Origin of the sequence: Wansuia hejianensis (genome assembly GCF_014337215.1) — a bacterium.
GTDB classification, from domain to species: domain Bacteria; phylum Bacillota; class Clostridia; order Lachnospirales; family Lachnospiraceae; genus Scatomonas; species Scatomonas hejianensis.
The window spans coordinates 57,672-115,342 of record NZ_CP060635.1 but is presented as its reverse complement, the minus strand read 5'-3'; the positions used below and the strand labels follow the sequence as shown (position 1 = coordinate 115,342).

The following is a 57,671-nucleotide window of genomic DNA, read 5'->3' as shown; positions in this document are numbered from 1 at the left end:
CGGATGCGTCCAGATTCAGCGACGGCTCACTGTACTTAATGTAATCATAAGAGAAATATCCCACCAGCCCGCCGGCAAAAGGCGGAAGATGCGGAAGGCGCGGCGAGCGGTTATCTTCAATGACCTGTTTGATATAGTCTCCCGGATGCTCCGTGTGCGTCTGGATCTGACCGCCTGCTTTGATCGTCAGCGTGTGATCCGTACAGGTCAGCTCCATCTTGGGATCAAAGCCAAGAAAGGTGTAGCGTCCCCACTGCTTTGAATCCTCGACACTTTCCAGCATAAAGCAATGGCTGCTCACATTCTGCAGGGACCGCAGCACCTCAACCGGGGTGCGGATATCCGAAAAGATCTCACGGCTGACCGGAATCAGCCTGTATTGGCCGGATGCGGCGATCTGCTTCACTTCTTCAAACGATGTCTGACGCATAACTGTCCTCCTTTTCATGGGTAGCCCTACAGGGCGGGGTATTCTATTCTTTCGCATATGGCCTCTCGGACGGGCCTTGCCGCACCTCGCTTTCGCTCGGCCGCGGGGCTTCGCCCTATGCGTATACATTCAGAGAGGTCCTCTTGTGTGCAAACACCCAATAGGACCTCTCTGAATGTATACGCGCATAGCTCTGGATTTACGCGCAAAAAGCCCTCGGCAAAGATATTGGGTCTTTGCCAAGGGCGAATATAAACGTAGCTTATATCCGTGGTGCCACCTTGATTTGTGTCAATCCACACTCTCTGCGGAATACTATCATATTCCCGGCAACTAACGTATGCCTTACGTCATGGAATACTAAGCATCTCTGCTGTTGGCCATGCCCTCAGTGGTCCATTTGCGAATCAGCGTTCTGCCCGGCTCCCACCTACCCGGACTCTCTGGAAGTGCCCTATTCGTTTTATCTCCACCTCAACGGTTTTCTGATATAATTTTAAGTTGTGTATATTATAAACACGATCTGTACAATTTGTCAATCCCTAAATTATATTCGTCTGCAGGATGCAGCTCAGCGCCTCGTCCATCTCCGCCTGCAATCCCTTCCGGCAGTTTCCTCAGCTCCAGCATCTGTATTTCCAGCCTATCTGAAAACAGCTTCCCGGTCCTTCCGTCCCTGAAATGTATTTTCCGGTAGCACTCTTGATCCTCCGGAAAATGTATGAAATCCAAAATACTGACGTGAATGCACCTCTGAAGCTTCCCATAGGGATCGTCTTTCATCAGCTGTTCCGTAAACATCTTACAGAGATAAAACAATATCCGCTCATCCCAATATTCAAAATAATTCACCTGCATCTCAATACCTATCTGGGTTCCCTTTTTCAGGAGCACCCTCACATCCAGAATCCCCTGTTTTTCCTCCTCCTTACCATTCTGCAGATATGTCGGCATCAAATAGGTTTCCACAACCTCTTCCGGCCTGCAATTCATAATTGCCGCCGCAAAGCCGGACCGCACTGCCGGATTCCGCATCAGCTCTTTAAAACAGGTATCCACAATTGGCCTCATAATAAAACTATCATTTATTTTTTGCACAAATAACTCCTTTCTCCGGCAAAACAGCGAGATTCCAAAGAGTCATTATCGCATAACTCTATTATACCATATATCTATAAAGGTGGAAGCCCCAATATAACAATATAACCTCTTTTGCCTTGCCCGCTATTAAATTGATCAATGGAATCCGCGGCGGATAGCCGCCAGAAAAAGATAGGGCGAAACACCCTACAAGAATTATCTACATTTAAAATATAGCACAGCTATTAAAAAAAATCAAATTAGTTTCTTCCAAAATATTCCAGGATCAGCGCCCACCCCCAGTGGTACCCTTCTGCCTTTTGGTTACTCAAAAACAAGAGGGAGCTGCCCGTTCCGCCAGCTCCCTCCTTCTGCGTGTCCACATAGACATTGTAGACCACCTTAATTCCTGTTAATTTCTTCATCGCGGGTATATCGTTCAGTTTCATGATATTCAACCCGTCTACCCCCAGGTCATCGGCTATTTCCGGTATCAGCGCACGTATATCCCCGCAGCTGTGGAGTTCGCAGATAATTCCCCGGCTCTGTATGTGTTCCACAATCTTTTTCGTAGGCTCTTTAATCATCCTTCTCCAGATTTCCGGTGAGAAAAACAGACCCCTTTGAGTTCCCCAGTCGTCATGATAGCAGATAATATCCGGCCGGTAATACTCCGCGATCTTGTCGATGAGGCGGCATTTGTAATCAGCCAACTCCCAGAAAAAGTTTTCCACTTCTTCCGGATCGGTTATCAGGGCGCAGAGTGCCTCTTCAAACCCCATTAACGCATGCAGACGCTCAAATAGGCCGTTGGAAATGATCTGATACAACAGGTTTTCCTCACGGTTAAATTCCGGAATCCGGTCTGTGGCCGCGGCCTGTTCCCAGTCAAAATGATCCAGATCCGGGAATTTCACAATTTCCCTTCAGCGGCTGATATCCTCCATCATAAAGTATGGCCCCGGCATGGGCGCCGGATCTCCCGGCTTCCAGATCCAGTGGACGCCGAACCAGTCATATCCGTCTTTACCTCCCACCGCCCGCTCCATAAAACCGTTTACCGGCACATTATTTATGATCCCCTGGCCCATGATGGGTAAAAACTCAGGCATTTCATGGTGATAAAGCTTACATATATTTTCCTTTTTACTCAGCATCCGCAGCTCTCCTTTCCCCTTTTCGTAAAAAGTAATAACCTTTTTTTATTTCAGGATTCTGCCTCTGCAGCCATTCTTTTTTTCAGCAAAATTCTTCTTGCACCCAGCCCGAAGACCACGCAGCCCATATAAACCAGAATGATCACATTGGCCCACAGCGGATTTCCCGCAAAAAGAGAATAAACCTGGGTTGCCAGCACGGCATATGTGATCACCACCATCACGTTCAGGCGCCACCTGGGATACCGTTTCGCATATTTAGAATTTTTCCAAAGCTCCGGATATTTCGCCGGCAGCTTCAATATACCTGCCATTGGTATACAGGTGCCGAGAATCGTCAGGCCGATGGCCATTTTTGAAAGGACCGTCAGATCCATCCCCAGGGCTGCAGGCACCGCTCCAAATAGATAGAAGATAATCATCAGGTTGTATGGAACCCCCGCTTTATTAACTTTCGCCCACCGTTTGGGAAAACATCCGTCCTCGCAGGCGCGGATCAGTGAATTGGAATACCAGACAAAGCTGGAATTCAGCGTTGTGATCAGCGCTCCCATACAAGCGCCAATGATGAAGAACCCATACAGCGCTTTATTCGTCAGCACCGCCCCGGCCGCCACCGTCAGCGGCTTTCCTGCCGCTTCTGCCACTGGCACCGATCCGCTGGCCACAATCCCCATCAGCATATACAGGGCACAAACCACCAACGTCACACCTGTGATGACCTTCACCATCATCTTTGAAGCATTTCGGATCTTCGGGGCGAAATCTGTGATGATGTAAGCTCCTCCCACCGCAAAATATAGCAGAGAAACCGCCGAGTAAAACCCGCCAAAGCCTCCTGTAAAAAATCCCTCTTTAAAAAATGTGGTATAATCCACTTTCCCGATTCCAAAAACCACAAATACCAATATTCCCGCAATCAGAACCACACACATGATATTTTGCAGCTTTGCCGCTGCCTTTACGCCCAGAAGATTAACGGCGAAAAAAAGAGTCAGCACCCCCAGCGCAACCAGCCTCTGGGCCGCCTCTCCGCTCAGAACAGGAACCATGCTGGCCAGATACTGGGCGAATGAGATCCCAAATATAGCAATTGTCATCCTGCCCAGAAAATAAACGTACGCATAAAGCCTTCCGGCATCTTCATGTATCAGCTTCTTAGAATACGTATAGGCGGCGCTTGTTCTGGGAAGCAGCGTGCTCATCATAAAAATAGGGCGGAAGGAAATGAGGAACAGAGCTGCGCTCACCAGAAATGCCAGAAAAATGCTCCTGCCCGTCATGCCGATTCCGATGCCGGTCTGCGTGATTATGCCGGAACCTATCGTGAATCCAACCGCCAGGCTTATGGTTTCAATCGTCGAAAGCCTGCCTCTTTCATCCTCCATCTCTCCTACCTCCCTGCCGGACAGCCTGCGGGGATTTCCCACCGACGTCTGCCCGTCTTCATTTCCTTTATCCGGCACACTTTAATAACCGCCGTATTTCCTCGTAGCATCTCTCCAGGCTTCAAAGCAGCGATGTTCCACATTATCCATAGACAGTGAATTTGTCATGATGAAACCTCCGCCCGGCGCACAGATATCCAGCGTCTTCTTCGTCTCTTCCTCCACCGCAGCCGCGGATGATCCTTCAAGCAGCAGCTGGGTTTTCATTCCTGCTCCAAAACAGGCATGTCCTGTTAGAATCTGTTTTGCCCGTTTCAGATCCACATCCTCGAAGAAGTAAATCACTTTCCCGGCCGGAATATCTGTCAGCGTTTCCAGTCTGGAGGTATATCTGCCCTCACAGAGAGGCACAGGCACCAGGCCGGCCTCAATCAGAGCCAGCAGCAGGCGTTTTAGGTGCGGCCAGTAGTGGCGGTTATAATCCTCTAAAGACATGAAATTATCCGCCCCGCAGTGCAGGGGTATAAACACAAACCTGGAGCCTGCCCTTTTGGCCTGGGCCACTCCTGCCGGAATCGTTGCATCCCCCCACCGGAGAAGCACCTCATTCAGCCTTTCCGGATCTGACTTCATGTCAATGATTGTGGCAATCAGCCCTCTCACATTATCCGCAAAGTCGTCGAAGGGCGTGACCATGACTGAATCCCCCAGCAACGGATACCCCAGCTCCTGCACGTGTCCATTGACCTCCGCCACTCCTGCCAGGTTTTCCTGAAGGGCTTCGCCTGTCGCTATCATCCTCTGCAGCGCGCCCTTTACCTGCGGAAGCCCCAGCGCGGCCAGCCTGAAAACCGCCTGGCCGCATAAGACCGGCGCCTTCAGAAAAGACAGCCCCTGAAATCCCAGGTACTTCTGCGGCAAAACCCTGCTAAAGAGAAAACCACTGGGATCTCTCAGGTATTCCTCATATTCCTCTTCTTCCATATATTCCCTGTCAATAAACTGATACGGGGTATTCTCCGGCAGCCTATGGTAATCCCCCGGCCACCGCGCGTTGGAATATTCCGAGCATTCCAGCGCCGCCGCCGGGTAAAAGCTGGGCGCGTATACCATATCCGGATCATATGTTTCTACATATTTTTCCATGACAGGAAGCAGCGTTCTAATGTCTTCCATCACGTTTTGAATCGTAAGCCCATAGCCCAGCGCGTAAAAATTACCAATCTGTGGCACGAACGGCACTCTGTCCGCTGCTTTCAGTTCCACTGTTTCCCGAATTCTATTCTCCCGCCGGAGCTTCGCCTCTTTCTTATCATTTGTCATACTGCTCTCCTCCGCATCTTCCTGTCTTATTCAAAAATCTATCTGATACCTGTTTTAATCTGTTTTTCTTCCCTTTCTGCTCATCAGGGCGACCGTGATCACCAATATTACTACCGCTACCAGAAATCCTCCGATCCCGAACACCTGAAACATAAACCGCTGTGTGCCATTGCCGGATACGGCGCCGATCCACTGCTGTATATAGGCTGTCATAAAACACCCCAGATACAAGCTGGCCGACAAAATGCCATTTGATTTCTGTATTTGAGATTGGGGCACCATTTTAGCATTGGCTATAAAAATCATGGGCGTGATGCAGCCATAGCCGAACCCAATCAGTATCTGAGCCAGCATCGCCAGGCCAACAGAATCCGCCCGGCTGAGCACCAGAAAGCCAATCCCTAAAATGACACAGGACACCAGAACGGTAGCCCCTTTTAAAAGCTTTCTCACTGCCGGAAGAATAAAGCCCGCTACACATCCGGTACCCGTGATCAACGCCATGGTGATTCCCAGAAGAGCCGGAGGCCCAATCTTCTCACCCAGATAAAATACCGCCATATTCGTAGGCGTCACCAAGGAATATACCTGGATCAGAAACATTCCGATTACCAGCACGATAAACTTTGCCGGAATCTTTTCTGCCGCCGCCCGTTCTTCCTTACTTCTCTTCTGCACCGGGGTTGCCGGCACGAGAAAAATGACCAGGATCATGATTACGAACGCAAACGCGAACGCGTAGAAATTGTAACGCCAGCTGATAGCCGCCAGGCTTCCTCCGATGATGCTCCCCAGCATAGAACCGAAATTCGATGTGCCGGTAGCAAATCCCAGATTCCGGTCCTTTGCCTTTCCTTCATAAAACATCATGATGATAGCCGTCGACTGGGGCAGTACCAGACCAACTCCGCAGCCCATCAGCAGCCGGGAAATCATCAGTCCTGTCACCGAATTCATAGACGCGCCTACAAGCCCCATGGTTCCATAAATAGCAAGTCCCACCACAACCAGCATCTTCTTAGATACCATATCGCCGAGTTTTCCGGAAATCAGCGAGAATATCAGGACTGTAAGATACATCGACGACATAATCATCCGGATCGTCGCATACGGAGTATCCGGAAAAGAATTCTGCAGCGCATTCAGCGCCGGAGCGATCAGCGACCCGCTGGCATACATCATCAGCGAGATCGCCAAAATCCCTATCGTGTTCCCCATTGTCAAGTTCCGCTTCTGTTCACCCATAACACACCCTCCACAATTTGAATATTTCAACAGATTCTATCTTTTATTATACTGGCAGGGGCGACGCCTTCAATGTCTAGTCCGGACAAAACACGTGAAAAATCGACATACAATTTTGTCTTTTATCGACAACCAATTCCAGACTGTGTTATAATAAAAAGTAAGAAAAACAGAACGCAAATATACGTTTTATAAATGCAATGATCTGGCAGAGAAGGAGGACTATCATGAAAATCAGTATTTGGCATCTGTATGAAAGGCTGATGGAATACACCCCCACCGCTAACATTGTGAGCGGAGCCTGTGAAATCCAGGATGTGAGGGTTTTTTCACCTAATAACCATCTGTATTTTACCGATTACGTCTATCTGGTGAGCCTGGACCCTGAATACGGATGGAAAATGTCTCAGAACAGCGTAATCCTGATTCACAAACAGGACATGCTGATTTTACATGATGCCACTTTTTACGATGTCATGAATAAAATCATGGATATATTTGACCGTTTCCGAAAGATAAAGCAGAACCTGGAACGAGCCTGCAAAAGCGCCGTCCCCTATGAAGAAATGCTGGATATTCTGTACGATTATTACCATCTGCCGATCGTCATCGCCAACAATAACCTGAAAATACTGGCCGCCACCGACGTGATCGGCGCCATCGTGGACGGCTGGGATATCATTTTTCAGACACACTACATGCCGGTCACCTTTTTCTCCGTTTTCAACAACGAGGACAATAACCGGCGGTTTATTACCTGCAAAAAACCGTTCCTGATGGACCCGGTCAATCCAAACGCCGCAAAGCATTACCGGAAGCTCTTCGTAATTCCCTTTGAGTCCAACCGGATGTCCGCCGGAAAGGTTCTGATCAATGTCTTTGACGACACACTATCCCCCGGAAGCCTCCTGATGGGAGAAATATTCGCGGATTATTTTTCCAGGATTTCCTCTGAAAATGAAGATACCTACCACATGACTGCCTATTTTGAAAATGCACTCCGCCACAATTATTACTCAAAGGAAGAGGTGCAGGTTATATACAGCATGCGCCGCTGGGAGCCTGGGACAGCATTTACTCTCTGTGTACTGAGAGATTCCCGCAGGCAGCTCACCATTCCCGAGCTGCGCTGGTGCTGCGGCATACTGGAGCTCAACATCCAGGGATCTATCGCATTTACCTTTGATGATCAGGTGGTTCTCTTGATTCCTCACCAGCATAATTCTGTCGAATATCTGTTGGCTCTGGTTTTCCAGAATTATATACCCGGATTTTCCTTCCAGTGCGGCGCCAGCCTGTCCTTCCGCAGCTTCCGGACATTAAAACGCCACTATTCCCAGGCTCTCTATTCTCTCAACCAGATCCTGGGCGCCGAAAGCCATCATATGCGCTTCCAGGACTGCGGCTACAGGGGAATCTGCGCGGAATTAGCCCTTTCTTTCGACTGGGAAAACTATTACCCGCCCGAGCTTACAGAACTGGAAGCAGAGGACCGGGCACAGCATACTGACTATTACAAGACGTTCTTCTTTTATCTCTGGAACGGACAGCAGCTCCAGACGACGGCAGAGCAATTACATATTCACCCCAATACGCTAAAATACCGCCTTCACAAAATCTTCGCCCGACTGAACTATCAGCCGGAAGACCTTGAAAAGCGGCATTATTATCTGCTCTGTATGCAATTATCTCACTCATCCCCTGCCAGCTGATACACTGCCGGTCAGCACTGGCTTTCCCGTTCCCTGCCGGAGGGTACAATCACAGACCGGTATTTCGGTGATATGCCCGTGTCCATTCTGCCAGCGCCTGATCCAGGTGCTCCGGCAGTTCCACCGGTCCGACAGAAGCAATCTGGCGGTCCATCTCCACCCTGGTTGCCGGGTCTATCCCCAGATCTTCACCGGCCTTTTCATAAGCCTCTTCCCCGCTCTTCATGTAGACGGCGTAAAGGTAACTCTTCAGGGTCGCCCGCGTATGAAGCTCTTCATAGGCATGATGAAAGCAGTCGCAGGCTTCTTCCATCTGGAACAGCCTTGCGTAGGCGCAGCCCATATTATTATACACGCTGCCCAGAAACTGTGAACCGAGATTCGCTTCCTTCCGCAGAGCCATGGTGGCCGTATAGACTTCTATCGCCTTGATATATTTCTCATGAGATACCAGGGCGTCGCCCTTCAGCTTCAGCCTTACCGGCGAAGGCTGCTCCTCCAGCCCCTTGACCTTCAGTTCCAGATCCCGGAATTCCGTATTGCTCAGATAATTGATCTCCCGCAATACCGGCAGTATAAATTCACCCAGAGTAAATTCCTTCTGAACGAGCTGCAGCAGCTTCTGAGCCAGGCGCCGCAGTTTCAGCTCTTCCTTAAACCACTCCGCCAGCCTCTCATTCAATATGGTCGCATCTAAAAGCGGAAGATTCTGGCATATATAATAGCAGAGTTCTTCTATGGAATAAATATTCAGGCCGATGCTCTCAATATAATAGGGATTTTCAGCCCGTTTGACCTGACATAGTATATAACTGCCCATTTTCTTCACCCCTCCATCGTCTCATGCCACTTTTTGCCGCTGGATGGAAACATCTCCCCAAAACCGAGATCCTCCACATCGATCTGGCACCTCCTGGGGGAATCATATTCCATATGCAGCCTCAGCCTGGTCGTCTTGTCCGGCCTGTCCGGAAGACCCGGGAGAGCCATGCTGTAACGGTAGCGTTTGCCGTCCTCCATCTTGCTGACCACGAACACCAGATCCCGGATGCCGTCCATCAGGAATTCACATTCCTTTTCCGTCTCATACCAGTTGACCCCCGCCGTTACCAGCGGATAATATGCGGGCGACCCGTTGATCTTCATTTCCATTCCCACGTTATAGCGGATCAGGTCATTTCCCAGGTAAAGATAGCCCTTCAACGACCTCTCTTCCACCTTTTCCCTGGCTCCAAAGCAGGCTCCTTTGGCGAACAGATTGTCTCCGCAGAATACCCGCCTCTTGCCCCTGCACAGCAGCGCCGTGGACCGGACCGCCCAGGATTTATCAAAGGCCTCACCCAGGATAAATACGCTGGAATACAGCTCGTCCTTCAGAGATTCTTCGACAAGTGCCCGGAACTGTTCATCCTTCTGCTGCGGTTCCCCGCTCAGATGGATTGTCTTGCCCTCTTCTACCTGAGCCGTCACTGGCTTCGTCCTGTGATTCATCGACAGACTTTCAAAGCTTACATTCTCTTCCTCAAACTGAAACAGCCCGACCTTCCGGGTCCATATCTCCGGCTTCTGATACAGTGTGTGGAAATAGAAGCTTTCCTTATAATCCTGCAGATACGCACGCCCCCTGGGAATCGAAAGCTTCTCATAGGCCTTCCTTATGGCCTGAACAAAGGGCTTTGTCAGCGCCGGAACCGTAATCATGATACCGTCAATCTGACGCGGCGGTTCTGTCACACCCAGCATAGTCAGCGCCTGCTTCAGAAATACCGCCAGCAGGTCTCCGCCGGAAAATTCCTCGCCGTCCACTGAAAAGCTGTTGCCGTCCGCACACAGGTCATAGAGCTGATCCACCAGAACACCGTTCTTCTGCTCCGCGAAAAACTCTGCTTCCAGACCGTAGTGCCATTCACCGCTTTCCGGAATCCGGCTCAGCACGGTGGGGAACGCCACCTTCGTACTCCCCACCTTCACGGGAGCCGACACGGCATCCTGAGATCCTCTCTCATAATAACAGATCTGTGATTCCTTCCTGTTCAAATCCATCCCGACAATTAAATTCTTAACGTCCATTCTTTCCTCCCGCAGTGCAGATCCCTTAGCTCTTGTATGTTACTGCATCATATGAAACACCTCAGAAGCAAACGCATCCTGCCACAGATACTGGCGCACCGCCTGTTCCATCATCTCCCGGCTGCCAAGCTTTTTCGCCGCCAGGATCTTATTCAGAAGCTTATACCGGGTAATACCGGTCGTGTCCATATCCACCAGCGAAAGCTGATAGGTCTCCGTCTTCCTCACCTCGTCATCCTCCAGCACACTCAGATAATAGGTCAGGGTCTCGCCATAGAACAGCAGAAATTCCTTCACAAAGATCCCGCGGTACATATCTTTCATAGGTTCGCTGATCCATTCCTGCGTTCCGCTGTCCTCTCCCTGAAGCTGGTAATGGATGACCACCCGGCTGTCAGGCTTGAACCGTTCCTCGATAAACACCTTATCCTCGATCTGATATGCCTGGATCAGCTGTGACGGCAGGCGGCTGTAAAACTCAAAACGCAGGCCCAAACCATTACACTCCGACAACAGACGCTTTACCTGCTGTTCCTGGTTCCCAGTCAGGCTGCCGCTCTCGGAATAGTGTTTCAGCAACGCCAGCTTGCAGACCTGATCCATCTCCCACTCACGGTCATAGATCTTCTCCAGATAAGTAAAGATCCCTTTCGGTATTTCCTGCTCCTGCAGGAAATAACAGGCAGACAGGTAGGTGAGAAAAGCCACAATCACGCTCTCTCTGCCCTGCTGCAGCACATAGCACTCCAGGATCTCATCCCCCCGGTCCGGGAAAGCCCTGACAAACATGGAAAGCAAAAGAATCCTCTCATTCAGCGGATAAGTGTCCAGCTGGAATCCCCTGACTTTTCCCCATAGCCTGCACAGTTCACTGACTGTTCCCATGTAATGGTCTCTCAGATAGCTGAGCATGATTTCATCATATTTCCCCGCCTGATAGACATATCCGGTCAGACAAAGCAGCTCCTCATCTTCTTCAAAATCCTTTTTCAATATCATCCGGCTGGCCAGCTTCAGCAACAGCTGCACCGGAATTCCTTCATAGCCGAATTCAGCGGCCAGACTGAAGGCTTCCTCATACATCCCCCGTTCGATCAGTATCACCGCCATGCTGACTTTATCCACTCTGGCATATTCCCTGAGATCCATCTGAAACAGGTATTCTGAAAGGAATTTCTCCTCCCTGTGCTGCACATAATAATCCAGAAGCCTTTTGCGCACCTGGCACCGGTAACTGTCTGTAAAATCCTGATTATCAGCCGCCTTCCGGTAGCACTCCAGCGTCCGGCTGTTCACCTCCATCTGCCAGGCTCTTTCCCGGCAGCAATACAGCTCAAGTCCGGTATCGGCCACTCCCAGCTCCATGCAGCAGCGGGCGCTTTCCTTTTCTTCCATGAGCTTTTCCAGCGTATAGGCGACCGTCGTGGCAAATCTGCGCCGTTTTTCATCCTCGAACAGAATACAGGCATCCTCACTGTAAAGCGAGATATAAGCCACCCCGTCAATGCAGGGATAGACCTGTTCTTTCTTCAGCGCGTTGTGGCAGACCACCACGCTGCGGATATTCCTGTTCTCACAGGTCAGCTTACAGGTGAACAGAATCCCGGCCAGAAGCTGGCCTGCCTCGTAACTCTCAGGCCTGCTCAGAAACTCCTGATATAGCACCGCATAGTCTTCATTCATCCTGCCTTTTTTCAATGAATCCATGGCAAACTTCGTCATCGCTTTGCCGTAATTGAGATAGCTGGTGCGGTCCTGTTCCTTATGCCGGATCACACTGGCGTACAGAAATGCCTTCTTCCTCTCTCCCAGAGTATTATTATAGACAAAATACATCCGTACAGGCTGCGGCAGCTCCTGGCTGCTGCTGCCTTCCAGCGTCTCAATATAATATTCATACAGCCGGGTAATCCTGATTTCATGCTCCACCGCCAGAGAATACCAGCGGAAATATTCCTTTTTCACCGGATTCCCTTTCATCAAAAGCTTGCAGATCGCTTCCAGAATCTCCCTGTGCGGAAATTTCTCATACCCCTGTGACAGCAGGCGGTAAACCGTATTGCTGAATTCCTTCTGATGTCCGCTTAAGAATGCTGCCCGCAGCAAAAGCCCTTCCGTCAATATCCCATACTTAAGGGCAAAGTTCAGCACCTGAAGCATGAACGGCGACAGCTTCCGAAGCAGCGATTCCTGCTCTTCCAGAAGCTGCCAGGCCCTCAGATACAGAAAGGGGCTGGCGCAGCCGGTCTCATGGCAGCGCTCCAGCTCATACAGCACTTTAGACGGCATATTCTCATAGGAGAGATCTTCCCGAAGCAGCAATTCCAGCAGCAGATAGCTGTCCGGCTCCTGCTGGTAATATCTTCTCAAAAACGGAGTGATCTCCCTGCGCTCAACCGGCAGAAGATTGACAGCCTTGGCCAGGGACAGATATACTGCCTTTTCCAGATTTCCGTTCAGCTTGATCTTGCCCTCTTTCACCGGCCAGAGGAGCTCCAGCGCCCTGGCATTCTCATCATTCGTATACGCCAAAAAGACCTCATAGAGTAATACCATCAGGTCATTTCTGTCTTCTTCTTTTAATTCCTGAACCAGTTGGCTGGAACGCTCATACCAGGTCCTGTAATCCATCCGCTTCAGCTGCAAGCCCAGGTAATCCCGGAACAGCCACATGATCTTCCTCTTCCGGACGGTATTGGAAAGGGCATGCATCCCCTCCTCCGCTGAGGCTTCCACCTCAAAATCCAACACCTGGTAGACATTCCGCACCCTGATTCTTCCAAACTTCTTTCCTTCTCCCAGCTTCTCCCGGTCAACCACATATTCCAGGCCGTAGATACGCCCGATGAAATCGTCCGAAGTCACCACTTTCTTCTCCACCTGCAGAAAGTCACCCGATACTTCAATCTCCATCCGGACGTAGCCCCAGGTGTTCTTATAGATATACAGCGTATCCTTCTGGGATACATCCAGGCGGTACACCGCCTTCTGCTGCTTATCCAAACTTAAGGTCACCGCTTCCTTCTTCCCCGCGGAAACCAAGAATTCTTCCATATGCTGATACGTCACAGGATTGTGCGACATGCCCTTATACAGAGCCAAAAATGCCCGGTTCTTCCCATTCAGGATCTTCACAAACCGTTCGCTGGTAAAAAGCCGGAAACCCTCCCGCAGATTCCTCATACACAGCTTGGTGAAATCCTCCAGTGTCTGAATGCCGCCCTCCGAGCTGGTTACCTGCTCCTCCTGAATGACGGCCCGCACAGGAATCTGCAGCTCAGACAAATTACTGCTGATCAGTATGCAGCCCTCCACTGCATCTCCTGCCCGCAGCCCCTCCGTATCAACTCCAAATATGATATTACAGGTATTCCCCGCAAATTTGTCATTTGCAGTGAGTATCCTGTGGCTGTCCGACGTCACCAGCCCTTTAATCTTACTCCCGTCTTCAGCCCCGATGCTGAAAGAGCCCCTATATTTATTCCCCTCTGGTATGGCAAGCTGAAACTCCGAAACCGAAGCGATCAGCCTGGGTACCTCACAGGTAAAGCTTCCATGAACCAGTTCCACTACTCTCTTCTTCAAACCTTCCACCTGGCCTTTATCTCTTGACTAAATTATGATACAGCTTTACTATAATACATAGTATACACTACAAATGTTAAGCGCGCAATTCCTGTTTGTCAGAGGGAAATGAAACGCTACAGGAAAGAGAGGATTTTATGTTAAACCACAAGGATCATTTTCACGGCAGCGATTTGGAGAAAATAGAGGCCTTTTACCACATCCGGAAAGAAGATATCATCAGCTTTTCCGCCAATGTGAATCCCCTGGGCATTTCCAGCAATCTCCGGAGCTCACTGAGCCGTCAGCTGGACGCGATTACCACTTATCCGGACAGAGAATACAAGGAGCTGAGGAAATGTATCGCATGTTACGCAGGCACTCAGATGGAAAATGTGATTGTCGGAAACGGGTCCACAGAACTGATCTCTTTGTTTATACAGACGTACGGTCCCAAAAAAGCCATGATTCTGGGGCCCACCTATTCAGAGTATGAGCGGGAAATATCGCTGGAAGGAGGAAGCACCCTGTATTATCCTCTCCGGGAAGACATGAATTTTCATATGGATGTACAGGATCTGTGCGACAGCCTGAACGACACTCTGGATCTGCTGGTGCTCTGCAACCCGAACAACCCCACCTCAACAGCTATCTCCCGGAGAGATATGCGGCAGATCCTGGACGCCTGCCTCCAATACGGCATCTTTGTCATGGTAGATGAAACCTATGTGGAATTTACGGCGGATGAGGATGAAATTTCCTCTGTGCCGCTGACAAATTATTATACCAATCTGATCATTCTGAGAGGGACGTCCAAATTTTTCGCCGCGCCGGGACTTCGTCTGGGATACGCTGTCACCGGCAACCAGGATCTGATCCGCTCCATTAACACCAGGCAGAATCCATGGTCTATCAGCTCATTGGCTGAGATCGCCGGAAAGCTGATGTTCCAGGATCAGGAATATATTCAGAAAACCAGAACACTCATCGGCGAAGAGCGCAGCCGTCTCTATCACCTGCTAGACGCATGGGATTCTGTGACCGTCTACAAGCCTACAGCCAATTTCATGCTCATGAAAATCACCAGGGAACAGGCAGACGCGGACATGCTCTTTGATCACTGCATCCGCAAGGGACTGATGATACGGAACTGCTCCACCTTCCCCTTCCTGAACAACCGATTCATCCGCTTCTGTTTCATGTCCCCGGAACAGAATGACCGTCTCATAGATGCCTTCAGGGAGATCCTGTGAGTGAACGTCATTTTTATTGCCCTCGTTTTCTGCGTATCTCAGACAATGGGGGGGGGGTTAAAAGAGCCATGCAATAAAATAATACACAGAAAATCGCGCCTTTTCGGAGGGAATTCAGCCCTAATAAGACGCGATTTTTGATGTTCTGCAGCTATTTATTTCCACTGGTAATTCCTCAGCCGGCCTTCCGCCTGCATGTGGTCAAAGCCGTGCTGCCTGAGAGCCTCATACAGTATGATAGCCGCTGAATTACCCAGATTCAGCGAACGGATGCCGCCGATCATTGGAATCCGGATTGCCGTCTCCTGGTTCGCATAGAGTATGTCCTCCGGTATCCCTGCGCTTTCCTTGCCGAACATAATGTAGCAGTCTTCTTCATAGCTGACATCCGTATAGCTCCGCGGCGCTTTCGTTGTCGCATAATAGATCTTCGCCCCGGGATTTTTTTCCAGGAAGTCCTGGTAGTCGATATACGTGGATACATCCAGGCGGTTCCAGTAATCCATTCCTGCACGTTTCAGGGATTTTTCATCCAGACGGAAGCCCAGCGGTTCAATCAGATGAAGCCGGGTTCCCGTGGCCACGCAGGTTCTCCCGATATTTCCCGTATTGGCCGGGATTTCCGGCTCATGAAGTACAACATTCAGATGTGCCATTTTCCCCTCCCTTAAACTTCCAGAGCCCGGTACAGCTCGTCAGCCTGGGGCCTGTCGAGATACCGGACTTCCTGGCCGTTCCTCAGGAGCCTGTCATTTCCTCCGGTCGTGCGTCCCACAACAGTGCCGTGAATCCCTGCTTTTTCCAGACAGTCCACCACATATCTGCCGTCATCCGCCACAATCATCATAGAACCACTGGACATGATCAGGTAAGGGTTAACCCCAAAATATTCACAGATTTCCACCGTCTCCTGCCGGATGGGGATTGCTTTCAGATCCACTTCCAGACCTACGCCGCCTGCCTCCGCCATCTCCCAGAGAGCGCCGAACACGCCTCCCTCTGTGATATCATGCATGGCTGTTACGCCAGCCTCCCTGACAGCCCGGGCATCGGGAACCACAGATAAATACTGGTCAAATTCTTTCGCCGTCCGGACGAAATCCGGAGAAAAACGCCTCAGAAGCTGCTCTGTGCGTTCCTTTGCCAGTATCGCGGTTGCCTCCAGCCCTATCCATTTGGTAACTATCACATCCTGGCCGGGCCTGATCCTGGCCGGCGACAGAAGCTCTGATTTTTTGATCTTTCCCACGCCCGTCACAGAGATCACAGGCTGGTTAACCACATTGGTAATCTCCGTGTGTCCTCCGAAGATCTCCATATTCAAGCGGCTGCAAACTGCTTCCGCATCCTGAACCATCCTGCGGATCTCCGGCTCTTCAACAGTATCCGGGAGCATAACTGTCAGCATCACACCCAACGGCTCCGCGCCGGATGCCGCCAGATCGTTGGCCGTGATATGGATACAGTGGCTTCCGATATCCTGTACCGTGCCTGTTATGGGGTCTGAAGACATCACCAGCACTTCATCCGCTCCCACCTCCAGCGCCGCACAGTCAACGCCAACCGAAGGTCCCATAAGTATTTCTTCTCTTCTATGCTTTACCTGCTTCAGAACAGACCGGATCAGGACCGGTTCCGGCAGTTTTCCTATCTTCATTCCTTATGCTCCTCCCGGATGCTCAGCTATTACTTGCTGTACCTTGGCGATATCTCCGGAGGCAATTGCCTTCGTGATCGCCTGCAGAGCCGCCGTGCTGGCACCCTTTGTCCCCACCTTATATTTTGTGGGAATCATTTGATATTCACTGTAATTTACCTGTTCCCTGGACTGCACCTCACCATTCACGGAAATGACCTTCCACACCTCTGCAGTAGATCCCGAATGGCCCGGTTCTGTCTCCAGCTTGCCGAAATCAGCCTCCGCATCGGCCGTTATCTCAACGGTGGCATCAACTGTCGACAACGTCTCACTCTCAAAGGCAATGCTTCTCGCAGGATCTCTGGTCTCATGTCCATAAATGGAAAAATAAATCTCCCCGCCTCCTGCGTACCCTTCTATGTATATCGGCGCATCCGTATTATTGACAAACTTGAAGTCCTTAATTCCCTCCGCTATGGCCGCGTCCATGGATGGCTCCACATAGCCCACCAGCAGGGAGTGGTTCGAGCGCTCCGTCACCTCCAGCTCCGCTTCCAGGACAGCCCGGTACAGCGTCGTGGATACCTGGCAGATTCCTCCCCCATAGCTGTCCACATAGCTTCCCATCTCAATGGAGGTCGCCGGGAGATATCCTGCTTCTGCCGTATACGGAGCCATGGCATCGCTGACTGACAGTTCCTCGCCGGGATACATAAGCCTCCCGTTCAGCTTGGATGCTCCCACCGCTATATTGGTGCTCCGGCTGGTCTGTTCCGGATCATACTGCGTGCTTCCGGAACCCAGGACGTTCTGCACCAGAGCCATCTGCGCCTCATCCCCCTGGGCAGGCAGCACTTCGACTTCCACACTGACGCCGCCGAGACCGCCATGCCATTCTGTATTCATATAATTGACGACTTTACTCACAGACTCATCTACTTTGACGGATATCCCATCCTTTTTCTCGGTAGTGGAAAACGAACCATCGCTGTTATGGACAAGCCCCAGGTTTACCGCCGGATACCCCTGCGGCACGCATTTCTCCTCAATGACGCTCTGAACCGTCTCCGCAGTCACCGCCAGCTTCAGCTCAAAAACCAACGGCCCGTATTTCTGATGATACCGTTCCACCTGGAACCGCTTCAGCACGTTCCCCTGCCTTCCCACAGACAGCGCCTGATGAATCACCTCCGGGTTCGTGTAGGTCAGACCCAGTTCCCCGGCAGTAACAGATACGGGGGTTCCGTTCACATACAGAAGAACGGTCTCCTGCTGCAGTTCCGAAATCTTATCATTCACCGCCTGGGCAATCTCTTCCTCCGTCATACCGGATACATTTACATTCTCAATATAAACGCCTTCTGACGCCGCCGGCGCTGCTGCGGCCGACGCTTTACCCGGAAACAGGAGAACAGCCAGAAAAGCCAGGCACAGACAGGTAAACGCCCATCCTATTTTCTTCATGCCGTATCCTTCCTACATAATTGTGCCAAGCACAAGGGGCACCACCATCATCAGTACAAGGGCAATGGCAATGACAGCAGTTACAATCCTACGCATTTTAGGCTTCATAATAATCATCCCTTCCTTTCCTGATATTCCAGACAATATTCTTTCAGAAAACAATTTTCGCATTTCGGCCCTCTGGCAAAGCAGATCTGCCTGCCAAAGGTAATAATCTGTATATTATACAGTATCCAGTGATCCTTTGGAAGCACCTTCATCAGATCGTACTCCACCTTTTCCGGATCTGTCTCAGCCGTCAGGCCCAGCCTCCTGGAAATCCGCTTCACATGAGTGTCCACAACAATGCTCGGATCATGGTAAATATTGCCCCGGATGACGTTGGCCGTCTTGCGCCCGACACCCGGAAGAGCCGTCAGCTCCTCCAGGGTCTCCGGCACCTGGCCCCCGTGCTTTTCGCAGATGGCTTTGGCACAGCCTATGATATTCTTCGCCTTGTTATGGTAAAACCCAGTGGGCTTGATATCCTGCTCCAGCTCCGCCAGATCCGCCTTCGCGAAGGCTTCCATATCCGGATACTTTACGAACAGGTCTTTTGTTACAATGTTCACCCTCGCGTCCGTGCACTGAGCGCTCAAAATCGTTGCGATCAGCAGTTGTCCGGGATTCTCATGGTTCAGATAGCAGACATATTCCGTGCCATACTGTTTATCCAGCAGATCCAGTATTTCTCTGGTTCTCTTTGTCATTCGCATTCACCTCTTGCGTAATATCTATCCGCCGCGCGCTCCCATCCAGGGGATCTCTGCGGGAATAATCAAATAATAACACACAGCGGCGATTCTGTCCAATCTCCGGCAGCCCCCGTTCAAATATTTCCACATGGGTCATGGAACGCAGTTGTTTCCAATCATATGTTCCATGGTAATTCAAAAGACAGCCCCCGGCAGCCTCCTGCCGGAAAAAACGCCGAACAGCCTCTTTATAGAGCGTCTGGTCCGGAGCCCATGAAGGGCGGCTTTTCAGATTTTCCCGCGAATAGAGATCATACAGCATGACAGCTTCATACGCCTGTTCCGCTTCTCCCAGCTCCGCGAAAAATTCCAGCAATATTTCATAACGGCGGATCCTTGTGTGAGCCCCCTGCAGATAGCCCTTTCTCTCATAGAATTCCCCCAGAGCCTCATACATGTCAAACGGCTCCGGAAATAAAGCTTCCGCTTTCCGCAGCGTGGCAGAAAACTGCCCGCTGTTATAGTAGACCTCCACCATCTCCTCCACCAGCTTCAGCTTCAAGACCTTCTCATAAGAAAGCCATTTGGTAGACAGCACTTCATACGGCTCCTTTTTCTTATAGATGCAGCCGTACTCAGCCGCCCGGTCATACATGGCAGACCCACGCAGAACCTTCAGAAATCCCAGCTGAAGCTGCTGAGGCGCCAGGGAATAGACCTGGTTAAAGGATTCCCGGAAGCTTTCATAGTCTTCCCAGGGCAGGCCCGCGATCAGATCCAGATGCTGATGGACATTCCGGCCGGCCTGAACCGCCCTCACGTTCCGGCACAGCTTCTGGAAATCCATCGTCCTCCGGATCTCTCCCAGAGTCTTCGGATTCACAGACTGGACGCCGATCTCCAGCTGGACCAGTCCCGGCCGCATACGGGCCAGAAGCCCGATCTCTTCTTCATCCAGCAGATCGGCCCCTATTTCGAAATGAAAATTTGTAATTCCGTTGTCATGCTCCAGCAGAAATTCCCAGACCGCCAGCGTGTGCCGTCTCCGGCAATTGAATGTCCGGTCTACAAATTTCACCTGGGGCACTTTCCTGTCCAGAAAAAACTGAAGCTCTTCAAAAACCCTTTCCAGGCTCCTGAAGCGCATCTTCTTCTCAACCGAAGAAAGGCAATAGCTGCAGGAAAAGGGACAACCCCGGCTGGATTCATAATAAATGATCCGGTTCCTCAGGTCCTCTGTGCCCTGGTACGGAAACGGCAGTTCGTCCAGATCCAGCGGTTCCCGGTCCGGGTTACTCCGAACCATCCCCTCTCCATCTCTCCAGGTAATCCCTGGGACCGCCTCCAGCCCCCGGAAATCCCCCTTGCTTTCCCGTTCCTCCCAGAAACGGCAAAGGCAAGCAAAGGTTTCCTCTCCCTCGCCACGCATAATCCCCGACAGAAAGGGAAGCTCTTCCAAAATATCACCGCTGCAAAAGGAAACCTCCGGCCCGCCCAGCCATAGCTCCGTCCCGGGCAGAATCCGGCTGATATCCCAGAGCAGCTCCCTGACCAGAGTAACATTCCAGATATACACGGATACAGCCAGCACATCCGGCGCCTCCCGGTACAGCTCCCTGAGGATCTCGTCCTCCCTCTGGTTAATGGTGAACTCCCGCATGCAAACAGAATACCCGTATTTTTCCGCATATGCTTTCAGCGAGTACACCGCCAGATTAGAATGTATGTATTTCGCATTTACTGCCAACAGCATCCGTTTCATAACTGTTTCATTACTTCCTCAAGAGCCGGCATCGCCGGAATCCCCCCGCGTTTCTCCACACAGAGCCCTGCCACCACATTCGCGAATCTGACGAACTCGAGCCCCTGAGCTTCTGTCAGATCCCCCGGTTTTACATTATAATACGCGAATCTGGAAAGAATTCCTCCCCAGAAAGAATCTCCCGCGCCTGTAGTATCCACCACTTCGCGCTCCGCCCCTTTGGCCTGCACCATGAAATCCTTCGTCCTCAACAGCGCTCCGTCTTTGCCCAGAGTGACCACGGCGCACGCCACTCCCTGCCGGATCAGCTCCCCTGCCGCCGCCTCCGGCGACTCCACTCCGGTCAAAAGCTCCGTCTCCTCGTCTGAAATCTTCATGATATCCACATAGGGGATCACAGAGCGCATCTGTTCCTTGGCCTCTTCCCGGCTGCTCCACAGCAGCGCCCGGTAATTGGGATCGTAAGAAATCAACGCTCCCGCCTCCTTCGCGCACCGGATCGCATAAAAGGTAGCGCTTCTGGCCGGTTCATCCGTCAGCGACAGAGAGCCGCAGTGAAAGATCCGGGTATTCTTCAGTATCTCTGTATCCACCTCGTCCTCCCGCAGCTGCGTATCCGCCCCGGGCTTCCTCGCAAAAGAAAAACTCCTTTCCCCGTTCTTCAGCGCCACAAATGCCAGAGTAGTAAAATAATCCGGATCGACAATCATTCCCTTTGTCTCCACACCGCACTTCTCCAGCGTCTCCTTCAGCAGCTTCCCGTGCATATCATCCCCGACTTTACCGATAACCGCCGTCTTCTGACCCAGATTCTGCAGCGCCGCCAGCACATTTGCCGGAGCCCCGCCCGGATTCTGCTCAAACAGGGCGCGTCCTCCCTCACTGCTGCCATAGGGTGTAAAATCAATCAGAATCTCGCCTAACGCCGTAACATCATACATAGCAATTCTCCTTTATATTCAAGATTTTTCTAACCACAGCCTTCTGAAATATTCATCGATAATCATATCACAAAACGCCGTTGAGAGCCAGTGTTTTGCAAACCATTTTAGAAAGCGGATAAAACCCAATTGATATAAAAATAGTCTTTAAAAAGTTCAAGGGCTGCCGCAACAGCGACAGCCCTCTTCTGTTCGTGCCTAGTTCCGGAATCGAACCAGAGACACGAGGATTTTCAGTCCTCTGCTCTACCAACTGAGCTAACTAGGCGTTTCAGATCGTTCCCATCTTACCATAAGACGGAGAAAATTTCAACCCAATTTTTCACCATCCAGCATATTTTCGATCACATAGGCCACTCCGTCTTCTTCATTGGACGGAGCCACGTAATCTGCCACTGCTTTCACAGAGGGCTGCCCGTTTCTCATGGCCACGCCGAAGCCGGCCATCATGATCATAGATTTATCGTTATAGCCGTCGCCAAACGCCATCATATCCTCCGCCCCCATGCCGGTCATTTCCAGCAGACGGGTCAGGGATCTGGCTTTATCGATTCCCTCCGGCATAACCTCCAGGAAATACGGCTCGGAACGGTAGATACTCAGCCTGCTGCCGATCCGTTCTTTAAGCCTTTCTTCTACTCCCGCAAGATAACCGCCCCGCTCCATCAGCATGCATTTCACCACAGGAAACGTAATTTCCTCCGCAAAATTCTTAAGTTCTCTCACCTTCATTTTTGTACAGATCACTTCTTTCTGCACATACAAGTCCCAGGGGGTCTCCGTGCAGATGCAGTCATCCTGGTACGTCAGCAGGGACGTGCCGTATTCCCTGGCCATGGACGCCAGAAGGGCAGGAACATCGGGAGGCAGTTCCCTGCGGAACAGCACTTCTCCCTGCCTGCACTCTGTGATCACGGCGCCGTTAAAAGACAAGATATAGCTCCCGTACTCATCCAGCTTCAGCTCCCTGGCCAGCGGCCATACCCCATATGTGGGGCGGCCGGACGCCAGCACGATCCGGCCGCCCTCCTCCTGGTAACGGAGAAGGGCTTCCCGGGTCCGGGACGTGATTTCTTTTCTATTATTTGTCAGAGTTCCGTCCAAATCCAGAACTACGAGACGATACATATCCATTGCTTATTTCTCCCGGATTTTTTTAATAGCTGTGGACAGCTTGATGGGATTGCCGTACATCAGCGTTCCGAAGCGGAAAATTTTCGCGGCCAGAACCCCTACAAGTATGCAGCTTCCTCCCAGCAGCACCGCGGATATCATGATTTCCCAGGGCGCCACAGTGCCCAAGGCGATCCGCAACAACATTCCGTTGCTGGATGTAAACGGTATGAAGGACGCCACCTTCACCAGCATAGTGTCCGGCATCATCATGCCATAGATCGCAACAAAGAAAGACGCCATATAGATAATCATGACTGTACTGGAGCTTTTGCTGATATCCTCCGTTTTTGACACGAGCGCGCCCACCATTCCGAAAATAAAGGCATACAGGAGATACCCCATGAGGCCGAACACCAGGAACGCTGCCCATACCACGGCAGGGATCTGGAACAGAAAATCCAGTTGATGGCCCCATGCGTCTGCAAAGGCATGGTAGGATACAAGGGCGCTGCCCAATATCACTCCTGCCTGTACGATACCTCCGATGGCACCCGCCAGCACCTTGCCGAATATCAGGCTGTTGCTGTCCACGCTGGTCACCAATATCTCGATGGCCCGGTTGCTCTTCTCGGTCGTCACGGAAACCGCGATCATCTGACCGTAGAAAATAATCAGGAAATACAGAATAAATATCAGCGCATAAGTATACCAGTAATTCATCGCGCTGTCTTTGCCGAGAATCATAGTCTCAGACTTCATAGGCTGGGCATAAATGTTCTCCACCTCAGCCGCGTCGATCCCTTCCCGGGCCAGCTCCGCCGCCCGGTAATTTTTCGCCAGAGCCTCTTCAAAGGGGTCCTGCCCCTCGGAGAATACAGAACGGTTCTTCAGGACATACGTGTACTGGTCCGGCCCCTGGACCAGAAAGCCTTTTTCCGCTTCCTCCGATTCCACCGCTTCCTTCACAGCATCTTCGCTGTCCAGAAATTGCAGCTGATAGTCCGGAAGCATCGCTGCGAAGCTTTCTCTGTCTGAGATCACTCCCGCCTCGTCCGCCACAGCCACTGTAACTGCATGCTCACCGCTGTCGCCGGACTTCGAGTTCCCCATGAAAAAGGTCGGTACGATAATAACTCCTGACAGGATCACGGCGATCAGAACCGTGGTCATCACAAAACCTTTGTTTTTAAAGTAATTGCCCAGCTCAAATTTTAAAACGGTCCAGAACTGTTTCATACCTGGTCACCTGCACTTTCTACAAAGATGTCATTCAGCGAAGGCTCATAATTCCCAAAGCTCTCCACGTCCAAATCTGCTTCCGCCAGCGCCGTCATCAGCTGTTTTTTGCTGATCTCTGGCTTTAACTGAAGAATTGCCTGCTCCTTCCGCTGTCCCATCACGGTCACCAGCTCCCTGAACTGTTCTTTCACAAGCCTCACTGTCTCTTCCCCGTCCCGGTCTGCCAGGCTCAGGACCAGACGATCCCTGCCGAAATCCTTTTTAATCTCCCTCAGATTCCCGCCCAGGACAATCTGCCCCCGGTTAATGATGACGATATCCTCGCAGAATTCCTCCACATAGTTCATCTGATGGCTGGAAAAGATCACCAGCCTTCCCTGGTCGATCTGCTCTGAAATCACATCTTTCAGGACCTGGGAATTGACAGGGTCCAGTCCGGAAAACGGCTCATCCAGGATGATCACATCCGGATTGCAGACCAGAGTCTGCGCAAGCTGAACCTTCTGCTGGTTACCCTTAGAAAGCGTCTCAAGCTTCCTGTTCTCGTATTCCGCCACGCCCAGGCGTTCCAGCCAGTAGCGCATGCTTTTTTTCGCGTCTGCCGCCTTCATTCCCCTCAGGCACGCCAGATACACAATCTGTTCATTGACTTTTTTCTTCGGATACAACCCCCGTTCCTCCGGCAGATATCCTATATTCACCTTCTGCTGCCAGGCTGGCTGGCCGTCCAGAAGCACCTGTCCGCTGTTGGCCTTGAACACGTCCATAATAATCCGTATAGTCGTCGTCTTGCCCGCTCCGTTTCTGCCCAGCAATCCCAGCGCTTTTCCACTTTCCACGGAAAAGGAAATTCCATGGAGAACTTCCGTCTCTCCAAACTGCTTATGAAGATCTTTGATTTCCAGTCTCACTTCATTCTACCTCTCTTCATTTTATTCCCGCGGACATAAAGTCAGTGCCCTGCCTGGCCCTGACGGCGCCGCGGTATTCTCGCTTCTCAAGCTTCCAGCTCTTCACCGATATCCAGCATCATGGCGCTGACGCCAATGTGCTGAGGGCACGCCTTTTCACAGCGCCTGCAGCGGATGCATTCATCCGCTTTTTTGTCCAGCAGCGCGTATTTCTTCCTTGCCACATCCATTCCATCTGTAGCCGACTGATTATAGATGCTGAAAATCTCCGGGATATTGAGACCCGAAGGGCACGGCAGGCAATATTCACAGTGGGTGCATTTCACCAGCGCCATCGTATTGAAAATCTCTCCGGCTTTCCGGTACATCTCCTCACTGGAAGTGTCCAGCATACCAGCAGCGGAACGGGAGGCATAGCTGAGATTATCCTCTACCTGCTTCATAGAGTTCATGCCGCTCAGAACCAGGCTGACCTCTGGCTGGTTCCACAGAAAATCCAGGCCCCATTCCACAGGAGTACGTTCTTTCGGAAATACGTCTGCCAGATGCGTCGCCGGCGCTGCCAGCTTTCCGCCCCGCAGAGGCTCCATAATCACAACTCCCAGCCCCTTAGATGCCGCATACTGAAGTCCTTTTCTCCCGGCCTGGTGCTCTGTATCTGCATAGTTATACTGAATCTGGCAAAATTCCCAGCCGCTGTAATAATCCACAATCTTTTTGAACACCTCGAAGGAATCGTGGAATGAAAAACCGATATGCCTGATCTTCCCGGCCGCCTTCGCGGCTTCCAGGTGATCCAGCAGACGCATGTTCAGCACGATATTTTCAAAACGTTCCTGATCCAGGGCATGCAGGAGATAAAAATCGATATACTCTGTCTGCAGCCGCTCCAGCTGCTCCTCCAGAATCCTGTCGAAATCTTCCTCCTCCTTCAGAAGCCAGACTGGTGATTTTGTAGCCAGATAAACCTTCTCCCGGTAGCCGTCCTGAAGGGCCCTTCCAACTGCCGCTTCACATTTGCCGTTCAAATACGGGTATGCCGTATCCACATAATTTAATCCGTGATCAATTCCATAGCGCAGCATGGCGGCTGCCTGTTCTTCATCCACACGCTCTTCCCCGTCCCTCTGAATTAAGGGGAAACGCATGCAGCCAAACCCCAGCGCTGAAACTTCCACTCCCGTGCGGCCAAATTTTCTGTACTGCATACAACCTTCCTTTCTGAATATGGCTTTCTGCCATTCATTTTACGGCCCTTTTCCCGGCCTCCGCCCGACAAGAACAATTTTCGCTCCTGTCTCCGGCTTTGGAGGATACTTTCCAGAACGTTATTGTCAAATGACCGGCATCCATGATACCATCCCTCCGGACGCAATGCCCCACCGCCGGATGCACACAAGCTGCCTGGAAAGATTTCACATATCTCAGCCGCAGCCCTCTGCCGGTACAATGTCTCACGACATTATACCATACTGTCAGGAGTACGGCAATCAATCTTAAGAGGAATTCCACCCGGCCCGGGAAAATACCGTCCAGTTCAGCGTTACAGTGCCATTACTTATTTGCGCAAATTTTATTGACAGTACCTGTTCCTACTTATATAATGTATCTATAACCTTTCACAATATTTTCATCCAATAAGGAGTTTTCATATGGCAACTATCAATGATATTGCGAAAATGGCCGGAGTATCCACATCTACTGTATCTCATGTGGTCAATAAGACGCGTTATGTCAGCCCAGAGCTTGTAAAACGTGTAGAGAAAGCGATTGAAGAGCTGGAAGTCCCCCCAAACTTTGTGATCAAAAAAGGAAAAAGGGCGCCCATAGCCGCGCCCGCTCAAACCTCAGAAAAATATATCCTGCTTCTCATCACAGAAAAAAAGAGCAATTTCCAGAAGCAGATTGAGCACCAGATCGAATCCCACCTGAAGGACAGCGGATATTCTCTGCTCACCGTCCTCTGCAGCAGCCAGGCTGATTCTCTGGCCGCCTTCCTCAGGTCTGTCATTGAATCCAGACTGATCTCCGGCATCATACTGTTTCCCGACGAAAGAGATTACATCACGAATCAGATCCTGAGCGGTCAGTCGGTCCCAGTGGTGATCCTCGGCAGAGAAACGGAAGGTTACCTGGCGGACACCATCACCTCGGACACCCGCGAGGGAGCCTACCGGGCCATTGAACATCTGATAAAAAACGGCCACGAGCAGATCGCCTACATCGGACGCAGCATAGACCGCAGCCCTAAACGTCTCGAGGGATACCGCAGCGCACTCAACGATTATTCCATCGCCGTCAAGGAGAGCTATGTCCATCCCCAGGTGCAGAGTGAAACTGAAGCGTATGAAGTTCTGGACTCCCTTCTCTTTAACGAACAGCCTGCACCCACCGCGCTTTTTGTGGCCAATTATTCTCTGGTCACCCCTGTGTTCAGATACATCCGCCTGCACAACATCCCATGCCCGGAATCTCTCTCCATCGTCACCTTCAATGATTTTGAATGGTCCGCGCTGCACACGCCCGCCATTACAACCATTAGCCAAAACACAGAAGAATTCGGGCGGATGGCGGTGGAGATGCTTCTGCAGAGGATCAGGAACAACGAGGCAGCCAACGTGCCCGCCCTAAAAGAAATATATATCCATCGTTCCCTCAGCACCAAAATTAATGTGCGTGAATCCACCTGCGGGATCGGCCGGGGGCCGTTTGGCGAACGTGCTGCCTCTCCCAGCTCCCTTTCCCTGAACGACAGCGAGATCGCACAAATACGGAGCCGCCATCTGACGGCGGCGATCTCCTTCCATTACGCTGGGAAGGCCTGGATGGAGCTGCATCAGAAGGGTATCAGGGATGTTTTCGATAATCTGGGGATCTCCCTCATCGCCATCACAGACGCCCACTTTGATCCTTCCCTTCAATGCCGCCAGCTGGACAGCCTGCGGCTGCTGGAGCCTGATATTATCATCGCCATTCCTACGGATAACCGGGAGACCTCAGAGGCATTTCAGCGCATCGTATCAGGCAGTTCACGGCTGGTATTGATATCCAATGTGCCCGAGGGGCTTACCGTATCCGATTACGTCTCCTGCGTCTCCGTCAACGAGCATTCTCACGGGCGCAACATGGGCCACGGCCTGGGCGAATATATGCTCCGGCACTCCCTGACAAAGGCGGCCCTGATCACTCACGACGCTGATTTTTACGCCACGAACCAGAGAGACAACGCCGCCATACAGGTTCTGACCGAGGAATATCCCTCCATACAGATTTGCGCCAATATCCAGTTCCACCGGGAAACGGAGGTCTACGAAAACACTTTAAAATATATCAAACACCATCCGGAAATCGAAGCACTGTATGTCTCCTGGGACGGGCCCGCGCTGGAAGCCATCCGCGCCCTGTCAGAGCTGGACCGGACTGATATCGCCATCGTCACCGGCGATCTGGATTACCCGGACGCCCTGAACATGGCTAAGGGCGGGATGATCAAGATGATCAGCGCACAGTGCTCTTACGAACAGGGGCAGGCCATCGCGCTGGCCGCCGCCAACGCAATGCTGGGCAAGAAAACACCTTCTTTTATAGGGATAGAACCCATCAGCGTGACGCCCGCCAACCTTTTGAAATCCTGGTCACAAATCTTCAAGGAGGAGCCTCCCAGCGAGCTGAAACAGGCATTCAAAAAAAGTGCGAATTATATAGCAGCAGAATCCGAAGAACCCCTGGTTTAACAGATAAGCCGGAATGGGGAGGGCATCCCAAAGGATTGCCCTCCCCATTCCGGCTTATAAGCTGATACAGAAGACATCAGTCCTCTACCTTTTCCCACTGCCTGCTCTCTGCAGATTTAGCCACAGCCGCACAGACTCTCTCAACCCTATAGCCCACCTCAAATCTGGTGGAAGGCTGCTGGCCGTTTACAATAGCGCTGATGAAATCAAACATCTCAATAGCCTTCAGTTCCCCATAGCCGATGTTCATTCCGGGGATATTCCAGGTGGCGTCCCCATAGAAGTGGGCCGGGCCGGTGTAGATGGTCTTAAATCCTCTCCTGTCGTCCGGGTCCTTTGCCCAGCATACCTGCAGCTCATTCAGACGTTCATAGTTGAAATATACACTTCCAAGGGTTCCGTGAAGCTCAACGGTGATGAAGTTATTCCGGCCCCAGGCATTTCTGGTGGCCTCAATGCTTCCCGATGCGCCGCTCTTAAATTTCACCAGGAACGAATCCTCATCGTCCACATCCACCGCTTTTCTCGGCGCGTCCGCCCCCAGCTTGACGGTTCCCAGCAGATCCACGCCGCCCTCCTGTACCGGGCGTTCTGTTATGTAGGTCTTCATCATGGAAACCACCTCGTCAATATCACCCGCCAGATACTGGGCGATATCAATGACATGGGAGGCGATATCACCCAGCGTCCCGGCTCCCGCGATATCCTTCTGGAATCTCCAGGACAGCGGAGAATCCGGATCTGCGGACCAGCTTTGCAGGTATGTACATCTCACGTTCAGAATCTCACCCAGAGATCCCTCATCGATAAATTTTTTCGCGAGGACAATTGCCGGCACCCGGCGGTACTGATAAGCGTTCATACTGATAATCCCTTTTTCCGCCGCCTTCGCCGCGGCGTCCGCCATCGCCTTCGCATCAGCCAGCGTAGAGGCGATAGGCTTCTCGCAGATCACATGCTTGCCCGCTTCCAGCGCCGCGATGGCGATCGGGGCATGGGCGTTGTTGGGCGTGCAGACGCTCACCACATCGATCTCCGGATCATTGACGATCTCCCGCCAGTCCGTACAGCATTTTTCAAACCCAAATCTTTCTCTGGAATCTTCCGCAATCTCCGGCACGATATCGCAGATCGTTTTTAAAACCGGCATTGCAGGCGCAGGCCAGAACAGCTTTGGCATATTTGAATATGCGACCACATGCGCCTTTCCCATAAATCCTGCTCCTACCAGTCCGACATTCAGTTTTTTCATGACAGTTTCCTCCTGATTCTTGTTTATATTTGTCTACTTCCCATCAGTTAATCTTTTTTCTCTGGGCCACATTGCTGATTGCAACTGCCAGAATGATGATCGCGCCTTTTACGATCGTCTGCTGGGCGGTACTCAGCCCTGCCAGGATCAGCGCGTTATTGATCATCCCCATCAGGACAGAGCCAAAGAGCGCTCCGATCACCGACCCGGTACCGCCGGACATGGAGGTCCCGCCCAGAACCACGGCAGCGATCACTGACATCTCGTCCCCGTCGCCGTAAGAATACCTTCCGGCCTGCAGCCGCGCCGCATACATAATTCCTGCAAAGGCTCCGGACATGGTAAACGCAATCACCTTAACCTTTACCGTATTGATGCCGCTGTATTTTGCCGACATCTCGTTGCCGCCCGTAGCAAGAGTATGCCGTCCGAAGGGAGTTTTGTTAAAAATCAATATGCCGATGATGTAAAAGATAACTGTCCAGATAATCAGGATCGGAACCGGGCCTACATTCCCTATACCAAACACTGTATTAAAGGCCTTATTGTCAATCGGCACAGCCGCAGTATCAGTGATCCACATAGCGCTGCCGCGGACAATCTGCATCATTCCCATAGTAGCCAGGAACGCCGGCAGGCCCAGTTTTGTGACCAGAAGACCATTTACACAGCCGACAGCCGCTCCGAATCCCAGGCCTGCGATGAGCGCCAGCGGAATACTGTTGGTGGAGCGCAGGATCAGTGAGACCAGCATCGCCGTCATCGCGGCTACGGCTCCTACCGTCAGATCAATCTGCCCGGCCGCCATCACAAACACTCCTGCCACAGCCATGACAGAAATCATCGAAGTCTGGCGAAGGATATTCATCAGATTGCTGGCTCCCAGAAAGCCTTTGCCGCCCAGGAAGATGGCAAACAGGATAAATACCACGACAAAAATGATATAGACCATGTATTTATCCCATTGAATCGCTCTTGTTTTATTTTTTCTGGATTGCATATTGTAATTCCTCCTCTGTATGCAAATCTTTCCGGTTGATCTGTCCGGTTATTTTACCGTCGTACAGAGTGATGATCCTGTCGCAGACCGCCATCAGCTCCGTCAGCTCTGAAGATACAAAAATTACGCCCTTTCCTTCATCCGCAAATTTTCTCATCAGGTCAATGATCTCGGATTTCGCCCCGATATCCACACCCGCCGTAGGCTCGTCCAGCATCATGACTTCTGGGTTCATATTGAGCCACTTCGCAATGACCACCTTTTGCTGGTTCCCTCCGGACAGCAGATTAATCCGCTTATGGATGTGATCTGTGACGATATTCAGCGCCTTCACATTTTCCTCCACCAGGGCGTCTGCCTTCCTCTCATCCACAAAAACCTTGTTCTTCGTCAACTGGGTAATTTTAGGCAAAACCGCGTTTTCTTTTACAGAGTGTATCAATACCAATCCCTGTTTTCTTCTGTCCTCCGGAATCAGGGCGAAGCCCGCCTTCACAGCCTCTCCCGGATTTTTAACATTCACGGGCCGTTCATGGAGCGTCACCGTCCCGCCCAACTTTTTCCGGATTCCGAAAAGAGTTTCCAGAAGCTCCGTCCTTCCGCTTCCCATCAGTCCGGCAAGCCCTAAAATCTCACCCCTTTTCAGGGAAAAGGAGATGTCGCTGATTTTCTCATTCACCTTCAGGTGTTCCACCCTCAGCAGGTCTTCCCCGTCCGCATCGTACTCCCTCTCCACCCAGTCAAACTTCTTGCCAGAGCCTCCGCCGATCATATGAAGGATGATGTCGTCCAGCGTCATCCCCGCTGTGGGGCCGCTGTGCACAACGCCGCCGTCTCTCAGGATCGTGATCGAATCCGCCACCTGCAGGATTTCGCTCATCCTGTGGCTGATATAGACCATGGAAACACCCTTAGCCTTCAGATCCGAAATCATCTTAAACAGCTGCCTCGTCTCAGAATCTGACAAAGATGCGGTGGGTTCATCGAACACCAGGATTCGGGCCTCCTTGGCCATTGCCTTGGCAATTTCCACCATCTGGCTCAGGCCGACGCTGAGAGAGTTCACCTGGGCCTGGGGGTCCACATCGATTCCCAGTTCCTTCAAAACCTCATGGGCTTTCTGATTCATATATCCGGTATCCCGCAGCCCTCTCTTAGTCACCTCCTGTCCCAAAAAAATATTTTCCGCGACAGTCATGGTCTGAACCAGTGAAAGCTCCTGAAATATCATGGCTATTCCGTTATTTTTTGCATCATGGGTATCGTGGATGGCAGTTTCCCGGCCGTCCACAAAGATTGTGCCCGCATCCTTGGAATACACGCCTGTCATAATCTTCATCAGCGTGGACTTACCCGCTCCGTTGCCGCCGACCAGCGCATGCACCTCCCCCTTTTTCAGGGAAAAGTCCACGCCCTTCAGCACAGGCACCCCAAAGGATTTTTCAATCCCTTTCATTTCTAATACATATTGATCCATCTTACCACCTGCATTCTAAGCCGTTATCAGTTTCTTTGTGACAGTGAAGCCGGGAGGCTGAACTGTTACATTTCTTTTCAGCGAGAGGGCGTCCCCGGGGGGCACCCTCTGCTTTCCGTCCTGAATATGTATGTGCGTATCCTGTTACGTTATTTCTTCCCTTCCTCTGCCGCGGTTACCAGCCAGTCCGGAGGATCGATATGGTAAACGTCGGTGTATGCTTCCAGAACATTTACCTGATCCACGCGTTTAGCCGGAACAGCCACGTAATCCGGGGCATCCTTGCCCAGCAGGGAATACGCTGCAAGCGTCGCTTCCGCAACACCCTGGTCATAAGGAAGCTGCGCGCCAAGGCCCACAATATTTCCGAGAGCGATTTCCTTCGCCACATTGTTGCCCAGGTCGATGGTGCTCAGATAGATATCGTCGCGTCCGGCAGCTCTCAGTGCAGACATGGCACCCTCGCAGGGGATATCCCAGTGGCAGAAGATCGCTTCCACTTCCGGATGCTGAGTGATCATGGCATCCGCAACCACATCGCAGGCGCCTTCATCGGTAAATCCCATCTTGGACACTACCTCAATGTCCGGATATTCTTCAGCGATTGTCTTTTCAAAAGCTTCCAGCCTCTGGTTGGTTACAAAGAAATCCACGTCATAAAAGATAATCCCGATTTTGCCTTTGCCGCCCAGCTTCTCGCCCAGCAGCTGCGCCGCGATCACGCCATTCCCATAGTTATCGGCGGATACACAGCTCACATAATTCTCGCCCGCTTTAAAACCGGCCGGTACATTGTCCATGAATACGATCTTCGTGCCCGCATCAGCCACGCGCTGGTAAGCGTCTGCCGTGGATGTGGCGTCCGTCGGAATGCTGACCAGAACGTCCGGCTTCTTCGCCATGATCGTTTCCAGATCTGCCACCTGCTGCTCCGGCGCAAAATCCGCATCTGTTACCGCAACTACTTCAATCCCCAGTTTTTTAAATGTATCTTCGAGGCCCTGCCGCTGTGCGGTTGACCAGTCATTGCCGCCGTAGTGGAAAGAGATGGCTGCCGTATAGCCGCCGGCTTTAATCTCCTCGATCTCTTCGTCTGTCAGTGAGAGTTCTGTCGCCGGTGTAGCCGTCTCCCCGTTGGGTCCGGTAGAGAGGATTTCCCCTGTACCCGCTTTCGCTCCTGAATCGCTCCCAGCCGAAGATGAACTGCCGGACGCGGAAGATGTGCCGGACGCCGATGAAGCGCTGCTGGATGCGGAAGCCGCAGACTGACTGCTGCTCTTGCTCTCAGAAGCCGCGCTGCCTGCCGTGCTGGAGGAAGCTGCTTCCCCGCAGGCTCCCAGCCCTAATGCCATAACCGCCGCCATTGCCATTGCCAATACTTTTCTTTTCATATTGTTCCCCTTTCTTATATAGAACTAAATCAGTTTCCCTTTCAGATATTCATAGGAAATTCCTGCGGCTTCTTCCGGATCGCCGGAATATCCGTCGCATTCAACCAGCCAGTCTCCGCTGTATCCTTTTTCCTTAAGAAAATTGATAACACCCTCCAGATCCAGCGTTCCCCTGCCCAGCGGGACAAATTCCCCCTCAGCGCTCAGGTCCTTCAGATGTACGTATTGGATTCTGTCATAATATTTCCTGATGATCTCCAGCGGATCTCCCCCGCCGGCGGCCAGGTGCGCCGTATCCGGGCAGAAGCTGATGTCTGTCAGCGCAAACAGACGGTCTATCTGTTCCGGATTCTCTGCCAGAGAGCCCAGATGAGGATGGAAATTCGCAATCAGCCCATGGCTTCTCACAATCTTCGCCGCTTCGTTCATGCCCGCGGCCAGAAGCTCATAGTCGCCTTCCTGAATTCCCTTACCCCGGATCGCCCCACCGCAGAACGCAATGTGCTTAGCGCCCAGCTTCTTCGCCAGAGCACTGATCCTGTTCACCTTATACAGCTCATCCTCCAGCGCATCCTGATAAATGAAATGGCATCCCACGCAGATTCCCAGAATGGAAACTCCATATTTGCCGCAGATATCCAACAGCTCCTGCGGGTTATTCTCATAATTCGTGATGTTGCCTTCAAAAATCTCAATGCAGCTGTATCCTTTGGATGCAATCGCTCTGACCGCGTCTTCATCGCTGCCCATCGTCAGATATCCCACATCTTTCATGCAGGTGACGCCTCCGCCTGTCCCGACAAGCGGGCCAAAAGCGTTGGTCATGTATCCGAGCTTAACCATTTTCCCGTTCTCCTTTCCCTATTTCCATATGTTCGTTTTTATTTGCGCAAATTTGTTTGTTATTTTATGATACATGATCTTTTGTGCATTGTCAATACGTTTTTCAATAATACTTTTTGGTATTTCGTGCAGTTGTGGTCATTATTCACAAAAAATCCCTTGCATTTATGTGCTGTTTTACCTGATTCTTATTTGAGATTTTAATTTTATTATTTTCTATTGACATTTCCTCCACTTATGATTCATAATATCCTTAAGAAAAATTTGCGCAAATAATTTGATTCCAACTGATTTGCCGCAATCTCACGAAAGGAGTTCCTACAATGAAACTTGGTTTTATCACATCCATACTGGAAAATCTGTCTCTGGAACAGGTTGTCGAAACCGCCGCCTCCATCGGCTACGAATGCATCGAGGCCGCATGCTGGCCCCATGAAAAAGCCTCCCGCAGATACGCCGGAGTCACTCATATTGATATTGAATCCCTGGACGGCAACAGGATACAGTCCATTCGAGACCTCTGCTCCAGACACGGGGTAGAAATCTCTGCACTGGCCTATTATCCCAATACCCTAACAGATGATCTGGAAAAGCGGGAACAGGCCGTAACCCATCTGCAGAAAATGATTCAGGCGGCGCCCCGGCTCGGCGTCGGGACTGTCACTACCTTCATCGGCAGAATCCAGACAAAAACCGTAGAAGAAAATCTGGCAGTTTTCCAGGAAGTCTGGACGCCGCTGATCCGTATGGCCGAGGAATGCGGGGTAAAAATCGCCATAGAAAACTGCCCTATGCTCTTCGGACCTGACCAGTGGCCCGGCGGCCAGAACCTCATGACCACGCCGGCCATCTGGCGCAGAGCTTTTGAACTGATTCCGAGCAGCTGCTTCGGCCTTAACTACGACCCATCCCATTTTATATGGCAGGGAATTGATTACATACGGCCGCTGTATGAGTTCAGAGATAAAATTTTCCATGTGCATTACAAGGATATCAAAGTTTATCACGACAAACTGGCAGACGTGGGAACTATGGCTTATCCGCTGGAATATATGTCGCCCAAGCTGCCGGGGCTGGGAGATGTGGACTGGGGCAAATACGTGTCCGCCCTGACCGACATAGGCTACGATGGCTATACCTGCATTGAAATAGAAGACAAAGCCTTCGAGGGCACTGACCAGAAAATCCTGGATTCCCTCAGGCTGAGCTACCGCTACATGCGCCAGTTCGTGATTTGACGCCGTCCCGCAACGCACAAACTACAGCCGCTAATTGGCCAGCAAGTGGCCCCCTGCTTTCTGACGCTGCCGCAACGCACAAGCTGCAGCCGCGTTCCGCAGCAAACAGCATCAGTGAACAACAGGCGAGAATATTCAGAGGAGGATATTACAATGGACAAAATAAATATAGGACTGATCGGCGCCGGCTTCATGGCCAAGGCACATTCCATCGCGTATGCAGGAATGCCAATGTTTTTCTGGCCCGCGCCCGCAATACCCGTTAAGAAAAAAATTGTAGATGTGAACGAACAGGCAGCCCGAGAAGGCGCCCTGAAATTTGGCTTTGAATCTTATTCCACAGACTGGCAGGATATCATCAATGATCCCTCAATCCAGGTTGTTGATATCTGCACCCCCAACAACGTACACGCCGAAATCGCCATCGCCGCGGCAAAGGCCCATAAGCACATCCTCTGCGAAAAGCCTCTGGCCATGACCGCCGCCGAAGCAAAGGCCATGTACCTGGCCGCAAAAGAAAATAGCATTCACACGATGGTTGCCTTCAACTATCGCCGGACCCCCGCCGTCCAGCTGGCGAAGAAATACATCGATGAGGGTGCGATCGGTAAAATCCTGGACTTCCGGGGAACTTACCTGCAGGATTGGTCTGCAGATCCCGATTCCCCCCTGTCCTGGAGATTCCAAAAGGACATCTGCGGCAGCGGGGCTCTCGGAGACATTGGAACTCATGTCGTAGATATGCTGCGCTTCCTGGTGGGAGAGTTCGACGCCGTCCACGCCCGCACCGCCACCTATATCCAGAACAGGCCCGTCCAGACAGGATTAGCCGACAGCCTGGGCAACTCAAGGGGCGGCGCTGAGGCGCCCCGCCGGGCGGTCGATGTGGACGACCAATGCTGCTTTATGGTCGAATGCAAAAACGGAGCCTTCGGCACAATTGAAGCCACCAGAAACGCCTGGGGACGCAACAACTATATCACCTTTGAAATCCACGGCACTGAGGGTTCCCTGTACTTTAATTACGAGCGCCGGGACGAGCTTCAGGTGTGTTTCTCCGGGGACGGAGACGACCGCCGCGGATTCCGCACTGTGTATACCGGCCCCGCCCATCCCTACGGCGAAGGCCTGTGGCCCATTCCAGCCCTGGGCATCGGCTATACAGAGACGAAAATCATTGAATCCTACGACTTCTTCAAGTCTATCGCAGAGAATACAGAGTCCTCCCCCAGCTTCCGGGACGGCTACGCTGTCGAGCTGATCTCAGAAGCAATTCTGAAATCCGCAAAGACACGCGATTGGGTAAAAGTAGGAGAAATTCAAGAGGACTGAGCTCAATGAGTGCCAAACTATTCCTTATCAGTCTTCTTAATATTTTCTAAGGGACTGTCCTGAAATCGTAATTCAGCGATAGCCTACCTGCAAGCATTCTGAATAAGCCCGCCTTTTGGCGGGCTTATTCGCATACATTACAGCGGTTATTACTACGCAAAAAAACATTCAGAAAAATAAATACAGCCTCATGCCACGATGTTACCGTGACATGAGACTGCATCTTCCTGTCTGCTTCATCATTTACTGCTGATCCGCTGCTGTCTTTTTCTTTCTGAAGCAAACTACAGCCGCTCCGCCAAGAGCAACCGCTGCTGCGAAGAACCAAGCGCTGTATGAACCAACACCTGTCTTCGGAGATGTTCCGTTAGAAACATCTGCAGCTTTTGTGGAATCCACGTTGGCGATTACCGCTACCGGCGACAGATCTTCGAATTCAGCAGTAATCTGCTTATTCTCTGTATCTATCTTTGTAGGGATAATGATCTCCCATACGCTTCTTTCAGTGCTGTAATGCAGGATCTTAACATCCGATACTGCATCAGATAATGCGGGAACCGACAGGGTCACTACGTACTTTCCGTCAGCCGACTTCTCAGCCGCATCCAGAGCGCTCAGCTCAACAAATTTGCCAAGAGCAGATTTTCCTTCCAGTTGGGCCGCAAGCTCAGGAGCAAGCTCCTTGATGCTTTCGATGGTTTTGGTCCCTGCATTAACTGCCAGGATCGCATCAACCACCTCGGGAGCCTTTTCAGCCAGTGCGGAATAGCTCTCTTTCGTGATCTCTTCCAGCTTAAACTGACCCTCCATGCTTCCGGGCAATGCGATTTCGCCGACTTTGCTGGCAGCAAAAGCCGTCACAGCCGTAGCCGCGCTAAGTACGAACGCCATAATGGTTCCTAAAAGCTTCTTCTTCATTCTCTCACCTCCTTTCATATCCTACTCATCTATAGATATCAGCACAGCTTGTACCAGATATCTCGTCTCTGAATCGGCTGCATTACAGGTCGAAAGTGTGACAATCCTGTCATCCGCAGCCACCTCCATGTCTGTATCAATGGAGGCACTCATATCCCGCGTGGAAAAAATGCGGTCCAAATATTTCTGGTAAATTTCTTTATCGTCAAAGTTTATACTTTCCATCAGATGCCGGTCATCATAGACATAGGCGGCAAATATCTGATAGTGCAGTATCTTATCCGGCAGGTAAATGATTACCTCCCTGTTCTGGTCAAAAAAACTTCTATCTTTATATTTCAGAAGGTTCTGAAACATTGTTCCGTTTTTCATATCGTGGCCATAAATAACCGTATTAACATCTTCAAAAGTCTTCGTATTGTAATCCTCGGTAAATATAGCGCCCTCCGCTGCCTGTGTACCTTCAGCCGTATGATCCAGATAATAGGAGTTATCTCCCTCCCGCTGTAAAACAGGATAATCAATCGCTGTTCCCGGGATTCTGATCCAGGCATAGGCATCCGGATTGATCTGCTGCAGCGCCGCAAAGTCTATGGGGATTACCACGGGCGCCTTCTCAGCCTCCGGAGTTGTCACAACAGGCGTTGACGCAGCCTGCGCCGTCGCCTTCGGCGTCTCTTCTGGAGAGGAAGAAGTTAAAACCTCTTCCTTCAAACCGTCATATTCCCTGCCGGCTGAAACCTCCTGAACCTTCATATAGATGCCGGCACCCAGACATACGACAGCCGCCAGACACAGCCCTGCCGCCACATATTTTTTCTTCATTGTCTCATCCTCATTCCTCTGTGGTATAAAAGGTGTCCAGTATCAGTTCATACAGGGCAGTATCATCTACCCGGTACTCATCGTATGAACCGCTCTCTCCTCCATCCCCCGGAATCGTCTCAATCGAGGAAGCCACGTCTCCGGAAGCTCCCCCCATGATATCCACAAACAGATCGTTCCCCATATTTGTCACCATATAAGGCTGCAGATCTGTAAACAGCTGACTGGCGAAACCCGCATCCTGCCCAAACAATTCCCTGGCCCTGGTCAGATATGCGGTCAGGTATGCCACCTGACGCCCCTGCCTGTTTATCGCGCTCTGGCTCGCATGCACGTCCCGGTAACGCAGAAAGGTTTCCGTATTATCAGCATTCAGGATTACCTGGCTTCCTGCCTGGAATTCTGAGCTCACAGCTTCCAGGCTTTCATCCGGCACAGTGACTGTAAGCTCTCCGACTGCGTTTGCCAACGTCGGGATACACTCCAGGTTTACCGAACAGTAGCCCTGGATCGGCAGCCCGTAGAAGAGATTGGAAACTGCCTCCTTCGTCAGCTTACAGCTCTTATGGCCGCCGTCGCCAAAGGCATAAGACAGGCTGATATGGTCCCTGGACTTTCCAAGGCTTTCCCCGCTCAAGTCAAACGTCTCTATATCTGTCATCGTATCTCTGGGAATCGCAAGAATAGAGACTCCTCCATCCTTCCTGTTCCAGCTCAGTAAGAACAGCGTATCTGCCTGTCCGGCGTCAGCGTGTCCTACCGCAGTATCTTTTTTTCCGCTGGTATCTACTCCAATAAAAAGGAAATTGCTCAAATGGCTGTTATAGGTATACTTCTTCCCGTTATAGCTGACCTCGCCAGATTTAATCCCTTCTTCAGAAGCACTGTCTTCATCCGAAGGTTCCTCTGACCCGGTCACGGCATCCTGGGAACCCGTTCCCTCTGTCCCGCTGTTTTTCCGCAGCCATCCGGAAACAAATACAGCCGCGACTATTATCACTAACACAGCAATAATCAATACACATAGGATCGCCTTTGTGTTTTTTCTCTGTTTTTTTCTGTCCATTCACTCCACTTCCTATGCTTTCGTCAGATACCCCAGATCTATCAGCTTCTGATAAATAGCGGAGGCCAGCTCACTCTGTCCTTCCACCGAAAGGACTGGAGATCCGCAGACGGACACTGCGCTGATATAATGTTCACCCCAGGCCGCACTGAGCGCCGCATCATAGGCAGCCGTATCCACACTCCCATCTGCCGGGCTCAAGCCCACAATCACAAATTGGTCTTTATATGTGCCAAACGTATCCAAAACCTTCTGCTGCTGCTCAATCAGCTCCTGGGGATCATAATTCCACCCTCCATAATATCCCATGAAGAGCACCGGAAGATACTCCAGCTCTGTACGAGCCATTTCTTCTTCCGTCAGATCCCGGATAGAAACTTCTGTTACCGGGGCCGAACCGCCGGCCGCCTCCTGATGAGCTGCAACGTAAGCATCCAGATCAGCCTGGGACACGCCGGCCATCTTCATGACCGACAATGTATCCGCCGCTTCCAGCGTCTTGCTGGCTACCGGAATAGAAAACCCATTCTCATTCAGCACCTGCTGCAGGGCGGCCGTGTATGAATAGCCCGCATCGTCACCGCTGTAGAATGTATCGCCCCAGCAGGCAACGCCTGCCGCCTGGGCCCGTGGCTCCGCCGTTACTGCCGGCTGGGCGGACGTCTCAATCGTCTCTGGTTCAGCGGAATTGGACTGCGTCTGCTGATCTGTCCCGCCAGTATTCTCATCCGTCGTCTGCCCCTGGTCAGATGGGGTATTTTCTTTCATATCAATCATTTCCTGCTGCAGCTTCTGGCTCTTCTCGCTCTCACTCCGGGCATCCCACAGCAGAAAAAATCCAAGAGCGGCCAACAGTACAATGCACACCAGCAGCTGCAGGAAAAACTTCCCAATACTCGTATTCCTTTTCATGCCTTTCCTCCTGCCCTACTGCTTTCACCGTAATAATAATCGTCATATTTCCCATAATATTTTTCTTTTTTATAGTCCACTTTATTCAGAACTGCGCCGAGAATCCGGCAGCCCGTCTTTTCCAGCTGCGTCAGCGCTCTTTTGGCGAATTTGTGGCTGGTCGTTTCGCTCTCCACCACGAACACGGCGCCATCACACTGCTTCGCTATAATTGCAGCATCGATCACACTTCCAATAGGCGGAGAATCCACCAGGACATAATCATACCTCTGCTTTAACGCCTCCAGGAGTTCTGTGAACAGGCTGTCTTCCAAAAGTTCAGACGGATTGGGGGAAACAGTCCCCGAAAATATAATATCCATATTTTCAAAATTCGTATGATAGCAGATCCGCTCCATTGGCACCTGTCCGCACAGATAATGCGACAGCCCCAGAATATCCTGTTTAATCTTCTGTTTCCCCACATAGGGCGGTTTTCTGATATCGGCGTCTACGAGCACCACGCTCTTTCCGATTTTTGCAAACTCTTTGGCCAGTTGAAAACTCAGCTCACTTTTCCCTTCGTGAGGACACGTACTGGTAAACAGGATGCTCTTTATCTTTCTGCCCGCCAGCTGAATGTTTGTCCGGAGTGTTTTCATGGCCTCTTCATAATAATAATTCAGTTTTTTAGAATCTGTGATGGTTACCTTTTGTTCTGCCATTCTGTCCTCTTTTCCGATAGATATATCCGCTTACTTTTTCTTTTTAAACTTTTTCATCGACGAGCCCTCATTCCGGTCAGGTACACTGGCCAGTGTAGATAAGCCCAGATACCGCTCAACGTCGTCTTCCGATTTCATCGTATCATTCAGAATCGTCATCACAACGACCGCTGCCACAGCCAGCACAATACCCAGCAGCACGCCAAGGACTGCGTTTTTCTTCATGCTGGGGCTTGTCCTTGAAGTCGGCAGCTCTCCCTCCGCAATGATCTTAGGCGGCACTACCTCCATCATCTCACTGATGAAATCAGAGGACACCTCTGCCAGCTTATTCACAATCTGCTGTGCCAGGTGCGGGTCCTCATGGGCCACTGAAATTTCCAGAATACGGGTATCCGATGGATTGGAAATAGTGATCATATCTTTCAGATCCTTATACTCCATATCCAGGCCAAGGTCTGTCACGGTCTCTTCCAGGACCGGCGGGCTCAATATCAGCTCGCGGTAATCCTTCGTCAACTGCGACCCCATCTGCAGATCGGCCAGCGACGACAGGGTGGTTTCCTTTGTCAGCACCAGCATGCGGGATGTCGAGGTGTAGGATGGGTCTACGAAAAATTTCGTATAGGCACAGAAAATGCAGCCAACGAGAAGCCCCGCCGCCAGAATCAGGAGTATTCTGTGCCGTATGGCGTACCAAAGTTCCTTTAAATCAATTTCTAATTCTTCTTCGTTATGAGTATTCATCTTATATGTCTTTTTCTCCTTTTTCTGCATTTTATGTTTGTTTTTACATTATCACGTTTCTAGGTCTCTGCCATAACATGCAGGGTATAAATCTATTGGGTTTTAGTATATCATAAAAAGCATTAATTAGCTGCTTTTAATTTTCTGTAAATGAATTCCATCGTTTTGCATCCTAACATGCATCCAAATGCATTATGAATCATATCATCCCATTCAAAAAGCCCCCGCCGTAACACCAGCTGGCAAAGTTCAATGGTTAGTGATATCAAAAAGCCATAAAGAAAACTTCGCTTCCATCCGATACGTTTATGAAATATGACTGGCAATAATACACCGAATGGTACTAGTAAAAGACAGTTTAAAAGATTTTCCTCCAGCATTTTATTACTGCCTTTGAAGAAGACCTCGTTCCAGGACCAGAACAGATGCAATTCATACCGCATCTCAGGCAACGGATTCCTCGTGAAAACAGTTGAAGCAAATACAACTGCCAGAAATACTAAGCACTAAAGTTACTATTTTAAAATCCTCAGGATGCACAATAATGTCCACGTCGCCCATATTTCTTAAGAAGAAATCTGAATAATAATTTGCATTAATAGGTCCTTTAACTATAAAAAACGAAATCTTGTTCTTATCAAATAAATCTTTTACCTCATTAACAAGTATAATTCCATTCAGATATCTATACATACAGTTGAAATAATCAACTTTTAATTGTGAAGCTTTAATCTGTTTATCAACACTCCCACCTACCCCATGTCTTCTTCCTAACTCAAAAAAATCATTGTCAATACTCGTCAACCCATAAACCGATTTTTCTTGATGTATATACTTAGTCAAACTAATAAAAAACATTTTATTAGCTGAATCCGTAACAAATCCATTCTATAAAATCACGTACAGCTCCATCTCCGCCATCATAGTCAGATATATAATCAACCAAATCCAAAACCTGTTTAACAGCATTCTTAGGACAACCAATAAGTCCTCCCGCACTCTTTATTGATCTCATACAGGACAGATCATTAATATCATCTCCAATGTATGCAACACAAGATAAATCAGAAGAAATATTATTCAACTTTTCTAATTTATTGTTTATTCCCTGGTAAATGTCTGTTATGCCAATCTCACGGCATCTATTTATCACTATATCTGATTGTCTTCCAGTAATAATAATTGGAATGATACCCGCTGGCAATAAGATGTCATGAATACCACATCCATCTTTTATATTGAATGCTTTCATCATCTCACCACTATTTCCCATATATATTTTTCCGTCTGTCAGAGTACCATCCACATCCATTACCAGATATTTCGTTTTCTTTTTATCCAAAGCTATACCTTTTCCTTTACTTAGTTTTTGACAAATTAAGCCTTTCCGCGTAAATACTTGGTGTAAGAATATTGAATTCACACGCCGGAGACATTATATCTATAATTTCTCCAAGCATTTCCGTTATTTCTTTGTTTAACATTGCGAACTCATTTACATGTCTTTCATTTTGAAATGATTCATCCGAGTAATTCTTTTCTGTCTCTTCACTAAATCCATCAAATCCAGCTATTGTTATTTTGTTGGGATTGATCCTCCTAAGTAAATTTAATAACATAATAGTAGAGTTTTCAAAATAATTATATCCCCGGTTTATTAGACTATGATAGTTTACTATTACATCATTCTGATCATCTGATTCTATATTAGATGATATTATTGTATGGCGTGTTACTCGTTTTACTTTTAGCCGAGAATATCGCTTCTGATTTCCAAAAAAAGCAAATGCTATCGGTTCATCAGCTACAAAATTCACACTTATCACGATCGGTTTTTTTTCTTCAATATATCGATCAATTATCTCACGATGTGTATTTAAGGTATTGCCTGGCACCATAACAAATACTTCTTTATCATGAGCTAATTCCCTCAAATAATTAAGTGCTTCATGGTCATCTATCTTGTCTGCAACATACTCAGTATATAAGCGCTGAATATTATCATAATCATATCGTTGCCTCATTACCGGATCAATCATTGAAAGAATTTTTCCGATATCCTTCGTATCAAGTCTGAATTTTTCAGTCAAATATATAACATTATTAGGATGTGATTTGTAAATTCCAGCCATCATAGCCGCAGTTGAATAACCCCATTTATGTTCGAGACTATATTTATAAATATAGTCATCAAGCATATCTAGAATCTCTTCAAATTCATAATCATAGTGTTTTTTTCTAACAAGATAATCAACAATTAATTCTAGATTTAAGTTACCTGCCACCTTACCCATTCCACCAAGTGTACCATCAATAATAATCTTTCTATTACTTGTTCCACTTAGTTTTATTACTTCCTGCGCAAAAGCAAAAGATAATTGATAATTATTATGAGAATGAAAATTAATACAAATATCCGGAAGCATATTATGATCAATAAGACTGTATAATCTATCTACATCATCCATATACATTGCACCATAAGTATCAACAATACCGAAACTATACGGATGCACATTATTAACCATGTCAACGATTTCCAGAAGTTCACGATCTGTATAATTCAAAGAATTAACTCCTTGAATAAACAATTTGTATCCCCTGTCCCTGATAATATTAATCCAGCGAACAACCTCTTCTTTAGATTCATCATAATTATTTTTTGTAAAGCCAAAACGAATTGCATCAATTGAAGTACCATCGAAAGGCTTGAGATTATCTATGTCACACATCCCAAAATCTATGAACGCGGCATATATAGTATTTTTATTCTCTTTATTAATAAATGGTCTTATTTGTTCAACATCAGTGAAAAAAGTACTATTTCCCTTATATTGAACCTTTCTTCCATCGCGTAAAAAGCCTATTTCAATTATATCAATTTTAGCCTCTGCTAAGCGATTAGAAATCTCTAATATTTCTTGATTGTCAAATGCACAATCAATTATTCGACCGCCATCTCTCAATGTGCAGTCAAGAACACGAACGTTTTTCACTGTATCCACCCCTTATTCTTTTGTTGCTAAATATGCAGCAACTGCTTTTGCGAATTCGAAATCTTCGGCTGTATCAACATCAACAGCCTCAAACTGATCAATTTCATATATATATGGATTGTTTCCTATACGTTGACCAAGTTCAGTAAAGACTTCTTTCCTAAAAATAAAGAACGCTCCTGTTTCCTTATAAATTGGATCAAGATCCTGGGTTCTTACAATATTCTTCATATCATAATTAAAGGGTTTTCCATTCATCCATATGTAATCCTGTAAAACAACAGCAGAAAAAGCAGAATCATATTCTCCTGAAATGACTTTTTCCAGTGCTTTTTCAATAGATGAGCCTTTTGTAAACGGCTGTGTAACATGTGTTAGGACGTAAATTTCTGCGTCAACATCTTTTACAAATCGATCAATTATTTCGAGGCCTTTCACTTGAAATCCATCCAGGTAAGTGTCCCTTTTTAAGAATTTCAATCCTCGTTCTTCATATGGACCAATATATGTCTTTATTGCTTCATCACTGCAATAAACATATTTTTCATCAATAGTATCCACATTACTAATAGTCTCAAAAATATAGTCACACATCGGTCTTCCATTTAATAACATAGTATTTTTTCCAGGAAGTCTTTGATTATTTAATTTAATTGGGATAAAAGATACCACTTTCATAGCATTTACCTCGTTTCATAAAAATGTATGATAAACTTTCTAATGTCATCTATATCATGATCCCAGTATTTATATTCTTCCAATTGTTTTATTCTATCATCTTCAAATCTTTTTTTGATTGGATGTGCTGGTACGCCACCTACAATTGTATATGAATCCACATTCTTTGTAACTACTGCTCCTGCAGCAATAATTGATCCATCTCCTACGGTTACACCTTGAAGAATTACAGAATTGCTTCCAATCCAAACATCATTTCCAATGACAACAGGTTCTTTAATATCATCATCAGGCCATAGACACAGATCTTTAATTAGTTTATCTCTATACAATTTGGGTGATGTTGATATGAAATCTATCGGATGCTCTGGTGGACCTATTTGAGCGTTATATCCAATACTACAATATTTTCCAATTTGAGTTTTACCAAACAGAATACACCCATTGGAACAATATGAATAATCATCTATAAATACATTCTCTCTAACATCAACATTTACACCTAAGTACACTCTTTTCCCTAGTTTAACAGTAGGATGAACGCTTGTTGTATAGATAACATTATCATTTTTATAAAGAGATTCGATTTTTGCCTTTCTCCAATATTCCTTTATAAATGTCGGCACAAAATCTCTAAAATTCATCAAAAAACCTCCTTATAAACGCCAAAATCTTAATCCGGATTTTTTCAATTCATCTATTTTATAAATACCTTTAACATCTAATAAAACTTTTTCATTATCGGCTTTATCTTTATACATGGATTTAATATCATCTAAACTCATTTCAACAAATTCTTTGTGCGCAACAGCAACAATTACGCAATCCGCATCCTTTGCTTCAGTCATAGGGGATAACTTTACACTATATTCATGCATTGCGTCACACTGATTAGCCCATGGATCTATAACTGTTGGAGTAAGTCCGTATGTGTTAAGTCTTTTAATAATATCATCAACTTTGCTATTTCTGGTATCCGAACAATTTTCTTTAAAAGTAAGTCCTAGAATTACAACCTTGGATTTTTTCGGTGCTTGACCCGCTTCAATCATCTGTTTTATTGCTGCATCAGCTACATAGGCTCCCATATTATCATTGACGATTCGCCCATTTAGAATAATCTGACTGTGATATCCAAGTTTTTCAGCTTCATAAGTGAAATAATATGGATCAACACCAATACAATGACCGCCTACCAAACCGGGTCTGAAACCTAAGGCATTCCATTTTGTATTCATTCCATCTACCACTTCATTCGTATCAATGCCCATACGATCAAACACCATTGCTAATTCGTTCATAAATGCAATATTGATATCTCTCTGGCTATTCTCAACAACTTTAACAGCTTCCGCTGTTTTAATATTACTAACTGGATGAGTTCCAACTTCAATAACTAAATCGTATACATTTTTGATAATTTCTAAAGATTCTTCGTCCATACCAGAAACAATTTTATGAATATTTTCTAGCCTATGTATTTTATCACCAGGGTTAATTCTTTCTGGAGAATACCCCACCTTAAAATCACTTCCACATTTTAACCCTGAAACTCTTTCCAAAATAGGAATACAAACATCTTCCGTACATCCTGGATATACTGTTGATTCATAGACTACAATCGAACCTTTTGAAAGATTACGCCCTACAATTTCTGAGGCTCCTAAAACCGGCGTTAAGTCAGGCGTATGGTCAGTATTTACAGGTGTAGGCACAGCCACAATAATAAATCTCGTTTCCTTTAATTTTTTTTCATCTGCAGTGAATTCTACAGTTGTATTTTTAATGCCTTCTGAACCAATCTCATGTGTTGGATCAAATCCATTTTTATACAATTCAATTTTTTCTGCATTCAGATCATAGCCAATAACTTGAACCTTCTTTGCAAAAGCAATAGCAATTGGCATTCCTACATAACCAAGTCCAACTAATGCTATTTTTTCCTTTCCATTTAAAATATCATGATACAATGACATTGTTATTCTCCTTTTCGAAATCTAATTTTATCAGTTACTTCTTTTGGTAACATGTTCTTTCTCCAAAGCACTAAAACCACCAAAACAAAATACGCTACAGCTGCAATCCAACGCACTATCAGTAAATCGATAAACAAATAATAAATTCCAACGCAAGCTGTCACCATTACCAACGGAAGTACATATGATTTAATTGGAAATAATTCTTTATTAAGATGCTTACCATCAATATAATGCAGTACAAATGAAATTATGTACGATGCCAATGTTGTATATGCTGCAGCCACTGCTCCAAACTGCGGAATAAAAATAAAATTCAAAACTATATTTGTACTAGCAGCAATCATCGTATTTTTAGCAATCGTTTTTGTAGATTTTTTATAGTATTCCAAATTGACCGAGATGGTATATAAGAACGTAATAAATACTGCACACATTAACGGCGGAATCATGTATTTTCCACCCCAATACGTTTTTGGCGCTAGAACCATTAATGCCTCTGGGCATACGAACATTACTCCGGCAACAAGCGCAGACGTACCAAAAATGTATGGGAACACTGCATGATTTATAGATTTTAATTCTCCAACATTCATTTTTTCACTAAACCACGGAATCCAAACATTTTCAAACGATGATGTTATCACTGTAGTCATCATACTCATGTTATATATCAAACTATATATACCCGTCTCTGAAGCATTTGTAAACTTGGTTATCATTATGCGATCCGAATTAGATAAAATTACACAGGAAATGGAATGCAATATTAGCGGTAGAGATAATGACAGCCCATATTTCCAGTAACTTTTGTTTACTAATACTTTACCTTTATAGAATTGAGAAATTAAACATATAAGTGTAATAAATGCATATACCAAAACATATGCATATATTCTTCCCATATATTTATCATTATCCATAAACCAAATAAAAACAATGGATAATATTGCTACCAGAATATTCGGAACTGCTAACACTAATGTTCTCTTTACATAATTCATTGCCATCATTAGTTTCATTGCATACGTATCTCTAACAAATTGCATAAATGATTGGGATACGCATAAAACAAGCATAAATCTAGTAATCTGAAAATCGAAAAATAACGAAATTATTAATGCCACAAAGACTGTAATCACAAAATCAATAATTGCTAGCGTATAAATAGATGATAAATATGACTCTAGTTCGCCCTTTTTTTCATAGTAGGCACTTCTAAGCGTTTGTCCTAAAGATAATCCTACGATAATTGCAAAAATCGACACCCATGACGTATATGTATTTAGAATTCCATATTCTGAAGTCGAAAGCATTCTCGTAAAAATAGGAATAGTAATAAAAGCAATTGCTTTATCAAACAAATTACCTACCATGTAGAACATGCTTGCCTTTATTGCTTTACTCGAAAAATTTTTCATATCATTTCCTCTTTAAACGCGATTGTATCGAAATCAATTCTTGGAAATACTTCTAATGCACCACCTCTCGTTGCATTAATTATCTTTACATCAGTGCCCTTCAAGTATTCATTTGCGTACTCATATGCAAAAATAATTCTATCACGTGCAGTTAATGTAGATGAGTCATAGTGTCCGAAATCCATAAAATGTTGTTTCTTTGGATCACTTGGATAAGAACAATCATTACCTAATAGATAAATCTCCTTAAAGCCCATATAGACTGCCAATTGAATCAATGAGTATGTAATTGTATATCCATCATAAATACATTTTTCTAAATCTCTAGAAAACTTTGTATTCAAGTGTTTATAAGAATGCTTATGATCAAGATAATTAATCGCAAATGGAATATGTTCCAAATCTTCTCTATAGCATTTATCTATACTATCTCCAACAAAAAAAGTCGTATTCTTCAACTTTTTATATGAATTATGCAGTTTTAAGTAAACACCTTTATCTTGTACACCATAATACGTTGTTTCCCAGCCCAGATCTTCAAATAACATACATATAGAATTCATGCCAAATGTATATTCACACTTTAATTTTTTCACATCTTCTATAGTCAAGCTGGGACCTGTGGCTAAAATAAAGCACCGATCGCCAATATGAATATCCTTAAACTCTTTAATTCTAGAATACTTTTCGTCTCTACCTTTAAGCTCTTTTAACCAAAAACACATCTGATAAAAATAATAATTCTTCAATACACTAAATACATTGATAATGTACTTTAAGTATTTGTTATTCCAAAAAAAGGCTTTAATATTTTTCATCTCAAATATCCCTTAACTATTAGGTAATTTAAGAAATGTACCCAATTTTAAATCAGCTTCTCGAGGATTCCATTTTGATTTTCCACCAGCCGAAGAAAATGTCATCTCACCAAATTTTATCTGTCCACTTTTTAATATATAAAAATCAACTCGCACATGGCAAAAACCAGCAGAGAGGGCTTCCGCTAAAGCTATTAATTTCTCTAATTGTTTAGGTCTGGGAATAACCGCCTCATTTTTTATATAAGAATATACAAAATCTTGTTTTTCCCATTCTCGATTATAAAATGCCATTTTTAGACCCTTAGACCTTTCAGATAAATACATAATATATTCAGCTTTACCATTGAAGCACCATACCTTATAATCGGGTATTTCTCCATCGATATCTGCAATATATTCTTCAGCAATAATACAAGGCTTAATGTCCTTATATTGTAATTCTCCACAAAAGTAAGCATAATTAATTGATAACCATTTATTAAATTTTTTATGTATATCTGATCGATCAACTTTCGTTTTGTCTGTAACAATATAATTACACCCACATCCATGATTTGTTTTTAAAACAAATTTGTTAGGCAAAGAATCAAAATCAATATCTTCCGGCTTGTTCCATCTCCCCAAGAGCTTAACTAAATATTCTTCACCTATTATATTCTTAACCCATTTTCTAACTTCATATTTATCAGTTAATCTAGTTCTGAGCTCACTATCATCATTTAATTTTAGCCACTGAATCTTTTGATCAAATGTTTCTGGATTTTTCCAATTCATTTTCTCTCGTTTTAACAAAAAAAACTGCTGGTCAATTATATGTCCCCATTTTTCTACTGGGGTATTCTTAAATCTATAATAAAAAAACTTTGTAAAAGCAAAACTTCTCATACGTTTTAGAAACGACATTTAAATTTCCTCCAACCGTTGTAAATATTCCTTTTTCATTTTCTCATTGGCCATAGGATAATAATCAATAAGTGAATTAAACTGCTTGGCAAAGTTCCCTTCTTCAGAATCATTTACGGTCCAGAGTCCACTTGATAAAGTTCCCTCAACAGGCTTCGCATGAATTATCGGATCAGTTACAACAACTATAGGTGTTCCTTTTAATATAGCCATAAACCAAAACCATTGATCGTCATTAGTAGATGCCAATTTCATAAACAAATCTCTATTGTCAATATCTTTATATAAACACTTCGGTGGATACAATACACCGCCAACACCTACCAACTTATTTAAGAATGATGGTGTGTTATAATAATCTCTCCCACCAGCATTCCAGGTCCATTCATCATTATCCATATAGAATTTAGTTACTTTATGTGCTGATATTGCTGTTGGATACATTTTATACGAGTCTATCAACTTTTCCAGCCAATTTTTACTATAATAATTATCATCATCTGCCGTAACAATAATGGCGTCAGGATATAACTCCAGTGCTGGAATTAGTTTCTTATATGACCTAATATTATCACACCACATAATATCTAATCCGTACTGTAAAAGTTCATTTAGTGTATTTGGAATTACATGATTAGGAAATTGTTCATCAGCCAACCAGAGTATTATTTTATTTGGCTTAAATGACTGATTTAAAAGTGTTTTTATTGTTTTATGTACTATATCTATCCTTCCTGGATAAGATGTCAGAGATACAATAACAGGTACATTAACTACATTGGGATTAATTCCCAATGTCTGGACTTTTGTTTTAGATAATAAAATCGTATCTATTTTGTTTCTTGAGAGTTCTATTACTGATCTAAGTTTATAAATCGCTTGCATTAACTTCCTCCACAGCCGAATTCTTATCATTTATGAGTGTTGCCGCAATTATCAGAATCAAAATTGATGGGATATACATTTTACAATCAATAAAGAGCACATTTTCAAATAATCCTGTAATAAAATATGCTACTACTATTGGCAAAATATACATTTTAGAATCATTTTTCATCTTAAACGACCATATGATAAGGCTGGCAGCAAATACTATGAATAATATTAAAACAATAGTCCCATATCTTCCTAATACCTGAATAAATATATTATGTGCATCGTTGTGATGGTATATACTGTCAAAGTAAGATTCACCATTACCCAACCATGTCCAATCGTTTTTTAACTCATTAACCCATATATAGCCTCTTCCGGTTAAGATACTTACCCCTTCATAACCTCTACTTGACCATTTATTAAATAAAACTAACGATAATTTATCACGGAATCTAACAATAAATATTAACAGCAAGGCAATCAAAACAGTTAGTTTGACAGGCCAAGACGATTTTTTTCGGTAACGAATAATAAACAAGCAAAGCATTGAAACAAAAAAAGCAATAATTGATGTTCTAGAAGACATAATAATAACAATTACACCAGCAACGAATGTAATTAGTAGTATTGCCAAATCAGAAATATTAGTTAGATACGAGAGTAAGGCAATCATAGTTACAAAAGCAAGCGCAGTGCACACACTATTACCATTCCACGAATCAATTAATCCATATCTAAACAAAAACACAAATTGTCCTAACGCAGTACCTAGTAGTAAATATATTCTCAATTCTTCTGAAGCCTTCAATAAATACGAGAAAATCACTAACATACAAAAACATGAAACAATCATTTTTGTATCCGAATTAAAAGCCGCAGAAAGAGCGCATATTCCGATTAGTAATAAAAATTTTTTATTCACAGGTATTATAAATGGATTTTTGTAAAAACCAATTACAAAAATAATCATAATAACTGCGTACATATATGGAACTGGAATCACAGAAATAGAGACACTACCTCTTGCAGCGAGTGTACCCAATACTGCCAGTACTGCTGATATTAAAACAATGTATATATTTCTGAATCGTACTTCCATTTAAGACTCTCTTTCTTCTATCTTTTTATCATATTTGCTTTCTGTATTGTATCTTCTTTATCCGTACAATTATTAGAAAGGTTTACGGCATAATCTTCATATTTTTTTTGCAAATTACTAACCAAACATATTTTTTTCGCTGGATTTCCTGCCCAGACTGTTCCTTCTTCCTGTATAGACTTAGCTAAAACACTACCCGCGCCAATAACGCAATTCTTTGCTATTGAAACTCCAGGCAAAATCGTAGTATTCATTCCAATAAAGCAATTATTCCCTATTTTTATTTCACCAAATATGTCCGTCACATTGTCAATATAGTGTGAGACGCTTGCATCATGTGTAATTAAGGATACATTATTTGAAATCGTTACATCATCACCAATCGAAATAAGAAACCCTTCTCCACCAGATATATCAGAAAAAATATGCGTATTATTACCTATAGTAATGCCGCATTTTCTAAAATAGGCATTTATAGCTTCGTTATTCCTTCCCTGTAATAAATATTTTAGTTTTGCAATCATATATTTTAGTTTACTCATCAGTTATATCCTTTTGGATTTCAAACGCAATAATACTCTTTCCACAGCATAGTATACTGTTACTGGACTGGATAAAATTGGCAGAAAATACTTCACGCATTGTTTCATATCTTTCTGCTTATAAAAAGCAAATGCAACCTCAAAATTATGCATGATAATAATTCGTATTTTGCGGCGATCTGACAATTGATTCATTAACGGTTCTACTGATTTATAAAAGTCTTTCTTTGCCTTAATCAATCTTTCAGGAGACGGGTTGTTTTCACCCCACGCATCAACATACACTAAATATTCCTTCAGTAAATAAATCTTATATTCATGACTTAAATACGCTAACAATTGTATTTCCTGATGTCTTGCAAGGCTTTCATCAAAATATCCTGACTTATCCAGCGCCTCATGCTTAATCATAATTGAACAAGTCGTCACATCACACCTGCGTAACAAAATGCTTTCCCATATATATCCGTCTTTATAGGGCAAGCTTTTGGATATTATTTTATCACCCAAAAAAGATTTAAACATCGTGCTAACCGCCCCATATGACTCATCCAATGTTTTAAATGCTTCTATTTGTTTTCTGATCTTTTCTATGTGCCAATAATCATCATCATCTAAAAAAGCTATATATTCACCACGGGCCTTCTTTATGCCAGCATTTCTTGCAGCAGCACCATTGATATGTTTCTCCTGAAAAATCAATTGAACTCTCGAATCAGTGACTGTTTCCATTAGGGATATCAATGCCTTTGTGTATCTGTCATCATTCTCATTATCATTAACAACCAAAACTTCTAAATATTTATAAGATTGTTCGCAAACACTTTTAACGGCCCGCAGCAACTTATCCGTTCTCTTATATGTCGGAATTATTACACTAACCAATCCTTTTTCATATGTCATAAGATCTCCCTCATCTCAAAAGTTTTGTAAAAATAAGTAACCGAATTTTTTTCGGAACTAAAGCAACAACAAATTGAATATAAATTGTTTTTAAATAGTCCCATTTACTTATATATCCAGTATCCAAAATTATTTTTCTGCCACTTCTATATTTTTTAAAGTAGCTCCATCCGCCTCTTCTCTCAATCATCGCACTTCCGGTTCTAGCAAACACCAAATCACCATCATAGTTTGCACACTTAGCACCGGATAATAGCATTCTAATCCACATCAAATCGTCTTCCATTAACGGACAATGTTCATAGTTTCCAGCCTTTAATACGGCATTTTTCTTATACATAACGGTCATGTGATTAAATGCGCTTCTTTGCTTTTGATACTTTGCTATCTCCTCATGTGTCAGCGGAACAACTCGCCGAGCCAACACATTATTTACATTTCCATCAAATTCAATAATGTGACTTCCACAAATATCTAAAGACGGATCATTAATAAACATTTTTAATTGAATTTCAAAACGATCTTCCCGTGCAATATCATCTGTATCCATTCGAGCAATAAAATCATAGGAACAAGCTAAAACTCCATCTGTAAGAGCCAATCCCAGTCCCTTATTATATTTGTTATTTACAATCTTTATTAAACCAGGATTTAAGCGCTCGTATTTTTTAACCGTAGCATATAACTCATCTGACAATGGACCATCAAATACAATAACTATTTCACTCGGTGGTATAGTCTGAGATAATATACTCTCCATACACTCTACAAAATATTCAGTTCTTTCTTTTATATATAATGACATAAGAACCGAAAATTTAGGATACTCTATGATATTATTATTCTTACTCATATTCTTTTCCTAATACTGCAAATATTGTTCTCATCATGGTTGCCATATCGCTAATAAGGCTAAATCTTTGTATGCTCATTAGGTTATACTTCATTTTATTTGGCATTACTTCAGTCATATAAACCATATCTACATTCTCAACTGCACTCAAAAGTTTCGCTTCATTTTTATAACGGATACTTGCTTCACTCGTAATTCCTGCAGGTAATAATAAAGTTGCATACATCTCTTTTGTATATTTCTCAACATATTTAGTGGTTTCTGGTCTAGTTCCCACAAAACTCATATCTCCACTTAATACATCAAACAACTGAGGAAGTTCATCTAATCGATATCCTCTCAATTTTTCGCCAACTTTGGTAATTCGAAAGTCTCCGTCAACTGTAACTGTCAAACCCATTTGATCTGCATTATTAACCATTGTACGAAATTTATGAATTCTAAATGTCTTACCATATGAGGTAACTCTTTCCTGTCGAAAGAAAACCGGACCTTTTGAATCTATCTTAATCAACACCGCAATAAGCAACATGGGGATGCCTAAAAGAATTACGAGAATTATGGCAGCCATAATATCAAAGGCTCTTTTTAACAGCAAGCTCCGTTTTCTATGATCAAGGATTATATAATAATTTTTTACTTCCTCACATTTCATAAACTCAGGTAACTGTTCCCATTTTCTAAGCATAAATACCCCCTCTATTACAGATATGCCTTCACTATATCCCTAAAATTCTCGACAATATATTGAATATCTTCATCACTTAATTTTGTGTGTAAAGGCAAGGTAATAAGGTTTTCGTAATATGCATATGCATTTGGAAATTCATCAATACGCCAACCCATTTCTTTGTATGCAGTCATCATTGGCAATGGTTTGTAGTGAACATTTGTCGACACGCCACGCTCTGCGAGCTTGATAATTATTTCCCTTCTAGTTTCATCTGTCACACCAGGAATTCGTGTGAGATATAAATGACCGGATGAAATAGACTCTCCAGAAAAATGAATCAAATGACTCACACCCAATTCGTCACAAACCTTATCATACTTGGATATTATTTCTTTTCTTCTCTCTAAAATTCCTGGATAACGGTCGAGCTGACGAAGTCCTATCGCTGCCATAATATCCGTCATATTACACTTATACCAAGGACCTACAATATCATATTCCCATACACCTATCTGTGTTTTTGCAAGGGCATCTTTAGACTGACCATGAAGACTATAAAGCTGATACTGCTTATACATCTCTTCATTATCAATTCCAGTTATATCTCTCCAAGTTGAAGCACCGCCTTCGGCAGTTGTAAAATTCTTTACTGCATGAAACGAAAAATCTGTAAAGTCGGCAATTTCCCCGACCATCTTTCCATTTCTGCTAGCTCCCAAACTGTGGGCACCATCTGCAAATACTAAAACGCGTCCTATCGCTTGCTGGATTCTTGCTCCAAGATCATTCCCTTCTTTTGCTCTGAATAGCTGCTTCTTACTTACAACGATTTCAAAAATCCGATCATAGTCCGCAACGATACCACCAATATCTACCGCAACAACAGCTTTCGTCTTTTCTGTAATAGCTTCAGCCAATTTGTCATAGTCCATTTCACAATTATCTTTCTGACTATCAACAAAAACAACCTTAGCACCACAATGAATTGCAGCTGATGCAGTAGCCGTGTACGTATATGCGGGCACCACGATTTCGTCATCCGGGCCAATTCCGCATATTCTAAAGTTCAGTTCTTCCGCAGCTGTAGCTGAATTTAAGCAAACAACCTTAGATGTATTACAAAATTTTGCTAGTCTTCTCTCCAATTCTTTTGTTCGAGATCCTGTAGTAATCCATCCGGATTTCAAAACTTCTACAACCTCATTTATTTCCAAATCAGAAATATCTGGCGAGCCAAAAGGTATATTTTTTTTGATAATTTCATTTCCACCACAAATAACCGTTTCTAACATGCCTTTTCTCCTAAATAATAGTATCTCTAACTCTTGGACAACTTCACACATTGTGTGAGAAATTCAAAATGAAAACCACTCCGAGATTGACAATATAATTCATTGATGCAAATTATTTCTTTATAATATTTAATCATTGGTGACTTATTTAATCCTATGTACTTGAATACT

General features: G+C 46.4%; 53 protein-coding genes and 1 tRNA gene (1 of these 54 only partly in view). 5 read left to right on the top strand and 49 right to left on the bottom strand.

Features of this window, described 5'->3' with window-relative positions; all coding sequences use genetic code 11:
- The 7 genes from trpE to H9Q79_RS00495 form a co-directional block, all read right to left on the bottom strand.
- Positions 1–430 carry the 5' end (the start) of an anthranilate synthase component I gene (gene trpE, locus H9Q79_RS00525; protein WP_249328970.1) on the bottom strand. 1,046 nt of this gene lie to the left of the window's left edge, so 430 of the gene's 1,476 nt are visible here — the first part of the coding sequence; the start codon lies at positions 428–430; the stop codon falls past the left edge of the window.
- A 510-nt stretch (positions 431–940) separates the two neighbouring features.
- A complete protein-coding gene (locus H9Q79_RS00520) occupies positions 941–1,528 on the bottom strand; it encodes an Rpn family recombination-promoting nuclease/putative transposase (RefSeq protein ID WP_249328969.1) in 588 nt (195 codons plus the stop codon).
- Positions 1,529–1,770: 242 nt separating this feature from the next.
- Positions 1,771–2,427, bottom strand: coding sequence for a uroporphyrinogen decarboxylase family protein (locus H9Q79_RS00515; RefSeq protein WP_249328968.1), 657 nt, complete (start codon positions 2,425–2,427; stop codon positions 1,771–1,773).
- Positions 2,428–2,436: 9 nt separating this feature from the next.
- Positions 2,437–2,667, bottom strand: coding sequence for a hypothetical protein (locus H9Q79_RS00510; RefSeq protein ID WP_249328967.1), 231 nt, complete (start codon positions 2,665–2,667; stop codon positions 2,437–2,439).
- Between the two features lie 50 nt (positions 2,668–2,717).
- Positions 2,718–4,133: an APC family permease gene (locus tag H9Q79_RS00505; RefSeq protein ID WP_249328966.1), complete on the bottom strand. Its 1,416-nt coding sequence runs from the start codon at positions 4,131–4,133 to the stop codon at positions 2,718–2,720.
- A gap of 3 nt (positions 4,134–4,136) precedes the next feature.
- Complete coding sequence (locus tag H9Q79_RS00500; protein ID WP_118645436.1) at positions 4,137–5,378, bottom strand: uroporphyrinogen decarboxylase/cobalamine-independent methonine synthase family protein; 1,242 nt, start codon at positions 5,376–5,378, stop codon at positions 4,137–4,139.
- Positions 5,379–5,432: 54 nt separating this feature from the next.
- The gene (locus tag H9Q79_RS00495) at positions 5,433–6,623 is read right to left on the bottom strand and encodes an MFS transporter (RefSeq protein WP_249328965.1); all 1,191 of its coding nucleotides are present in this window, start codon (positions 6,621–6,623) and stop codon (positions 5,433–5,435) included.
- A 227-nt stretch (positions 6,624–6,850) separates the two neighbouring features.
- On the opposite strand from H9Q79_RS00495, the gene H9Q79_RS00490 reads away from it, so the two are divergent.
- On the top strand, positions 6,851–8,335 hold the full coding sequence (locus H9Q79_RS00490) for a PucR family transcriptional regulator (protein ID WP_249328964.1): 1,485 nt from the start codon (positions 6,851–6,853) through the stop codon (positions 8,333–8,335).
- A 49-nt stretch (positions 8,336–8,384) separates the two neighbouring features.
- Here the strand turns inward: H9Q79_RS00490 and H9Q79_RS00485 are convergent, their stop codons facing one another.
- Genes H9Q79_RS00485 through H9Q79_RS00475 form a run of 3 tightly spaced genes read right to left on the bottom strand, consistent with a single transcriptional unit; the run spans position 8,385 to position 13,990 of the window.
- Complete coding sequence (locus tag H9Q79_RS00485) at positions 8,385–9,155, bottom strand: tetratricopeptide repeat protein (protein ID WP_249328963.1); 771 nt, start codon at positions 9,153–9,155, stop codon at positions 8,385–8,387.
- A 5-nt stretch (positions 9,156–9,160) separates the two neighbouring features.
- Complete coding sequence (locus H9Q79_RS00480; RefSeq protein WP_118645428.1) at positions 9,161–10,405, bottom strand: DUF5716 family protein; 1,245 nt, start codon at positions 10,403–10,405, stop codon at positions 9,161–9,163.
- A 39-nt stretch (positions 10,406–10,444) separates the two neighbouring features.
- Complete coding sequence (locus H9Q79_RS00475; RefSeq protein ID WP_249328962.1) at positions 10,445–13,990, bottom strand: DUF5717 family protein; 3,546 nt, start codon at positions 13,988–13,990, stop codon at positions 10,445–10,447.
- A 137-nt stretch (positions 13,991–14,127) separates the two neighbouring features.
- Between H9Q79_RS00475 and cobD the strand changes: the two genes are divergently transcribed.
- A complete protein-coding gene (cobD, locus tag H9Q79_RS00470) occupies positions 14,128–15,222 on the top strand; it encodes a threonine-phosphate decarboxylase CobD (RefSeq protein ID WP_118645422.1) in 1,095 nt (364 codons plus the stop codon).
- Positions 15,223–15,377: 155 nt separating this feature from the next.
- Here cobD and H9Q79_RS00465 read toward each other — a convergent pair whose 3' ends face one another.
- The 11 genes from H9Q79_RS00465 to H9Q79_RS00415 form a co-directional block, all read right to left on the bottom strand.
- Complete coding sequence (locus tag H9Q79_RS00465) at positions 15,378–15,878, bottom strand: tRNA (cytidine(34)-2'-O)-methyltransferase (RefSeq protein WP_118645420.1); 501 nt, start codon at positions 15,876–15,878, stop codon at positions 15,378–15,380.
- Between the two features lie 11 nt (positions 15,879–15,889).
- Positions 15,890–16,879, bottom strand: a complete 990-nt coding sequence (locus H9Q79_RS00460; protein WP_249328961.1) for an AIR synthase family protein — start codon at positions 16,877–16,879, stop codon at positions 15,890–15,892.
- A gap of 3 nt (positions 16,880–16,882) precedes the next feature.
- Complete coding sequence (locus H9Q79_RS00455; protein ID WP_249328960.1) at positions 16,883–18,325, bottom strand: VanW family protein; 1,443 nt, start codon at positions 18,323–18,325, stop codon at positions 16,883–16,885.
- 113 nt (positions 18,326–18,438) lie between these two features.
- Positions 18,439–19,074, bottom strand: coding sequence for an endonuclease III (nth, locus tag H9Q79_RS00450; RefSeq protein WP_249328959.1), 636 nt, complete (start codon positions 19,072–19,074; stop codon positions 18,439–18,441).
- Positions 19,034–20,821 (bottom strand): B12-binding domain-containing radical SAM protein, encoded by a 1,788-nt coding sequence (locus tag H9Q79_RS00445; RefSeq protein ID WP_249328958.1) that lies wholly within the window; start codon positions 20,819–20,821, stop codon positions 19,034–19,036. The genes nth and H9Q79_RS00445 overlap by 41 nt, the downstream gene beginning before the upstream one ends.
- Positions 20,818–21,762 carry a carbohydrate kinase family protein gene (locus H9Q79_RS00440; RefSeq protein WP_118645411.1) on the bottom strand — a complete coding sequence of 315 codons (945 nt, stop codon included), beginning with the start codon at positions 21,760–21,762 and terminating at the stop codon, positions 20,818–20,820. The genes H9Q79_RS00445 and H9Q79_RS00440 overlap by 4 nt, the downstream gene beginning before the upstream one ends.
- Before the next feature lie 195 nt (positions 21,763–21,957).
- Positions 21,958–22,030, bottom strand: a tRNA-Phe gene (locus tag H9Q79_RS00435).
- Positions 22,031–22,071: 41 nt separating this feature from the next.
- Positions 22,072–22,896 carry a Cof-type HAD-IIB family hydrolase gene (locus H9Q79_RS00430; protein ID WP_118645408.1) on the bottom strand — a complete coding sequence of 275 codons (825 nt, stop codon included), beginning with the start codon at positions 22,894–22,896 and terminating at the stop codon, positions 22,072–22,074.
- A 3-nt stretch (positions 22,897–22,899) separates the two neighbouring features.
- Positions 22,900–24,114 carry an ABC transporter permease gene (locus H9Q79_RS00425; RefSeq protein WP_118645405.1) on the bottom strand — a complete coding sequence of 405 codons (1,215 nt, stop codon included), beginning with the start codon at positions 24,112–24,114 and terminating at the stop codon, positions 22,900–22,902.
- Positions 24,111–25,028 (bottom strand): ABC transporter ATP-binding protein, encoded by a 918-nt coding sequence (locus tag H9Q79_RS00420; protein ID WP_118645402.1) that lies wholly within the window; start codon positions 25,026–25,028, stop codon positions 24,111–24,113. The genes H9Q79_RS00425 and H9Q79_RS00420 overlap by 4 nt, the downstream gene beginning before the upstream one ends.
- A gap of 86 nt (positions 25,029–25,114) precedes the next feature.
- Positions 25,115–26,236 (bottom strand): aldo/keto reductase, encoded by a 1,122-nt coding sequence (locus tag H9Q79_RS00415; protein WP_118645399.1) that lies wholly within the window; start codon positions 26,234–26,236, stop codon positions 25,115–25,117.
- 444 nt (positions 26,237–26,680) lie between these two features.
- Between H9Q79_RS00415 and H9Q79_RS00410 the strand changes: the two genes are divergently transcribed.
- On the top strand, positions 26,681–28,762 hold the full coding sequence (locus H9Q79_RS00410) for a LacI family DNA-binding transcriptional regulator (RefSeq protein ID WP_249328957.1): 2,082 nt from the start codon (positions 26,681–26,683) through the stop codon (positions 28,760–28,762).
- Between the two features lie 76 nt (positions 28,763–28,838).
- Here the strand turns inward: H9Q79_RS00410 and H9Q79_RS00405 are convergent, their stop codons facing one another.
- The 5 genes from H9Q79_RS00405 to H9Q79_RS00385 all read right to left on the bottom strand — a co-directional run bounded on the left by H9Q79_RS00405 (position 28,839) and on the right by H9Q79_RS00385 (position 34,725).
- The gene (locus H9Q79_RS00405; protein WP_118645393.1) at positions 28,839–30,014 is read right to left on the bottom strand and encodes a Gfo/Idh/MocA family protein; all 1,176 of its coding nucleotides are present in this window, start codon (positions 30,012–30,014) and stop codon (positions 28,839–28,841) included.
- A 43-nt stretch (positions 30,015–30,057) separates the two neighbouring features.
- Positions 30,058–31,014 (bottom strand): ABC transporter permease, encoded by a 957-nt coding sequence (locus tag H9Q79_RS00400; protein ID WP_249328956.1) that lies wholly within the window; start codon positions 31,012–31,014, stop codon positions 30,058–30,060.
- The gene (locus tag H9Q79_RS00395; RefSeq protein WP_249328955.1) at positions 30,995–32,491 is read right to left on the bottom strand and encodes a sugar ABC transporter ATP-binding protein; all 1,497 of its coding nucleotides are present in this window, start codon (positions 32,489–32,491) and stop codon (positions 30,995–30,997) included. The genes H9Q79_RS00400 and H9Q79_RS00395 overlap by 20 nt, the downstream gene beginning before the upstream one ends.
- 149 nt (positions 32,492–32,640) lie before the next feature.
- Positions 32,641–33,882, bottom strand: coding sequence for a substrate-binding domain-containing protein (locus H9Q79_RS00390; protein ID WP_249328954.1), 1,242 nt, complete (start codon positions 33,880–33,882; stop codon positions 32,641–32,643).
- A gap of 24 nt (positions 33,883–33,906) precedes the next feature.
- Entirely contained in the window at positions 33,907–34,725 is an 819-nt protein-coding gene (locus H9Q79_RS00385; protein WP_249328953.1) for a sugar phosphate isomerase/epimerase family protein, read from the bottom strand.
- Between the two features lie 323 nt (positions 34,726–35,048).
- Here H9Q79_RS00385 and H9Q79_RS00380 point away from each other — a divergent pair, with 323 nt between their 5' ends.
- Positions 35,049–35,963 carry a sugar phosphate isomerase/epimerase family protein gene (locus tag H9Q79_RS00380; RefSeq protein WP_118645384.1) on the top strand — a complete coding sequence of 305 codons (915 nt, stop codon included), beginning with the start codon at positions 35,049–35,051 and terminating at the stop codon, positions 35,961–35,963.
- A gap of 153 nt (positions 35,964–36,116) precedes the next feature.
- A complete protein-coding gene (locus H9Q79_RS00375) occupies positions 36,117–37,295 on the top strand; it encodes a levoglucosan dehydrogenase (RefSeq protein ID WP_249328952.1) in 1,179 nt (392 codons plus the stop codon).
- Between the two features lie 243 nt (positions 37,296–37,538).
- Here the strand turns inward: H9Q79_RS00375 and H9Q79_RS00370 are convergent, their stop codons facing one another.
- The 23 genes from H9Q79_RS00370 to H9Q79_RS00265 form a co-directional block, all read right to left on the bottom strand.
- Positions 37,539–38,213, bottom strand: coding sequence for an LPXTG cell wall anchor domain-containing protein (locus H9Q79_RS00370; RefSeq protein ID WP_118645378.1), 675 nt, complete (start codon positions 38,211–38,213; stop codon positions 37,539–37,541).
- Positions 38,214–38,234: 21 nt separating this feature from the next.
- Positions 38,235–39,038 carry a class B sortase gene (srtB, locus tag H9Q79_RS00365; RefSeq protein WP_249328951.1) on the bottom strand — a complete coding sequence of 268 codons (804 nt, stop codon included), beginning with the start codon at positions 39,036–39,038 and terminating at the stop codon, positions 38,235–38,237.
- A 10-nt stretch (positions 39,039–39,048) separates the two neighbouring features.
- Positions 39,049–40,104, bottom strand: a complete 1,056-nt coding sequence (locus H9Q79_RS00360; RefSeq protein ID WP_249328950.1) for an LCP family protein — start codon at positions 40,102–40,104, stop codon at positions 39,049–39,051.
- 12 nt (positions 40,105–40,116) lie between these two features.
- Positions 40,117–41,016 (bottom strand): hypothetical protein, encoded by a 900-nt coding sequence (locus H9Q79_RS00355; RefSeq protein WP_118645366.1) that lies wholly within the window; start codon positions 41,014–41,016, stop codon positions 40,117–40,119.
- A complete protein-coding gene (locus H9Q79_RS00350) occupies positions 41,013–41,720 on the bottom strand; it encodes a CpsD/CapB family tyrosine-protein kinase (protein ID WP_118645362.1) in 708 nt (235 codons plus the stop codon). The genes H9Q79_RS00355 and H9Q79_RS00350 overlap by 4 nt, the downstream gene beginning before the upstream one ends.
- 30 nt (positions 41,721–41,750) lie before the next feature.
- Positions 41,751–42,467, bottom strand: a complete 717-nt coding sequence (locus H9Q79_RS00345) for a YveK family protein (RefSeq protein ID WP_118645502.1) — start codon at positions 42,465–42,467, stop codon at positions 41,751–41,753.
- 122 nt (positions 42,468–42,589) lie between these two features.
- Positions 42,590–42,961 carry a VanZ family protein gene (locus tag H9Q79_RS18450; RefSeq protein ID WP_334298986.1) on the bottom strand — a complete coding sequence of 124 codons (372 nt, stop codon included), beginning with the start codon at positions 42,959–42,961 and terminating at the stop codon, positions 42,590–42,592.
- Positions 42,912–43,325 (bottom strand): nucleotidyltransferase family protein, encoded by a 414-nt coding sequence (locus H9Q79_RS18610; protein ID WP_408646450.1) that lies wholly within the window; start codon positions 43,323–43,325, stop codon positions 42,912–42,914. The genes H9Q79_RS18450 and H9Q79_RS18610 overlap by 50 nt, the downstream gene beginning before the upstream one ends.
- 4 nt (positions 43,326–43,329) lie before the next feature.
- The gene (locus H9Q79_RS00335; RefSeq protein ID WP_249328948.1) at positions 43,330–43,809 is read right to left on the bottom strand and encodes a KdsC family phosphatase; all 480 of its coding nucleotides are present in this window, start codon (positions 43,807–43,809) and stop codon (positions 43,330–43,332) included.
- Positions 43,810–43,825: 16 nt separating this feature from the next.
- Complete coding sequence (locus H9Q79_RS00330) at positions 43,826–45,463, bottom strand: aldolase catalytic domain-containing protein (protein ID WP_249328947.1); 1,638 nt, start codon at positions 45,461–45,463, stop codon at positions 43,826–43,828.
- A 12-nt stretch (positions 45,464–45,475) separates the two neighbouring features.
- The gene (locus H9Q79_RS00325; RefSeq protein ID WP_249328946.1) at positions 45,476–46,141 is read right to left on the bottom strand and encodes an acylneuraminate cytidylyltransferase family protein; all 666 of its coding nucleotides are present in this window, start codon (positions 46,139–46,141) and stop codon (positions 45,476–45,478) included.
- Positions 46,142–46,146: 5 nt separating this feature from the next.
- Positions 46,147–46,785 (bottom strand): CatB-related O-acetyltransferase, encoded by a 639-nt coding sequence (locus H9Q79_RS00320; protein ID WP_249328945.1) that lies wholly within the window; start codon positions 46,783–46,785, stop codon positions 46,147–46,149.
- Between the two features lie 12 nt (positions 46,786–46,797).
- Complete coding sequence (locus H9Q79_RS00315; protein ID WP_249328944.1) at positions 46,798–48,117, bottom strand: nucleotide sugar dehydrogenase; 1,320 nt, start codon at positions 48,115–48,117, stop codon at positions 46,798–46,800.
- A 2-nt stretch (positions 48,118–48,119) separates the two neighbouring features.
- Positions 48,120–49,538 carry an oligosaccharide flippase family protein gene (locus H9Q79_RS00310; protein WP_249328943.1) on the bottom strand — a complete coding sequence of 473 codons (1,419 nt, stop codon included), beginning with the start codon at positions 49,536–49,538 and terminating at the stop codon, positions 48,120–48,122.
- Positions 49,535–50,356, bottom strand: coding sequence for a 6-hydroxymethylpterin diphosphokinase MptE-like protein (locus H9Q79_RS00305; RefSeq protein ID WP_249328942.1), 822 nt, complete (start codon positions 50,354–50,356; stop codon positions 49,535–49,537). The genes H9Q79_RS00310 and H9Q79_RS00305 overlap by 4 nt, the downstream gene beginning before the upstream one ends.
- Before the next feature lie 12 nt (positions 50,357–50,368).
- A complete protein-coding gene (locus H9Q79_RS00300; RefSeq protein ID WP_249328941.1) occupies positions 50,369–51,262 on the bottom strand; it encodes an ATP-grasp fold amidoligase family protein in 894 nt (297 codons plus the stop codon).
- A complete protein-coding gene (locus H9Q79_RS00295) occupies positions 51,263–52,147 on the bottom strand; it encodes a hypothetical protein (RefSeq protein WP_249328940.1) in 885 nt (294 codons plus the stop codon). It abuts the gene before it with no gap.
- The gene (locus H9Q79_RS00290; protein WP_249328939.1) at positions 52,131–53,237 is read right to left on the bottom strand and encodes an O-antigen ligase family protein; all 1,107 of its coding nucleotides are present in this window, start codon (positions 53,235–53,237) and stop codon (positions 52,131–52,133) included. Before H9Q79_RS00290 ends, H9Q79_RS00295 begins: the two co-directional genes overlap by 17 nt.
- A 17-nt stretch (positions 53,238–53,254) precedes the next feature.
- The gene (locus H9Q79_RS00285; protein WP_249328938.1) at positions 53,255–53,779 is read right to left on the bottom strand and encodes an acyltransferase; all 525 of its coding nucleotides are present in this window, start codon (positions 53,777–53,779) and stop codon (positions 53,255–53,257) included.
- Positions 53,780–53,782: 3 nt separating this feature from the next.
- A complete protein-coding gene (locus H9Q79_RS00280; RefSeq protein WP_249328937.1) occupies positions 53,783–54,682 on the bottom strand; it encodes a glycosyltransferase family 2 protein in 900 nt (299 codons plus the stop codon).
- Positions 54,683–54,692: 10 nt separating this feature from the next.
- Positions 54,693–55,535 carry a glycosyltransferase gene (locus tag H9Q79_RS00275; RefSeq protein ID WP_249328936.1) on the bottom strand — a complete coding sequence of 281 codons (843 nt, stop codon included), beginning with the start codon at positions 55,533–55,535 and terminating at the stop codon, positions 54,693–54,695.
- On the bottom strand, positions 55,528–56,223 hold the full coding sequence (locus H9Q79_RS00270; protein WP_249328935.1) for a sugar transferase: 696 nt from the start codon (positions 56,221–56,223) through the stop codon (positions 55,528–55,530). The genes H9Q79_RS00275 and H9Q79_RS00270 overlap by 8 nt, the downstream gene beginning before the upstream one ends.
- Before the next feature lie 14 nt (positions 56,224–56,237).
- Complete coding sequence (locus H9Q79_RS00265; protein ID WP_249328934.1) at positions 56,238–57,500, bottom strand: DegT/DnrJ/EryC1/StrS family aminotransferase; 1,263 nt, start codon at positions 57,498–57,500, stop codon at positions 56,238–56,240.
- Positions 57,501–57,671 lie beyond the last annotated feature (171 nt).

Excerpts from the sequence above, each read along its gene's own strand:
- H9Q79_RS00485 (WP_249328963.1), bottom strand. The coding sequence starts at position 9,155 with ATGGGCAGTTATATACTATGTCAGGTCAAACGGGCTGAAAATCCCTAT.
- H9Q79_RS00440 (WP_118645411.1), bottom strand. The coding sequence starts at position 21,762 with ATGTATGATGTTACGGCGTTAGGCGAGATTCTGATTGATTTTACACCC.
- H9Q79_RS00370 (WP_118645378.1), bottom strand. The coding sequence starts at position 38,213 with ATGAAGAAGAAGCTTTTAGGAACCATTATGGCGTTCGTACTTAGCGCG.
- H9Q79_RS00430 (WP_118645408.1), bottom strand. The coding sequence starts at position 22,896 with ATGGATATGTATCGTCTCGTAGTTCTGGATTTGGACGGAACTCTGACA.
- H9Q79_RS00410 (WP_249328957.1), top strand. The coding sequence starts at position 26,681 with ATGGCAACTATCAATGATATTGCGAAAATGGCCGGAGTATCCACATCT.
- H9Q79_RS00380 (WP_118645384.1), top strand. The coding sequence starts at position 35,049 with ATGAAACTTGGTTTTATCACATCCATACTGGAAAATCTGTCTCTGGAA.
- H9Q79_RS00495 (WP_249328965.1), bottom strand. The coding sequence starts at position 6,623 with ATGGGTGAACAGAAGCGGAACTTGACAATGGGGAACACGATAGGGATT.
- H9Q79_RS00295 (WP_249328940.1), bottom strand. The coding sequence starts at position 52,147 with ATGCAAGCGATTTATAAACTTAGATCAGTAATAGAACTCTCAAGAAAC.
- H9Q79_RS00510 (WP_249328967.1), bottom strand. The coding sequence starts at position 2,667 with ATGCTGAGTAAAAAGGAAAATATATGTAAGCTTTATCACCATGAAATG.
- H9Q79_RS00265 (WP_249328934.1), bottom strand. The coding sequence starts at position 57,500 with ATGTTAGAAACGGTTATTTGTGGTGGAAATGAAATTATCAAAAAAAAT.
- H9Q79_RS00390 (WP_249328954.1), bottom strand. The coding sequence starts at position 33,882 with ATGAAAAGAAAAGTATTGGCAATGGCAATGGCGGCGGTTATGGCATTA.
- H9Q79_RS00400 (WP_249328956.1), bottom strand. The coding sequence starts at position 31,014 with ATGCAATCCAGAAAAAATAAAACAAGAGCGATTCAATGGGATAAATAC.
- H9Q79_RS00270 (WP_249328935.1), bottom strand. The coding sequence starts at position 56,223 with ATGCTTAGAAAATGGGAACAGTTACCTGAGTTTATGAAATGTGAGGAA.
- H9Q79_RS00360 (WP_249328950.1), bottom strand. The coding sequence starts at position 40,104 with ATGGACAGAAAAAAACAGAGAAAAAACACAAAGGCGATCCTATGTGTA.
- H9Q79_RS00385 (WP_249328953.1), bottom strand. The coding sequence starts at position 34,725 with ATGGTTAAGCTCGGATACATGACCAACGCTTTTGGCCCGCTTGTCGGG.
- srtB (WP_249328951.1), bottom strand. The coding sequence starts at position 39,038 with ATGAAGAAAAAATATGTGGCGGCAGGGCTGTGTCTGGCGGCTGTCGTA.
- nth (WP_249328959.1), bottom strand. The coding sequence starts at position 19,074 with ATGACAAAGAGAACCAGAGAAATACTGGATCTGCTGGATAAACAGTAT.
- H9Q79_RS00375 (WP_249328952.1), top strand. The coding sequence starts at position 36,117 with ATGGACAAAATAAATATAGGACTGATCGGCGCCGGCTTCATGGCCAAG.
- H9Q79_RS00290 (WP_249328939.1), bottom strand. The coding sequence starts at position 53,237 with ATGGAAGTACGATTCAGAAATATATACATTGTTTTAATATCAGCAGTA.
- H9Q79_RS00285 (WP_249328938.1), bottom strand. The coding sequence starts at position 53,779 with ATGAGTAAACTAAAATATATGATTGCAAAACTAAAATATTTATTACAG.
- H9Q79_RS00325 (WP_249328946.1), bottom strand. The coding sequence starts at position 46,141 with ATGAAAGTGGTATCTTTTATCCCAATTAAATTAAATAATCAAAGACTT.
- H9Q79_RS00425 (WP_118645405.1), bottom strand. The coding sequence starts at position 24,114 with ATGAAACAGTTCTGGACCGTTTTAAAATTTGAGCTGGGCAATTACTTT.
- H9Q79_RS00355 (WP_118645366.1), bottom strand. The coding sequence starts at position 41,016 with ATGAAAAGGAATACGAGTATTGGGAAGTTTTTCCTGCAGCTGCTGGTG.
- H9Q79_RS00395 (WP_249328955.1), bottom strand. The coding sequence starts at position 32,491 with ATGGATCAATATGTATTAGAAATGAAAGGGATTGAAAAATCCTTTGGG.
- H9Q79_RS00345 (WP_118645502.1), bottom strand. The coding sequence starts at position 42,467 with ATGAATACTCATAACGAAGAAGAATTAGAAATTGATTTAAAGGAACTT.
- H9Q79_RS00455 (WP_249328960.1), bottom strand. The coding sequence starts at position 18,325 with ATGAAGAAAATAGGATGGGCGTTTACCTGTCTGTGCCTGGCTTTTCTG.
- H9Q79_RS00305 (WP_249328942.1), bottom strand. The coding sequence starts at position 50,356 with ATGAAAAATATTAAAGCCTTTTTTTGGAATAACAAATACTTAAAGTAC.
- H9Q79_RS18610 (WP_408646450.1), bottom strand. The coding sequence starts at position 43,325 with ATGTTTTTTATTAGTTTGACTAAGTATATACATCAAGAAAAATCGGTT.
- H9Q79_RS00275 (WP_249328936.1), bottom strand. The coding sequence starts at position 55,535 with ATGAGTAAGAATAATAATATCATAGAGTATCCTAAATTTTCGGTTCTT.
- H9Q79_RS00310 (WP_249328943.1), bottom strand. The coding sequence starts at position 49,538 with ATGAAAAATTTTTCGAGTAAAGCAATAAAGGCAAGCATGTTCTACATG.
- H9Q79_RS00320 (WP_249328945.1), bottom strand. The coding sequence starts at position 46,785 with ATGAATTTTAGAGATTTTGTGCCGACATTTATAAAGGAATATTGGAGA.
- H9Q79_RS00465 (WP_118645420.1), bottom strand. The coding sequence starts at position 15,878 with ATGGCACATCTGAATGTTGTACTTCATGAGCCGGAAATCCCGGCCAAT.
- cobD (WP_118645422.1), top strand. The coding sequence starts at position 14,128 with ATGTTAAACCACAAGGATCATTTTCACGGCAGCGATTTGGAGAAAATA.
- H9Q79_RS00460 (WP_249328961.1), bottom strand. The coding sequence starts at position 16,879 with ATGAAGATAGGAAAACTGCCGGAACCGGTCCTGATCCGGTCTGTTCTG.
- H9Q79_RS00445 (WP_249328958.1), bottom strand. The coding sequence starts at position 20,821 with ATGAAACGGATGCTGTTGGCAGTAAATGCGAAATACATACATTCTAAT.
- H9Q79_RS00350 (WP_118645362.1), bottom strand. The coding sequence starts at position 41,720 with ATGGCAGAACAAAAGGTAACCATCACAGATTCTAAAAAACTGAATTAT.
- H9Q79_RS00300 (WP_249328941.1), bottom strand. The coding sequence starts at position 51,262 with ATGTCGTTTCTAAAACGTATGAGAAGTTTTGCTTTTACAAAGTTTTTT.
- H9Q79_RS00490 (WP_249328964.1), top strand. The coding sequence starts at position 6,851 with ATGAAAATCAGTATTTGGCATCTGTATGAAAGGCTGATGGAATACACC.
- H9Q79_RS00480 (WP_118645428.1), bottom strand. The coding sequence starts at position 10,405 with ATGGACGTTAAGAATTTAATTGTCGGGATGGATTTGAACAGGAAGGAA.
- H9Q79_RS00280 (WP_249328937.1), bottom strand. The coding sequence starts at position 54,682 with ATGACATATGAAAAAGGATTGGTTAGTGTAATAATTCCGACATATAAG.
- H9Q79_RS00315 (WP_249328944.1), bottom strand. The coding sequence starts at position 48,117 with ATGTCATTGTATCATGATATTTTAAATGGAAAGGAAAAAATAGCATTA.
- H9Q79_RS00415 (WP_118645399.1), bottom strand. The coding sequence starts at position 26,236 with ATGCAGTACAGAAAATTTGGCCGCACGGGAGTGGAAGTTTCAGCGCTG.
- H9Q79_RS00405 (WP_118645393.1), bottom strand. The coding sequence starts at position 30,014 with ATGAAAAAACTGAATGTCGGACTGGTAGGAGCAGGATTTATGGGAAAG.
- H9Q79_RS00500 (WP_118645436.1), bottom strand. The coding sequence starts at position 5,378 with ATGACAAATGATAAGAAAGAGGCGAAGCTCCGGCGGGAGAATAGAATT.